This is a genomic window from Pseudohongiella sp. O18, from assembly GCF_021729085.1.
Classification (GTDB): domain Bacteria; phylum Pseudomonadota; class Gammaproteobacteria; order Pseudomonadales; family Pseudohongiellaceae; genus Pseudohongiella.
Map to the genome: position 1 here is coordinate 115,343 of NZ_JAJSAR010000001.1, position 57,671 is coordinate 173,013.

Genomic DNA, 57,671 nt, shown 5'->3' on the forward strand with positions numbered 1-57,671 from the left:
TCAAGGCAATGCTGACAGCTGGCTCAAAACCACCAGTCAGCACCGGCAGGCACTCGATTTCATCACCCAGCATGACCTCAGCAAGGGCAAAGGCCTTGTCGGGCTGGCCCTTTCGGGAAGTATGGCGCCGGGCAATATTTGATGGTTGCGCAGGCGCCGGATCAACACCTTGTGTGAACAGTGTCTCATCAAGTAGCGGCGCATCTGGCTCCATGGCCGCACGTACAGAGGTAACAGAGGGTAAAAGCGCATATTCTATATCGATCGCAGCAAGAGCGCGTTTTGCGGTTTCAGCATCCTGCGCGGCCACAATGGCAACCGGCTGCCCCTGATACCGGACCTTGTCCCGCGCCAGCAAATTCCCACACAGTTCTGGGTTATCCTTTGCACTGAGAACCGCTGCAACACCATCCATCTGTGCCGCACGACTCAGGTCCACTCGCAAGATTCGGGCATGTGCGAACGGACTTCGCAGGATTGCCCCCTGCAGGGCAGCCTCGGGCCGCAGCTCCACCTGGCACACTGCTGCCCCCTTTACTCGTGCCAGCGCCGCACGACTGCAACCACCTGGCTCGGTCGATGTCTTTACGGCTTGCGACAAGGCACTGACGATCTGCGGATAGCGCGAACAGGCGCACAGATTGCCCGATAGCGCTTCAGCGACCGCTGAACTGTCCGGCTGTGGATCTTTTTTGAACAGGGCCGCTGCCGCCATCAACATACCGGGGCCGCAGGCTCCACAGCTTAACGCCTGATGTTCAGCCAGCGCCTTCTGCAGTGGGTGGAGCCTGGTATCAGAGCCCAGACCTTCAACTGTGGTGAGATGCTTTCCCTGTACTTCTGCAGCCAGGACCAGGCAGGCACATACCGGATCGCCTTCCAGCAAAACGGTGCAGGCGCCGCAGGAACCACTCTCACAGCCGATTTTAGTGCCAGTCATTCCCAGCACCTTGTGCAGCACCGACAGCAGTGTCTGTCCCGGCTGACAGTCCAGCGTTACCGACTGCTCATTGATCACACATGACACATGCATGCTCATCCGGAATCTCCAGAACGACTGATGACAGATCTCTGCCAGGCGGTTCGCGCTGCACTGATGGCCAGTTCTGACGCCACATGGGCCTTATGATCAGCAGTCTGCATGGAATCAGTGCCACCGCGACAGGCGCCGGCGACCTGTCTCCGAAAACGAGCCAGCACATCGGCTTCAAGCCGATTGCCGATTAACATACTGGCCGCACGTTCAGCCAATGCCGGCACCAAAGTCACTGCGGCCAAAGCGACACGGCAACTGTCAATACGGTCGTCTTTCAGGGTGAGGGCGACTGCGACACCAGCATAAGTTTTACCCAGACTGGAACGTGAAGCTACTCTGGCGTAAGCATCTGCAGTACCTGCGCAAGGCGCCGGCAACTCAATACTGACCAGCAGCTCATCCGTCCGCAGGCAGGTTCGACCTGGTGACAAAATCAATTCGGAAACAGGAATGAGTCGCTCACCGCTGACACTGACAACCCGGCAGCACGCGTCAATTGCCATCAACGCAGCAGCAGCGTCCGCTGTCGAGGCGGCCTGACATAACTTACCGCCTATTGTCGCACGGGATCGAATCTGAGCAGGTCCTGTCGCAGCCAGCGCTTCGGCAAGACCTTGCCAGCTTTTCTGAATGGCCGGGTGACTCGAAGCCTCCTGACAGGTGACTGCAGCACCCAAAATAAGGGCACCGTCAGCCAGAACCGTAACTGATCTCAGTTCGGCAAGGCGTTTGATATCGATCAGAACCGGTGCAGAGCCTGATTGTTTGTCGCCACCGGCAAGTGCTGTAGATGTATCATTCAGGGCGGGCAGCACACTTGTGCCGCCCGCCAGAACCCTGGCACTGCCCCTGTGTTGATGCAGACTGCGCAAAGCTTCAACAATAGATGTGGGCGCCAGGTATTCCATTATGCGCCAATCAGAATCGCAGCAGCAGGGTCACGGAAGCTTCAGTGTCTGTCTTCTCACGGGTCACCGGGACTTCCGTCTGATGCTTTACATTGATCGCAAACTTCATAGACAGATTTGACAGTATATCTGACTCCAGGGCGGTCTCAGATCGTGCAATGGTAGTGCGCTCACCAACATCGGCACTCAGCGTCTGCAGGAAGCGCGCATTGTCAGACAGGTCCCAGCTATAATCTGCAGACAGTCGGATAATGGCTTCTTCAAAGTCACCTTCGTCACTGTCGGAACCTCTGGAAACACGCATACCAGCACCTACTGTGTAGCTGAGTGTCATGTCTTCGAGATCGCGGAATACAACCTGACCATAACTCACCGATACATCAGACTGGCTGTCGTAGCCACTGAACTTGTCAGTCTCATGAGCCACCCTGGTCATGACAAAATTATCAGGATCGAAGTTGTAGGTGGCGCTACCAACCGTATAGAGTCGCTGCGCAGCCAGCTCGTCATCTTTCGATGAGCGGAAACCATCCAGCGTAAGCCGATAGGACCACTGTTCACGAATGGCATCAAATGCAGCCCGAAACCGCAGACTTTCATTGTCCGTGTTACCTGAGGTGTAGACAGCACCAAGTTCCAACTCGCTGGCCAGGTCCCAGGTCTGGGCCTGCAGGGGCAGCGCAAACAGCGCCAGGGTCAACAGTGCCACTCGCACGCTGTTGCGGTAAATTCCAGGCATAACTTCATCCTCTCGATTGTTCAGGTCTGGCCTCATTAGCGTTGGTCCGATTCAAGTCCGGGAACTGTCATAATCGAACGATGTTGTTGCGAGACCGCGTCAGGTCGATGATTCTGAGCAATTAGGCCGATATTGTCCAGCCAGCAAACCGACTGATTCATGGTGTTTTTTGCGCGAGTTTATGGATACAATGCCAGAAATTAAGATGGCTGGAGTTCATCTGTATGAAAACGCTGATTCTGGTGCGTCATGCCAAGTCCAGTTGGAATGATCAGACACAACGCGACATCGACAGGCCATTAAACGAGCGTGGTCGCCATGATGCTCCCATGATGGCTGACAGAATGCTGGCCCGCGGCACGCAACCGCAGCGAATCATCTGCAGCCCCGCACTGCGAACCGTTTCGACCGCAGAAATTTTTGCCACTCACCTGTCCATTCCCAACGAACTGATCCACATGGAGCGCCAGATCTATCTGGCCAGCAGCGGCCACCTGCTGCATCTGCTGCAACATCAGGATGAAAATATAGACGTCATCATGCTGGTCGGCCACAACCCGGCACTGACAGATTTGTTCAACGATCTGTGCGAATCAGCGCGACTGGACAATATGCCAACCTGTTGCGTGGCAGAATTAACGTTTGAGGTGGACAGCTGGGCGCGCCTGGAGTTTGGCAAAGCGCAGCTCAAGCAGATTGATTATCCCAAAAAAGTCTAGTCACGCCGCTGCTCAGTGCGTCATAGAATAGATCAGAAAATTGACACCGAGCTGATACGCTGTATTTGCATGCCGCGTTGGATAATTCGGGTGGTAGGTGTGCTCCCAGCCATCACCCATATCGCTGTTAAAATTGATTAACACCATTACGCGCCCCATATCATCGAGTATGGCGTGCGTTGTCGCGACACTGGCATCCCGCTCGGGAATATTCTCCGGGTTGCCCAGCGCCGGTATCATCTGCGGCCCATTGGTATCGTAGTAGATACGGAAAATCTCATGGTCCGGCGGCAGCTGAACAATGTCACGTTCAGGAAAAACCATTTGAAACGAGTTTTCGAATGCCTGCCATTCGCGCGTACCCCAGAAGTCATCGATCAGCAGGAAACCACCTCGCAGCAGGTACTCCCGCAGGTTCTGCAACTCAGGCGGAGAAAAGTATGGGCCACCATTGCGCCCGACTTCGAGCATGTACAGGAATGGATACTCGAAGATCTCGTCATCGTCCAGTCGCAGGACGATAGGTTCGGACATTACCCTGATATTGCTAAGCCGTGAGACGCCTCTCAGAAAGTTGCGGTCGGCTGCCGGAAAGTCGACAGACCAGGGACCATATCCGAACCCCCCCCGGTAATATGAGTCGTATTGCACTCTGACAAACGCGAATTCGCCGGCGAGGTCGGGCGCATCTTCAGGCAGCTGCGACTGGCCCGGCGAACGCTCGGGCGGTGGCGCCAGAAGTGGCTGGGCATCAAGGAAAGGTGAGAGCAGCATGCCCAGCAAAGACAACACGGCCACCCACTTAACACTGTATTTTCGAATGGACATTTATCAGCTCAATTGCCAGAGACGACAGGGTGTTCAGCTCATCAGTTTGGTGTAAGCTGCCAAATAATTCAACCTAAACAATAACAACAGTAACACCGGGAGAACAGCCATGCCCCAGGCATTCACCACTTCGCGAACCCCTTCGATTCTGGCCCTTAGCATTGCCGGCCTGATGCTGACAGCCTGCTCTGGCCCAGAGCAAACGGCCACAGAGTCAGTCAATGTGCAGATGCTTTCGAGCGCGCCGCATCTGGTCACCGGTGGTTCAGCGCTGGTAGAACTTGTCTACGACAGCCAGGGCGCCCTGCCACAGATTCATGTCAATAATGATGCATTTACCTGGCCCGCTCCGGCAGATGCTGACGGTCTGCAGACCGCCAGAGTCCTTATCGAGGGTCTGAAAAACGGTGACAATGAGGTGCGGGTGACCGTTGGCGCGGCCAAGGCTGCCCTTACTCTGGTCAATTATCCGATAACCGGACCCGTCATCTCAGGCGAGCATCAACAGCCCTACCTGTGTCTGTCTGAACTCGCCCCGCGGCAGGCTGAGGACGGCAGTGAACAGCCGCGGCGCTTCGCAATCGGCAACGGAGAGTATCTCGAAACTAGTCAGTCCGCCGGCGACTGCTCTGTACCCACCCGGGTCGATTACCTGTACAAAAGCGTCTCAGACGAAGGCTTTCAGCCGCTGCAAGACCCGACCCGGGTACCCACCGATGTGGCTACCACTGAAACAACTTCAGGCCAGCAGCTACCATTCATCGTCAGACTGGAAACCGGCTCCATTAACCGGGCCATCTACCAGATTGCCACACTGTATCAGCACGGACAGACCGTGAGTGCCGTCGAGCCCGCTCCTGATGGATGGAATCAGAGACTGGTATACACCTTTGGTGGCGGCTGCGAGGCTGGCTATTTTCAGGGTACCAGCACAGGAGGCGTTCTCAGAGAGAGCATTCTGGCGAAAGGCTATGCCGTGGCATCGTCAACGCTCAATGTAAATGCCCAGGGCGGCTGCAACGATGTCCTGTCAGCAGAGACAGCCATGATGGTGAAAGAGCACTTCAGTAAGCACTACGGTGTGCCGGTGCACACGATCGGCAGCGGCGCCTCTGGCGGCGCCATGCAACAGTTACTGATAGCCGGCGCCTACCCCGGCATTCTTGATGGGCTTCTGGTAGGCATGACATTTTCGGATGCGGTCACATATTTCACAGATGCCCAGGAATGCAGCGGACCATGGCGCCAGTATGCAAACAATCCCGATAATGGCCTCGATGAAGCAACACGCACGGTGGTTGGCGGCTGGCCAAACTGGTATTTGTGCGATGAGTCGCTGGGGGATCGACCAGACCGAATTTCACCGTTCGACTGTCCCGCCGAAATTCCGCAGGCCATGCACTATCATCCCGAGCAGAATCCGGACGGCGTTCGTTGCTCAATCTACGACGGCATGCGTAACATATTTGGAGAAAAGTCCTTTCCTTCGATTCCCACACAGCGCCAGGTAGCCCGCAGCCCGCACGACAACACAGGGGTGCAGTACGGACTGGAGGCACTGAACGCCGGCCGGATCACCAAACAGCAGTTTCTGGATATCAATGAGAATTTCGGCGGCTGGAACATCGACTATCAGCTGACCCCGGAACGCACACAAGGTGACCCGGACGCGATACGTATCGCCTATGAAACGGGACGAATCACCAGCGGAGATGCCGGTCTGGCACGTGTGCCCATCATTGACGATCGCCTCTACCTGGACGATCAGGGAAACTTCCACGCAAGCGTCTACTCGTTCACCACCAGGGCACGCCTGCAGCGGGATAACGGTCATGCTGATAACTATGTCATCCGACGCCATGGCAGCGAAATATCACTGGCGGATGAGAATCTGTCCCTGATGGATGAGTGGTTGAGCAATATCGATCGTGAGGACGGGTCGACCCCCTTGCTAGAAAGAATCGTGGCAGCACGCCCACCGCAATTGCTGGACGACTGCTTTGCCGCTGACGGCGAGCGAATTGTTGAGCCAGCACAGTTCGATACTCAGCAACTGTTTGACAATACTGCCGGACGCTGCAATCAATTGTATCCGCCACATGCGGGTCTGCGACTGGTGGCCGGCGGCCCTCTCAGCAATGACATCATGAAGTGCCAGCTTAAACCAATAGAGATCAGTGATTATGCGGTCACGTTTACTGATGCTGAGATGAATCGCCTGCAGAGCATATTCCCGGAAGGGGTGTGCGACTGGAGCCGGCCGGGCGTGGGACAAACCAGTACCCAAACCTGGTTATCCTTCGGTCCGTCTCCAGTCAATCGCTATCAGCCCTGATCAGGACAGGGCGCCCTTATTTTCAATAGCCTGTGACGGCCGTCTGCACAATAGGATGCCGACGGCCGATAGCAGAACGCCAGCGCCAAGCAGCGTCGCATCACCGACCGCCAGCCCGAAAGTCTCAAGGCCGGGCAAGGCAACTAAAATCCCACCCAGACCTGTCAGCAGGCGCCCGCCAGTGCCAGGCACCCCAGTACGATCCAGAAAACCCAATCCCGGCAGGTAGTCCTGCAAAGCTCCCGCGATCAGCACGATTCCAAGCGCCACAGTTGTCGTACCTGTTATCACCTGCCACCAGCTAGCTTCCAGGATCAATGCCGGATCGAGCACAAAAAAGAAGGGAATAAAATAGATCACACTTCCCAGACGCATGGCCTTGAAACCCGTGGTCAACGACGAAGCGCCAGCGATACTGGCTGCCGCAAAAGCGCCAAGTGCCACAGGTGGCGTAATGAATGACAGCATGCCCCAGTACAGGATGAACAGGTGCACACTCATCGGACTGAGACCGCCCTGCACAAGCGCTGGCGCCAGCACAATGGCCAGAAAGATGTAGGCTGCAGTCACTGTCATGCCGATACCAAGTACAAAACTGGTCAGTGCGCCCATCAGTAGTAGCAACCAGATGGAGTCACCCGCCAGATACAAGAGGTCATTAACCAGTGTGCCTGACAGCCCGGTGACGGAGAGGGCTCCAACAATCAGGCCGACACCAGCCATAATGGCCAGCAGCTCCACGAGCAAGCGTCCAGCTGCCACCAGGAATCGACCTGTAGCCGCCAGGTTCCAGCGATGAACACGCGACAGTTGATTCAGTGCCAGCAGCATGCCTGTCGCAAAATACGGCGCAGCTGCTTCGCGCTGCATGACGATCAACAGGAAAATCAGGACTGCGAATGACGCGATGTAGTACCAGCCATCCCGAAACGTTTCGCCCAGTTTTGGCAATTGCTCGCGCGGCGTGCCTTTCAGGCCGGTGCGGGCAGCGTAGGCATCCACCTGCACAAACAGTCCAAAAAAGTACAGCAGCGCAGGTATTGCCGCCGCCAGTGCTACCGAGGTGTAGGGCACATTCAGAAATGTAGCCATGACAAACGCGGTGGAGCCCATGATCGGCGGCAGCAGCACGCCACCCGTTGAGGCACAGGCCTCGACCCCACCGGCGTAAGCTGGTGACATACCATCCTTCTTCATTGCCGGAATAGTCATCTGGCCAGTCGTTAAAACGTTAGTGATGACACTGCCGCTCATGGAACCCATCAGTCCACTGGACACGATGGCGACTTTGGCTGAACCACCTCTGACATGGCCAAACAGGGCAAACGCCAGATTAATGAAAAAACGACCACCACCCGTATGCTGCAAAGCTACACCAAAAATCAGGAAACCGATCACCAGTTGTGCAAAGGCTCTAAATGGCAGACCCAGGATACTCTCGATACTCATCACGTGGTACGAGGCAGTATTGGCCAGAGTTGATGACATTCCAGAGATCGGACCGGGCATCAATTCAGCAAAAACCGGATAAACTGAGAATACCAGCACCAGTCCAAACAGGGTTGTACCACCGCAGCGACGCACGGCTTCCAGGGTCAGTGCCCAGAGCGCGTAAGCCATCCAGACCGCATGGGTCGGTGCGGCGAACTCCCAGCCATAGTCAAGCATGGTCTCTGCACTGAAAAAGAAGAAAGCACATATCCCAAACGTGACAAGCGACAGGATGATGTCGTACCAGTAGCGCCGAGCTTTGGCAAATGGGGGAAACACCAGAAAACTCAGCGGCAACAACAGCCCAAGCAGAGCATAGTAATAATGATTCTGAACAGTAATCACAAAATCCATCAGTGGCTGTTCAGAAAGCAGTCGCTGTGAATCCATGGCAAGGAATATACACAGTATCGCTGACAGTGCCAGCAGCCAGCGTACCGCAACTGGCATCTCGGTTGTGGATCGCGACATCAGTCCCAGGTCTCCCATACAGGATCAAAACCGGCTGCCTCGAGCCGCTGGGCACGCAGCTGCTGCCAGTGCTCGCTGAACTCATCGCGGTCTCGGATACCGGCTGATTCTGCTTCCTCCCAGGCTTCGGCCAGCACACGCTGCCGTTCCAGCAATGACTGATTATGCGCATCCAGCTCGTCGGTCCAGACACCGATTTCACGCCAGTAGCGAACCGCACCCGCATGATAGGGAACAACCCAGTCAAACACCTGCCGCTCCAGCTGCCAACCTATTGCACCTGGGTCAGCGTCCTTGAAATCATCGAAATTTTCATGAATCACTCGGGTCATCCAGTACACCATTTCTTCATCCTGGGTGGACTGGGCGATCAATGCGGGATAGGGATAGGTGCCTGCTTCCTGCGGTTGCTCGTCACTGATGCCGGGACCACGGGTTGCCATATGGCGCGTGAAGTATGGAGCTACCGAATGCATGCCCTGCCAGCATGCCTCATCATCATGAGGCGCAGGCAGCCAGGCAATACCTCTTGGCGAAGCTTCCAGACGCCGGGTCGGGCCGGACACTGTTGTGCCAAAGGCAACATCGACATCGCCATTGATGACGCCCTCCCACATGGCCTCGTAGCCAGGAAAGTCAACGCGTTCAACATCTTCCCAGGTCAAACCGCCGCAGGCCAGGTAGGCCTCCATGGAGATATTAAGCGCGGGCGCCGCCCTGACAAAGGGCACACGACGCCCGCGCAACTCTGCGAAACTGGTAACGCCAGTATCAGCCGCCACTGCAACAGCCTGATTACTCAGGCCGTTGGAGGTCATCAATAACTGCAGCGCCTGTGGGCCCCACTGGGGATCGGCGAATTGATAAACACCTTCCTGTGCAAAATAGGTCGCTACCCCGTTGGCAGAGAACTGGACGCGGTTGCTGACCAGAGGCAGTAGTCGCGACACATCATTCTGACCGGGGATGACCCGCAGCGTAATGTTGTAGCGGTCACGCAACATCGCACCAATCGCGACCGACTGATTGTATCCGGTTGTTCCTAGATTGTAGGCTGTCCAGGCCAGCTGGCGTGGCAACTCCGGTGAGGCGGGCTGCTGAGCCGATACTGTCCCGGCAAATCCCAGCGTCAGTATGAATGGCGCCAGCAGTGTAATGATGCCGCGAGGCCCCTTTGCCCTGTTACAGCGATTACGCAGCATGGCGCTGCATGGTGTGCGGTGCATCGCGACTCCCCCTGATAGTTCTTTTAATTGTGCACAGCTCAAGCTTGTCATCGATGTCGATAACATCTAGTCAGAGGTTAGCAGGGACAACAGAGAAGTGAAAGAAATAGCGGAACGATCGGGCGCGGCGCAGGAGCAGGTGCAGGTGCAGGCAAACGTTAATTGTCATCGAAGCCAGGCCTCAGGCGAGACCCGGCTTCGATGTATTAGTGGCAAGCTGGACGCTAGACCAATCAGTTAGCGGCGCGACGACCAGTAACAGGGATCGGACCGAAGTCGGTATCAAACGAACCACTCATCATATCCCCGTCAACTGTGCCGGTGAAGGCCAGCGTCATGGAGGTACCCTGGGCGTCAATGTCGGTAGCAAATGACAGCGTGTCACCGGCGATCGCTACAGAGTGAATCGGGGATGAACCCATATCCTGCGAGCTCATATTGCCAGTCAGATCTTCATTGATAGTCAGATCGGCGTTCATGGCACCAATGGGTGTATCGATGGTAATTACCCACTCACCCACTGCCGGATGCGGGCCTGTACCAGCACAGGCTGCCAAAAAGAGTGCTACCAGCATACCCGCTACCAGCTTTCCTGTTTTATTGATCATTATGAGTTCCCCTTCTTTTCAATAAGCATAAAATTAAGATAATTGCTGTACCACATCGCTAAATATGCGGCCCTACTTTGATCCCGAATGGCGCGGCCGTCAACGCCTAATTCGTTGGATTAGACGATTTCCGTGACAGATACCTGGCAGTTTCCGAAAACCGCCAATCGTTCACAATTTTTCTACCAGGCTAACTCCAGTATTTGCATGACCTCATCTGATGATTGGATGCTGCGTGGGTTGTTGCGCACGACCGGATGTCGCGCAGCAGACTCTGCGATCCGCGCCAGCTGCTCTCTGCCGACGCCCAGGTCCCGTAGGCTGGCTGGCAGATCCATGCCTCTAACCCAGTCCTGCAGCCAGTCTCCCAATGGTGTCTCGCCGGCACCCATCGCCTCAGCCATTTCACGTTGTTGAATGACTGTTTCCTGCGCATTCCATTTGAGCACCGCGGGCAACATGACACAGGACGTATACCCGTGCGGCACACCACATTGTGCGCCCAGAATATACCCAATGCCATGACTGGCGCCATGGCGCACTTTTCCAAGTGCGGCACCCGCCAGCCACACAGCCTGCTGTAAAACTGTCCGCAGCTCACCGTCCTGCGGTGATCGCAGGACATCAGGCAACGACTTTGAAAACAGTCTCATGGCGGCCAGGTACTGCCCCTGCAGGTACGGATAGGCATCCGCAGAGCAGTAACCCTCCACAGCATGATCCAGTGACCTGACAGCTGTAGACAGCCATAACCACATTGGGGTGTGCTGAGCCAGGTGCGGGTCGTAAATAATGGCACGTGGACTCAATCCAGCACCGCGATATCCTTCTTTACTGGCTGTTACGGGATTCAGAATGCCAGCATTCTCGCTGAACTCGGCGCCAGACAGGGTACTGGGTACGGCGATCTGGCAAACAGCACTCCTGGACGATTTATCAGCCGAGGCTCCATAAAGATCTCCCGTACTGCCATCTCCGCGTCGAGCATAACGCAGCAGCTCATCTTCGTCCTGAATATCAGCGTTCAGGCAAAGCTGGATAAGCTTGCAGGCATCCATAATGGATCCGCCCCCGATCGACAGCAGCACATCAGCATCGTGCTGTCTGGCCATCTGCATGGCCTGCCAGACAGCCGGTCTGGGTGAGTGCGCCGGAATTCCATCATGACAGGCTACCAGCCGGTCACCTATGATGCTTCTCAGCTGTTGTTCCAGATTCAGATTGCGTTGCAGCGTTGCAGAAACAAACGCCATTACCCGATTCGCGGACTGCCCGCTGCGTTCCAGTTGCCCAAGCGTGACCGGCAATGATTCAGCCAGCGGCATGCCAAAGCTTACCTGTGCGAGGGTAGTCTGAATATACATTCCGGCCTTCACGCAACTGCCCTCATGCATGCACGGTTTGCGGCACCTGCAGCTCTGTCTGCCGCATAAAAATCTCCTGCAATCCCGCGAAAATTGAAGCAATTCATATTCTGCTATATTCTCTTATCTTCCCTGACACGAATACCTTTCTCAAGCACCCGAAACATTACTTGCCGAGGCCCTCAATGATCGAGCTCACTATCAACGGACAGCAACACTCGCTGGACATCGAACCGGAGATGCCCCTGCTCTGGGCGCTACGCAACGAGCTGGGACTGACCGGCACCAAATTCGGCTGTGGTATTGCCGCCTGCGGCGCATGCACAGTCCATGTGGACGGCCGCGCCGTGCGCAGCTGCGTAACACCCGTCAGCGCTGTGCAAAACACAAATGTTACCACCATCGAAGGACTGGCCCATAGTGCCACTAGTCATAGTGCCGGACAGAGCTCCGTCAGCGCTGCGCGCACAGATGTGCAGAATGCCTGGATCGAGCATCAGATTCCGCAATGCGGATACTGTCAGTCTGGCATGATCATGGCAGTCAGCGCTCTGCTTGACAGCCAGCCCGACGCCAATGAAGAGGCCATAAAAAACAGTCTTAGCAATGTATGCCGATGTGGCACTTACCCGCGCATCAGTCGAGCTGTGCGCGATCTGATCGCGGCAAGACAAACCAGCCGCAGCCAGGAGGAAACCGTATGAAACTTAATCGTCGTCGTTTTCTGCTTGGCACCGCCCTCGCCGGTGGCGCTCTGCTGGTAGGTTACGCTGCCAGCCGTCCAAGCCGCCAGAGTCTCGCGAATGAAAACCACGCCGCACAGGGCCAGACATTTCTGACCACCTGGTTGCGAATAGACCCGGACAATCAGGTTACCGTCATCGTGCCCCACTCCGAAATGGGGCAGGGCGTACTTACATCGCTGCCTATGATGGCTGCCGATGAACTTGATGCCGACTGGAACCTGGTCCGCGTTGAGCAGGCACCGGTAGATGACCTGTTTGCCAACGGCGTCCTGATCAAAGGCTTCGCCGCCTCAATGGGCTTCAGCGTGCCCGCTCTGCTTGATCGCGGTATGGACGCTCTGACATTGAAAGCCGCTGAAATCATGAACATGCAGATCACCGGTGGCAGCAGTTCAGTCCGCTTCACCGGAGAGATGGGTATGAGGACAGCCGGTGCGGCAGCCCGACAGATGCTGGTGAGGGCTGCTGCCGAGCAGTGGCAGGTACGCGAGGACGAGATTCAGGTCGCCAACAGCGTAATTTCGCATCCCGGATCAAACCGTACCGCGACCTTTGGAGAAATGGCGGCGCTGGCTGCCACTTATGAACCACCTCGCAGTCCGGTACTCAAGCGCCCCGAGCAATTCACGTTGATGGGCCGGTCCCTTCCACGCGTCGATATTCCAGCCAAGGTAGATGGCACTGCCCAGTTCGGGATCGACGCCCGGCCAGAAGGCATGCTTTACGCCGCCGTTACCACAGCACCGGTATTCGGTGGCCAGCTGCAACGGGTGGAAAATATTGATGCCGTCATGCAACGCCGCGGTGTGGTCCGAGTGGTCGAACTGGAAGACGCCGTGGCTGTTGTCGCCGACAATTACTGGCGCGCCAGTGAGGCTTTGAAGCAGCTGGTCCCGCACTTCACCAGCACCGAACACGATCAGCGCTCCAGTGCCGACATCTTTGCAGAGTATGATGCCGCGCTTGAATCTGGTGAACGTAATGAAGACGTTGCCGTCGGAGACGCGTCTGGGGCGCTGCAGAGCGCTGCCAGCGTTGTTGACGCCAGCTATCGCGTACCCTATCTGGCCCATGCCGCCATGGAACCAATGAATTGCACCGTTCATTTTGCGAACGGCCGCTGTGAGGTCTGGACCGGTACGCAGGACAATCTGGGCATTCGGGGTCAGGTCGCCAGCGCCGCCGGGCTGGATGAGACAGAGGTGACAGTGCACCCGTTTTACCTGGGTGGTGGCTTTGGTCGGCGTTTGCCAACATCAACCAACACCATTATTCAGGCAACACAGATCGCCCGGCAGTTTGACGTGCCCGTGCAGACCCTCTGGAGCCGCGAGGAAGATACCCGCCACGACTATTACCGTCCAGCGGTTGCCAGTCGTTTCCGCGCCGGTTTCGATAACGACGGGAAGCTGATCGCGTGGGAAAATGCCTACATCGGCAAGAATGAACCCGCCGAGGCTGCTCATATTGCCTACCAGATTCCCAACCAGAAAATCGATTATGTGGAAAGCCCGACGCACGTGCCATTTGGCGCCTGGCGAAGTGTGGCGCACTCCCAGCACACATTCTTCCTGGAATCGTTTACAGACGAACTGGCCTGGCAGCAACAACGCGACCCTCTTCAGTTCCGTCTGGACTATCTCAGCGACAAACCCCGACACCAGCGGGTGCTTCGAGAGGCTGCGAGTCGGGCTGGCTGGAACACACCACCGCAGGCTGGCCGCGCGCGCGGCATCGCCCTGCAGGAAAGTTTTGGCAGCATTGTTGCCGAGGTTGCTGAAGTCAGCCTGACCGAGGCGGGTGAAGTGAAAGTTGAAAAAGTGGTCTGTGCCATTGACTGCGGACGAGTGGTGCACCCCGACAACGCTGCATCGCAGGTTGAAAGCGGGATCATCTATGGATTGACCGCAGCACTTTATGGCCAGATCACAATTGAGGAAGGCAAAGTCAAGGAAAGCAACTTCCATGACTACCCAATGTTACACCTGGCACAGTCGCCGGAAATTGAGGTCATAATTCTGGAAACGGAGGGTGCCCCGGTCGGCGGTCTTGGTGAGCCAGCCACCCCGCCAATTGCCGCTGCCGTCACCAATGCACTGTACGCATTGACGGGTCAGCGGGTCAGGGAGTTGCCGTTGCGGCACTATCAGTTTTTGCCAACACCGGAAGAGCGTGGCGCGAATCGCGCCTGATCAGAAAAGATAGAAGGGTCGATGGTCGCGCATTGCGGCCACCGACCCTCTGGAGTCACTCAACCAGGGAGCGGTTCTGTGACATTCCAGTCTGAACCATAAACTGACGGAACTGGTCAAAATCCAGCCCACCCGACTTGTCCTTGTCCAGGATGGTGAACGGCAGAACCATGGACTGACGGGCACCCTCGGGCATTTCTGTCAGGGCAATCTGCCCATCCATGTTGGTGTCCATGTAACCCATGACTATGGAAGTCATGTAGTCATCCACATTGATCTCGAAATCATTTTCGCCGGGCTCGGCGTAGCGGAACGAAACGCCACCATAAAGCATCTCTTCCCAGGTCTGCTCACCAAAGGTGACATCCACGCTGGGATCAGGGTTGCTGAGATTTGCCGTGGAGTTATCGTAGGTCGTCCGGTGAATGATCTTGGTACCGGCTGGCGCTTCGATAGGATCTTTGAACTGGAAGTAACGCTGCCAGTTGAAATCGTAATCAGGCGACGATAGCACCACTTCCTCACGACCATCCGGATAACGGATCGCGAACTCGGACGCCCGGCCTCGATAGTGCGCATGCGGGAACAGGGCATAAATCACTGCATCACGCTGCAGCTCGAAGTAGGCTTCAGCCTGGTGCTCAGCCTCGCCTGCCGGAATCTCCAGCTCCAGGTTCAAAATCGAGTAGTGCTGAAGTACATGCTCCGGCGGTTCGTCCGCGAAATAAAGGCCGATACGGGTCTGGTCGCTGGTTGCACGGCCATAGGTTGTGTAATGCATCTGCGTAAAGAAGGAGCTGTTGGCAGGTACGTAAACACCCGTGTCTTCTGGGTAAATGTAGGTTTCATTACCCGGTACGAACGTCATTAACTGCGGCTGGAACAAAGACTCTCCACTGTCAGAGTCAGCGCCCAGCGTGGAGCTGGCACCAAAGGTTGCAATCGCGTGATGTACAACCTGACGATCGCCGGGTGATATCTGCACCGCCTTCACCCAGACGTCTCTGTCCAGAGGGTTTTTAACCTCAAAGAACTGGTAATCCAGCACACCAGTTGCAGGGATATCAAAGGCAGGTAAATCAACAATCAGATCTGGCTCGCCAAGCTCCCATTCCGTTTCTGCTGCCGGAATCTGCGTCAAGGGGTCTGCCCCCTCGCCACGCGGTGAACCTGCATCTATCCAGCCGACCAGCTGTCGCTTCTCATCAACGCTCAGGCTCAGATCATGTTCAAACTCACCAATTTCCGGGTCTGCGTGCCATGGTGGCATGCGGCGCGTGAGTACCGTTTCCCGAATCATCGGTGAAAAGCCCTGCACCATGGCATGGCTGGTCATTGCCCAGGGAGCTATGCCACCAGTGCGATGACAGTCCGCACATTTTTCTATCAGCATTGGCGCAATCGTGTCGCTGTAGCTTGCGGTAGCAGGCTGCGCTGCGTGCCGAGGCAATGGCACTGCATCCGTCATGGCCACCTCTCGGTAGTCTCCGGGCTGCTGCTCCAGCAACTGGGCCACAGAAGCCCTCAGTTCCGGATGCACAGAGCCATCGGCAGCCAGCGCAGGACCGCGATATTTGACTTCCCAGCGATTGGGATCAATCACCAGCGTTTCGCCTACCAGATCAAGCTGATAAGTATGCGCAATCAGTCCGGCATCGTCTTTCAGGATTGGTAATTCAATATTCTGCTGCTCGGCATGCGCCAGCAGTGTTTCCCGGGCCGTGTCCGGGACGGGGTTGATCAGCGCAATCGGAACTCCGCGCTCCAGCCATGGCTGCGCCTGCAGAGTCCGGGCGACCTCTGCTGACTGCCCGGTATCGTGACTGTGTGCCGACAGGATGACGGCGCGGCGTTGACCGTAATAGTGGAGATTGAATGCCTTGCCATGTTGATCCATCAAGGTGAAATCAGCAGCGCGCATCGCGTCCTGATCGCTCGATTGGGCCACCGCTGGGGTGACCGCCAGCGCCAGCATCATGCAGCTGGTCGTCAGCAGGGAATTCAGGGTGTCAGAAAACTTCATGGGAAAACCTCTTACCCAGAACAACAAAAATGAATGGATTCATACACGTTGTACTAGAACAGAGACCGCCCATAAACGTCAATCGGTCAAAAGTCACGCAAGGAAACGCGCGACGTTGTTCAGGTTTCCGCGGCAGGACGATAGTGACTGCGGATAAAATCACCCAGCATGGCAAATTCGTCGTGGCGTGTGCTGGCCTTACGCCAGACCAGGCCGATCTGACGATAACTGCCCGGCTCCAGCGGCTCTGTCGCAATCTGGGTATTCTTGAGCAGTGGACTATGGATGGCCATCTCCGGCAGATAGGTGACACCCAGATCCGCATCGACCATCTGTACCAGCGTCAAAAGACTGGTGGCGGTAATACTGCTGACTTTGTCGGCGTTTTTGATGTTGCAGGCTGATAGCGCATGATCGCGCAGACAATGCCCGTCCTCCAGCAACAGCACACTGTCACTGGGCAGCAGGCTGACATTGGCGTAGTCGGCGCTGACGAATCGGCTGCGCTTGTGGTGTGCCAGAAAGAAATGATCATCAAACAAGGGCATCTCCACCACATTGCGCAGCTCATACGGCAATGCAACCAGCAGCAGATCCAGTTCACCCTCCATCAAGCGCTCGTAGACACGCTCGGTAAGGTCTTCTTTCAAATAGAGCCTCAGGTCGGGGTAGGCCTCGCGTAAAGCTGGCAACAGCGCAGGCAGCAGGAATGGAGCGATGGTCGGAATAACCCCCAGCTTCAGCTGACCGGTCAGTGGAGCCTGATTTCCCCTGGCCATTTCCACCAGGTCTTCCAGATCCCTCAATACCACACGTGCCTGCCTGGCGATATCGCGCCCGAGACTGGTGATGGTCACATTCTTGTTAGTGCGATCGACCAACTGAATATTGAGCATGTTCTCCAGTTCTTTGATCGCCACACTGAACGCAGGCTGCGACACAAAACAGGACTCTGCTGCTTTTCCGAAGTGTTCATGATGCTCCAGTGCAACGAAATAGCGCAGCTGTTTAGTGGTCGGCAAATGACTCATAGTCTCCCCGTTAACGATACATTTACCATATCAGTTTAATATATTTAATTCATTTTATCTATTCACTGCCGCGACGTATGATTTCACCATCGTTTAGGAAGGTTCATTGAACAACGATCCCTCATTACCGGAGTGTGCCCCAAAGCACTCCGGTTTTTTTTTGCCACAGGATTTACTGATATACTGGCTTTCCAGCTTCGTAATGGAGATTGATATGCAGCAACGACCGTTTTTCGACAAGTGCCTGTCTGCAGTTAATCCGCGACGTACGTGGCTGGCAATCGGCACGCTGGGATGTCTGTGGCTGCTGTCAGCATTGGCACAGGCAGCTGATGACAGTTACTCCGGAGATGTTTGGCACGGGCAGTGGCTTGCGGAGGGTACGCTGTTCAGCCTCGAACTGCAGGCAAGTGGTGACCGCTTTCAACTGCTGCCCCGGACCCCGGCCGGCCTGCAATGGCAAGCCAGCGAGGGACGCATAAATGGCAACTCAGCGACGGTTGATGTGCATTATCAGGGCGTTTCAGCAACTGTACTCGTGCAACTGCAAAGCCCGCTGAGCGCCATTGTTCGCCCCATGAGCTGCCAGCCAGACTATCATGTGATCTGCACGCTGGTCAGTAACCAGCAGGCGCGCTTTATCAAGCTGGAAGGCAGCGACTGAGCCCTTTCAGGCCAACCTAGGCCAGTTCATCCATGGAACGGATGCACTTTCCAACAATACCGTATTCAATTGCCTCATCAACCGTCATCCAGTAATCGCGATCAGTATCTTTGGCAACTCGCTCTACTGGCTGACCGGTTTCCTCGGCAATCAACTTGTTGATACGAGCCCGCATTTTGACAATCTGCTCAGCCTGAATCTTGATGTCCGACGCACTGCCTCGCGAACCACCTGAGGGCTGGTGTACCAGGAAGCGGGTATTGGGCAGGGCAAAACGATGCTCTTTCCTTGCCGCCAGATAGATATTTGTCGCTGCGCTGGCCACCCAGCCGGTTCCGACAACCCGCACCTCAGGCCTGATGTATTTGATGATGTCGTAAACAACATCACCAGACTCAACGTGCCCGCCCGGGGAGCTGATGTAAAGTGTGATGGGATCGTCATTCTCACCAGCCAGCGCCAGTAGACGCTCGGTTACCTGTCGGGCCAACTTGTCGTTGATTTCGCCAAAAATGGTAACCGCGCGGGCCTGGAACAGCTTTTCATCCAGTAAACGCCCAGTGGCTGGTTCCCGCGCTTCAGGGGCGGACAACACTTCTTGCATAACAGACTCTCCAAGTATCTTTGACAAATTGCGATAGGCAAACAAAACAGCGCAATATCATACCACGGCCTGGCGATGCTCCCCGTCAGGATGCTGTTCGTCGCCAAGCGCGTTAAATGTGATAAGCAGCTGCGGCAGCAGTGTCAGCGCACCAATCAATGCAACCACCATGGCGACACTGGTCAGCAGACCGAATACCATCGTTGGTATGAAGTTTGAAAGCACCAGAATCGAGAAGCCGGCCACGATCGTCAGCGATGTGAAGTACATGGCACGGGCAATACTGTTATGACAGTAGTGCATGGTCTCGCGGTAGTTGCCGATGCGATGGAATTCGCGACGGAAACGATGCATGTAGTGGATTGTATTGTCGACACCAATACCAATCGAGATAGCTGCAATGGTGATGGTCATGATATCCAGCGGTATTCCCAGCCATCCCATGATGCCGAGCACCAGCGCCGCTGCAATCGCATTCGGAATGATGCACAACACAGCAATTTTCAGCGAACGGAACAGCACCAGGAACATCAGCATGATGGCACCCAGGACCACACCCAGTGTCAGGATCTGCGACTGATACAGGCTTTGCAGCACATTGTTGTAAAGCACCAGCATGCCGGTGACGCGCACCTCATCGGCCTCCAGGCCAAATTCTTCCTGCATGCCCTGCTGGACTTCCCTGATCAACTGGTCCCTGTTCAATTCCGGGTCGGATTCAATCACCCGGACATTAAAGCGCGCCTCATTGTGCTCAACGGACACAAATGGCGTCAGCACCGTGGAGCGCAGGTTCTCCGGCAGCATGGTGTACAAAAGCGCCCACAGAAAGCTATCTACCGGCTCTCCGCCATTCAGCTGCTCTGCCAGTTGCACAACAGCCCCAAATGAAAGCACTTTGCCGGTTCGCGGATGCTCGTCGAGGTATTCGTGCATACGTCTGATTTCATTCATTTTATCGGCAGTAAACCAGTACGCATTGTTGTCCTGATCAGACCCGCCGTCGTCGAAACCATCGTCAAAACCGTCATCAAACCCATCATCGAAGCTGTCCTGCACCTCAGGCAACTGGACCAGCACATCAAAAGACAGCGTTCCACCCAGCTTGTCATCAAACAGCTTCATGCCCTGGTAGATTTCGGTTTCTTCATCAAAGTAATCAATAAAGCTGTTTTCCACCTGCAGCCTCGAGATGCCCACTGCACTGACAACAAATACCAGTCCGTATACCCATAGCAGGGCTTTGCCGTGACGCTCAGTCAGTGTCGCCAGTGCGCCTGTTACATTCAGTTTGCGCATGGGTCTGTCAGCCAGCTTTTCTTTGGGTAGCAGGCTCATCAAGGCCGGGAACAGCAGGAACACTACGATCAGCGCTGTCAGCACGCCCATGACCATGATCCAGCCAAAGGAAATGATGGGCGTGATACCACTGACTACAAGCGAACCAAACGCCACGATAGTGGTCAGCGCCGTGTACAGACAGGGTCTGAACATGACCAGCACCGCGTGGCGCAGAAGCCGATCGTGAGGACTGTAATGCCGCGATGCCCTTAGCTCGCGGTAGCGCACTATCAGATGCACTGTCAGCGAGATGGTGATGATCAGCAGCAGTGACATGAAATTGGATGAAACGACTGTCACCCGCCAGTCCATGACACCGAGGATACCGACCACGATGAGCCCGGCTATGGCACAGCAGGCCAGCGGCAGAAACACCCAGCGCAAACGCCGAAAGATCAGCCCCAACGCAATCACTATAAAGGCAAAAACGCCAAGGCTGAATGTCGCCAGATCATTCTGGACAAAGGTGACCAGGTCGTCGGCGATCATCGGCGCTCCGCCCAGGTAAAGCTGGACCTCATCCTGATAGCCATTGAGGATTTCGCGTATCTGCGCGATATCCTGATGACGCAATTCGGCTGTCTCAACGCTATAGGCATCAAACTCTGCACTGACTTGCGCCAGCTCTTCGCGTTCCTGCGCACTGAGCCCTTCCGCGGCCTCCTTGTTAAGCAGCTCGGTACGGCGATTTATCAGTTCAATATAGCGCTCATCCTGCTGGAACGTCGCAAGCATGGCTCCCGTCTGACCATCAGGGCTGATAATCGCATTGTTAAATACGGGATTGTTCAGCAGCTCCTGACGTGCCGCCTCGCGATCGATGTCATCATCGGTCACGGTGGCATAATCCTCGGATATCCCGGTCAGCGGGGTATCCCCAAAAATTGGCACGTTAAGAAGGCTGTCGACAGAGACAATGCGCTCCATGGCCAGCAGTTCATCACGGATCGACGCCATGATGGCCAGCGATTCGTCGCTAAGCAGGTCCATATCCCGTGGCGTAAATGCGATCGTGACCGAGTCGCGCACTCCATAACGCTGATTGATGGTTCGTGAGTACTCGAGGTCCTCATCATCCTCCATCATCAAGGAATCCGCCGAAACATCCAGCCGAAAGTACTGGGCATACCAGGCGAACCCGCCGGTTATCACCAACAATAGCGCGATAACAAGCCAGGGTTTGTCGAATACCAGACGGGAATAGAATCGCGATACAGCAGAACGCATACAGGTCAACTTCCTTGAAAGGCCATTAGTCTGAACAGTGGCAGCACTATACCCTGTTACGGGCACTTCGTACCAACTGGATTGGAGCACAGCATCGGTGACGGCCAGCACTGGTGCCGCCCCCAGCCCTCTGCTATCTTCGTCGAACGCTCGATCTGTTGCACTACTTACTGAAATATCTCACAAATCGTCACAATTAGAGCCTTGATGCAGGTCAAGATTGTTGGTCTATTAGGGTGTGTAAGTCGTACAACAGCTATCAAAATATCGCTGCTTGGGAGTACCATGAAATTAATTCATGAGAAGAGCGGTATAAAGTGAGGCTGACAATGTCATTAAAGGAGTTTAAACCATGCGCAAGCTGATAACGGCAGTAATGATGTTGGCGATGCTGGGGGGCTGGTCGTCACTTAGCATGGCCCAGGAAGATGGCTACCTGAAAACCATCAAGGAATTTGAGCTGCAGGACCATATGGGTCAGATGCACACGCTGGATGAATACGCAGACAAGGAATATGTTGTCATGTATGTGCACGGCTCCGGCTGTCCAATCGCCCGCCTGTCAGTACCCAAGTACCAGGAAATTCGTCAGGAATACATGGACAAGAACATTGAATTCCTCATGCTGAACGCATTTGTGCAGGATGACATTCCGCGCATCGCTAAAGAAGCTGAAGAGTTCAATATCACATTCCCGATCCTGAAGGATGCTGACCAGTCTGTGGCACGTTCGCTGGGTGTGGAACGTACTGCAGAAGTATTCATCATCGACCCTCGCACACGCGAAGTGCACTATCGGGGCCCGATCGATGACTCGCTGGGCTACGAGACACAGCGCGTGACCACCGAGAACCATTATTTGCGTGATGCGCTGGATACCATCATGGCCGGCGGATCCGTCAACATGAACGACATCCCGGACGCCAAAGGCTGTCTGGTTGGTTACTTCCTTAGCTGATATCGCTGGGCTGGCCCACTGTGGTCAGCAGCGAAGGCCGTGACCGAATGAATTTCACGGCGGCACAAAAAAAGCCCGTTGTTATATGACAACGGGCTTTTTTATTGGGCTTTCAGCAGATGGTACGTGCAGTCATGACCACAGAGTCATGCGGCTCGCCGTCACTCCACGAAAGCGCGCTCAATTACATAATCTGCCTGAATGCCATGGCGAGACTCTTTAAACCCGGCAGCTTCCAGGATGCGGACCATATCCTTGAGCATGGACGGGCTGCCACACAGCATAAAGCGATCATGCTCCGGGTCAGGCTGGGGCTGGCCAATTTTTTCGGCCAGTGCGCCATTCTCCAGAATATCAGTTACACGCCCCTGGTTTTCAAACGGATCACGCGTCACGGTCGGATAATAGACCAGCTTCTCGCGAACGATATCTCCGAAGAACTCATTGTTGGGCAGCTCATTGGTGATGTAGTCACGATACGCCAGGTCGATGACACGACGAACACCGTGCACCAGCACAACACGCTCAAATCGCTCATAAACTTCAGGGTCGCGAATGATGCTCATGAAAGGCGCCAGGCCAGTGCCGGTGCCAACCAGATACAGGTTACGGCCAGGCAGCAGGTGATCGGCAACCAGCGTGCCGGTCGGCTTGCTGCTGATCAGCAGCTCGTCGCCCACCTTGATGTTCTGCAGGCGTGAGGTCAGCGGACCATCCGGAACCTTGATGCTGAAGAACTCCAGCTCTTCATCGTAGTTTGCGCTGGCGATACTGTATGCGCGCATCAGGGGTCGTCCATCGACTTCCATGCCAACCATGACAAAATGGCCATTCTCGAAACGCAGGCCCTTGTCACGTGTGGTGGTAAAACTAAACAGGGACTCGTTCCAGTGATGAACACTGGTAACACTCTGTTTTGATATTGCCGCCATAACTTCACTTCCTCGTCGTTCATACAGGATGGATTAGATGGCGCCATGGTAAGGTCGACATCAATATAAATAAAATGATTTAATAAAATATCCTTTATCGATTTTATAGATATAAGGTTCACGACGCGGATAAGACGGAGATCTGCCATGCATTACACCATCAGACAGCTCGAAGTGTTTCTCGCCATTGCCTGGCATGAGAATGTCTCCCAGGCCGCCGACGCCCTGTCAATGTCGCAGTCCGCGGCCAGCGCCTCACTGAAAGAGCTGGAGCAGCGATTCGACATACAACTGTTTGACCGTATCGGCAAACGACTGCAGCTAAACGATTTCGGCAAAAGTCTCAGACCGCGCGCTGAAGCCCTGCTCGCCCAGGCCGCCGAATTCGAAAATCTGCTGGCCGAGCGTGGCGAAATAGGCCATATCCAGGTAGGTGCAACACTGACAATTGGTAATTATCTGGCCGTCCCCATCATGGCGGAGTACATGAATCGCTACCCGGGCTCGCGCGTTGATCTGACTGTAGAAAATACACGTGCGATCACCCAGCGCGTATTGAATTTCGAACTTGATGTCGGCCTGGTCGAGGGTGAGCAACAGGACGACAATCTGGACGTCATCCCCTGGTATCAGGATGAACTGGCCCTGTTTTGCGCGCCAGACCATCCGCTTGCCGGACGGCCGACGCTGGATGATGATGACCTGCGGACCGCCGACTGGATTATCCGTGAAGCAGGCTCCGGTACGCGACAGGGCTTTGAACACGCGATGTACGGCCTGATGCCACGCATCAATGTGAGACTGGAACTGCAGCATACCGAGGCAATCAAACGTGCTGTCGAGGCTGGCCTGGGTATTGGCTGTCTGTCACGTATTACGCTGCAGGAAGCGTTCCGGCGTGGCAGCCTGCTCCCGCTGTATGCGCCCCATCGCGACTGGGTGCGCCAGTTCTACTTTATTATTCACAAGCAGAAGTATCGAACGGCAGGTATTCGCAACTGGCTGGCTCTGTGCCAGGAGGATGGTGCCGGGAACTTCAGCCACTATGGTCCTGATCAATAGGACGGACGCCAGCAGTTTAAGAAGGCTATCAGCCAATTTCAGCGAGCAGCTCGCGGGCTTTTTCGAACAGTACCGGATTCGCCACCAGGATGTTTTTATTATGCAGCACAGGGCTCACCCCCTCTGGTACTGGCAGAAAATGTCCGTATTGGGCACCAGCCTCGCGGGCAATCAGCTGAGCTGCCGCGAAATCCCAGACACTGAGGTTTTCGTAATAGATATCGAGCCGTCCCATGGCTACCCAGCAGATATCCAGAGCCGCCGATCCAATCCGACGCAGATCCGCGCAGTGCTGCAGCATGACGTCCAGGCGTTGCACCAGTAGCTGCATGTCTTCTTTGATGTAGGGAAAACCCGTTGCAAACAGTGCCCGGCGCAAATCCTGCTTCTCGCCAACCTTTATGCCTGTGTCGTTGATGAAGGCACCCTGGCCTTCTATGGCGTGAAACATTTCATCGCTGAAAGGGTTGTAGACGACCGCACTAATCACCCTTCCCTCTGACAACCACGCGATAGAAACGGCAGAATGGTCATGATCATGGGCATAGTTCACGGTGCCGTCGATCGGATCAATAATCCACAGAGGCGAGGTGATACTGCTGAGCTGATTAATATCCGGCGCCGACTCCTCAGCCAGTATCTGATGGTCAGGATATCTGTCACGTATGGCATCACAGATCAGCCGATCCACTTTGATGTCAGCCTCAGTCACCATTTCCTGGCCGGCATGCTTATAGGATTTCTCCGGACCACCCTGTGCCTGAAGCTCCGCCAGCATCATTGCGCCTGCCTGTCGGGCAATGGCCTGACTGAATGCCATCAGTTGCTTGATATCAATACTGGTCTGTTCCTTCATGACACCTCTATGTTCAAAGCATTGGAGAACTCATCCCGTCCCAGCTTGCCGGAGAAGAATGTGTTGAACGACAGGCTGACGCGCTGAATATCCTCCTGCACTGGAGGCACACCATGTCGAATGTGTGATGGAAACAGCAGCAAATCACCCGGCTCGGCCTGAATAAAGTAGTGCTTTGCGTTGTAATAGGTTTCCTGCTCGCGCATCAATTCAAACCACAGCTGATCCTCATTGCGATAGAAATTGATACCGTCACGCTGAGCCAGATAGATATAGAGAACACCGCTTACGACACTGTTGGGATGGGTGTGGATGTGGTGCGACTGATCCTTGCCCGACAGGGTCAGCCAGGACTGGGTGATTTTCAGGCGGACGTCATTGGAAGTCTTGAATACGGTATCCATATACGCAGCAAGCTGTGTCTCGATCATGGCCTTGATCTGCTGCATCGGTAGTGCGTTCAGAACATGTTTGTCCTGAGAAGAGAAATTGGAGATGGCCGCCACTGGCTGCTGCAGCGCTTCCCGAAAAAATGCCTGTTCGCTTTCACTGAATGACCGCCCCAGTTGTGCCCGACAAACCGGTACGGCAAACAGGTTCATCATCTGCTGGTCCATGGGCGCCTCATCCTGCCTGCAATCGTCTGGGTTGGCACTTTTGCAGGCGCGGACAAGTCTGTCAACTGATCAGGAGAGTTTGTTGTTATAAAGCCCTACCGTTGTGGAGCGCTCACCTGCGTAGTGGAGGTGGGTTTCCTCTTCGTCAACTGCGTTGCACTCTAGCGTTTGCTGGCTTGAATTGCCATCCGTGACAACCGACACAACACGCCGGGTCAACCAGCCAGAGTCATAGTCGTGCGACGCCTGCACGGGCAGCATCAGTAATGTCTCTGCCTTGTCGGATACCACTTTGGCCAGCGACACCTCTGGCATGCCGTTATCGGCAAGCTCCCAGGTAAGCGTTGCAGTTGCAGCCAGGAAGACGTAGCCAACTGTCATGGCGGTGGCGTGCATCACACGCACTGCTGCCAGAGCCCAGGCTGGCATGCGCAGCGCTGGCCAGGAACGTGCTGTTGGCGACGAATTTGTGGCTACCTTAGCCTGGCTGATGTCGCATTCGAGTGCCTGCGGCTGCGCGATCAGACGATAACCTCGCTTGGGCACAGTGACGATGTAACGTCGCTCTCTGCTGGTATCTCCCAGCAAGGTTCGCAGTTCCGACACGGCACGTGTCAGCACTTCTTCATTGATCACCACGCGCGGCCATACCTGCGACAGTAACTGCTCCCGGCTGGCAAACTGGCCGGGTGCGGCAATCAGTGCCAGCAATAAATCCATCAGCTTGGGCTCAACATGAACATGATGCCCGTTTTTGACAAATACTCCTGCCTCCGGAATTATCTGCCACTCCCCCAGTCGAAATCCTTCCCGATCATTCTTCATTATTAGCTCTCCGGCACTTGTTTGACAGTTACATTGACGCACGAGTGCACTGAAAGGTTTAAATACGCCTAAATTTTCTTCGGGTCAACGTACGAACGTAATCCGAAGGTTTTCCGAAGCATTCTTCCGGATACCCAAAGGCTCTGCGAAGTAATGACTGAGATCCTGACCTCACTGATCAATCAGCCACGAGGTACCAGGTATGAGTCTGAACTTCTCATTTGCCATGATTCTGGCAGGCGTCAACATGCTGGTTGCGGGTGCTGCCCATGCCGGCCAATCGTCAATCATTATGCCTGCGCAGTTTACTTCCGAAACACAGGCGGTGATCCATGCCGCAAATATTTACAACCCGGTGTCTGTCGAAGAAGATCGTGAATTCATGGGCATCATTTTTAGCGAGACAAGCAACGGGATTACGCTGTACGGCTACACGGTGGGTGCAGGCCATGCTGGACATGACCAGGTAACCGTCACTATCCAGGTGCCGGCCGGTGCACAGAAAGTCGCTTTCTGGCATACACATGGCGCACCACACTGGACCCGCAACTACTTTTCTACTACTGACACGGAACTGGCAGAGCAATGGCAGATCCCGATCTATCTTGCAGCGCCTGATGGCAAACTGCGCGTGTATGAGCCAGGTGACTCAACCCTGGGCTGGCGACGAGCCCGGCAACTGGGACTGGCAGGCGAAGACGGAGCCAGCAGCGGAAAGCTGGTCAAAGCAGCCGGCTCATCCGACCCCGTGAGGATCAGGGCATAAGGTCCAGAGCAGGGCTGCTGAACTCCATCTGGGTTGCAGTGGCCCGTGCCAGGGACGGCGATATTAATCGCGACACCAGATACAGACTCATGTCGATGCCTGCTGTAATCCCCGCTGAGGTCACAATATTGTCAGCAACGACCCAGCGTGTTTCCGGGTCGGGATCGACCTGCAGATGCGGGAACTGGCGTTTCAGATCGGCTTTGTCTTCCCAATGGGTGGTTACATTTTGATTTTTTAATATGCCTGCCGCCGCGAGCAGAAAGGCGCCGGTGCAGACAGAAGCGACCACCCCGGCTGTGGCAGCAGCGCCAGCCAGCCACTGCTGCACTGGCCGCTTGTGCATTTCATCTGTGTGGTCGCCTCCGGAAATCAGCAGCACATCAAGGTGTGGATGTTCCTCCATGCTGAAGTCTGACATGACCTGATAGCCAGCCCGCGCAGTCACCAGGCCGCCGTGCTGGCTGATCAGCCAGGTATTAAAGACTGGCTCGCCGTGCTTGAAAGCCTCGCGTCCTGCAATACGAGTGGCGGTTGTGAACACCTCAAAAGGGCCCGAAAAATCCAGCACCTCCGCCCGTTCATAAATATAGATACCGATATTGATAGTCATCGGGTCACTCCGGGGCTGATGAGGGCAAAGACAGAACATAACGACTCAGCAGGTTAATCTGCGTGTCATTCAGTTGCAGCGCAAACGCTGGCATTTCCACACCCCCATCGCTGATCATGCGCTGAACCCGGGTCTGGTCAACAAGACCGGTCAGCGATGGCGCCGAGCCGCCGGGCAATCCCGCTCCGGCATTTCCATGACAGGCCGCACAGGCTTGTTCGAAAAGAGCCATTGCAGACTGTCGTTCTTCTTCAGACAAACTAACCACCGCCATACTTGCGGACGCGGAAGTGGTCACTGCAGTCCCGGAGCCCGTTGTGCCTGCACCGCTTGCAGAGTCGGCCACCGGCGCGCCCGGCAGTGCCAGCGCAACCAGTTCGGCCGGGTGCTCTGCCGTTGCTACCGCAATCACGATGTATTGAAAGCCATCATGAAAATACGTCATCGGGGCGCCGCTTGCTTTAGCGGGCAGCTCCAGCTCCGCCAATACTTCCCCTGTTGCTTTGTTGTAAGCCCTGAACATCGGCCCGCCAGGGTCTCCGCTCAGATGGCCTGCCTCAGCCAGAAACAATAATTCGGCCGTCAGGAGAGGCGATGGCCGGATCATGGGGTGCCCCATATTGGCAAAGTCCAGATCCAGACCCTGCAGGGCCGGGTGTTCCTTAATGTAGTCAGAAGCCGGACCAATGCTGCGCGACCAGATGTGCTCGCCACGGTTCATATCCGTTGCGGTTATCAGACTCCATGGTGGACGTGTAACAGGCAAACCGCGCGGACCCTGAATGAACACTGATGGTGCACGCAGGAACCGCCAGTCAGTGCGACCTGGCTCCGGGTCAAGCAGACCAGCCGCCATCGGCGCGTTGCGTAACGGCACAAACATCATGCCCGTCTCTGGGTCGAAGGCAGCGCCATTCCAGTTGGAGCCGCCCTGATAGCCAGGGTTAACCCAGGTGCCCTGTGTACCACCCTCTCTTATTGGAGTCGGAGGCATATACATGGGGCCGGTCACATACTGGGCCGCAATCGCCAGGGCCTCTGAGCGTAGTTCGGGAGTGAAATCGATCAGGTCCTCTTCGTGAAAACCCTGAGAGAGATAAGGTGGCGGCCGGGTCGGAAAGGGTTGTGTCGCCGAGCTTTGTTCGCCAGGCACTTCGCTTTGAGGCACCGCACGGTCCTCTATCGGCCACAATGGCTCACCGGTGATGCGGTCGAATACAAATGACATGCCCTGCTTCGTCAGCTGGGTAACAGCCTTCACGTGGCGCCCATCCACAAGCACATCACCAAGGATCGGCGCAGCTGGCGGATCATAATCCCACAGCCCGTGTCGCGTCAGTTGATAGTGCCAGACCAGCTCTCCAGTGCGGCCATCGAGACAGACCAGACTCTGCGCAAACAGATTGTCACCGTGTCGATGACCACCATAAAAATCATTGGACCCTGCTTCTACCGGCAAGTAGATATAGCCCGTCTCCTCATCGACGCTCATCATTGACCAGACACCGGTATTTCCTGCATAGCGCCAGGAGTCACTCTCCCAGGTCTCGTGCCCCGGTTCACCAGGCTGCGGTATTGTATTGAAGCGCCAGAGCAGCTCACCTGTGCGAACATCGAAGCCGCGGATATGACCCGGCGTTGCGGCCACATTGGGTGCGGTGATTGTACCGACAACCTGAGCCACAACCACATCGCCAACAATGGCAGGAGGCGATGACGAGCCTACGGAATCAGCATCAGATCCATCAGGGTAGAGACCTTCTTTCAAAAACACGGCGCCGTTTTCGCCAAAAGCCGTGTCCGCCCGTCCAGTCCTGGCATCTATGGACAACAGACGCCCATCGAGAGTGTTGTGAAATATTCGCGCCTGCTCGCCGTCCGTCCAGTACGCCAATGATCGACTACCCAGTCCCAGGCCGCGGTCATCCACAGACGCCGGTTGTGGATCGTACTGCCATAATACCTCGCCATTTGCCGGGTCCAGAGCAACCACCTGGTGCTGACCACTTGGCACATACAGAACGCCATCCACCATCAGCGGTGTTGCTTTCAGGTTTCGATCCGGCCGATCGCCCAATGGCAGGGCTTGCCAGCGCCACACGGCCTGAAGGGAATGAACATTTTCGGCGTTGATCTGCGACAGGTTCGAGTAGCGAGTGAAACCCTGATCACCACCCCAGGTGTGCCACTCACCATCGGGGGCCCCATATTGCGCCCCCGCCGGGACAGCCAGCGCCATCAGTAGCAGAACACCGGATGACCGTGAGCTAGTTGAGCGCACGCTGTTCCACAATCTCCTGCAAACGTCCGACCGACGTCTCGAGGGCATCTCTGGCCTCTTCATCATGATTAACCTTGGACAAAACGAAGTATGCAGTACGGGCCACCTGACGCCATCTAGGATTGGAGGGTAGTTTCTCAAGCGACAGGTAACGATTCATTGACCGCGTACGCAGACGCCCGTTATCGACGCTGACACTCCAGATTCGGCTCTTTTCTGCCAGATCAATAATGGACTCGCCGGTGATTTTCTGCCAGTAGTAGTGACAGTCCTGCATGACTTTCACCAAAGCTTCGCGATAAGCCTCCTCGCTGTCCTCATTATCCACACTGAGTGTGGTAGAGAGTTTGGAGATCAGCGAGTCTATATACTTCAGCTCGTCGACCAGCTCACTGTGTTTGTGCAGATCCTCGGGTTTGATATTCGACAGATATTCGCCAAGGGTCTGTGTCCGCTCCACGTTGCGGTTAATCTCGGCAACAATCTGCGGCAGGCTGAGCGACTCCGGATCATTATTATCCGTTTCCTGATCAGGAGACGCCGACATAGCTGCCGATCTGTCTTTTTCAAATACGATCAGATAAAACTCCTGATCCATCTGATCAATAGTCAGCAGACAGAAACGACCTGTTTCTCCCGCAAGCTCAAAGTCGAAATATTCAATGTCCTCACGCCGCGAAATCATCGCCTCGTTAAACGGAAAATGAACCGCATCAGCAAGCGCCGGTGAACGATTGATCAATGCATCAGCGACGCGATTAACTGACTGTTGCAGATAGTCCTGACTATTGATATCGAGCAATTGCTGGGCAGGTTCGTTGGCATAGATCAAAACCCCGGCTTCATCAACCGCAAGCAATGGGTCACCTGTCACATCCAGCAGCGCTGCAAGCCGCTGCTCTCGTTGGCGCAATCGTTTCTCGTTTTCTTCGTATCGCTGCAATTGCCAGTTGAGGCGCTGGTTGTCGCGCCGGACCTGCTGCAGCAACATCAGCTCAAACTGTTTATCAATTCTGACTCGCAGCTCTTCTTTGCTGAAAGGCTTGGTGATGTAGTCGTTAGCGCCCAGACTAAGACCTTTGACAAGGTCCTCAGCGCGGTTTTTAGCAGTAAGAATCACAATTGGGAGTTCATCCGCGTCATAGCGTTTACGCATGATCTGGCATACCTGGTAGCCGGTCATGACGGGCATCATCAGGTCCAGTATCACCATATCAGGCTTGACCTGACTGAGCTTCTCCAGCGCCTCTGCGCCACTGAGAGCCGTTATCAGGTCGTAGTGTTCCGACAAGTGTGATTCCACAATCCTGAGGTTCAGATACTCATCGTCAACCACCAGAATACGCCCGCGTGACTTGCGGTTCCGGGCAGGACTCTCCATTACAGTCGTATCTGATGCATCGTCAGATGCCCGACGTCGATCAACATTCAGACCGGTTGCCTTCAGCGCCGCAGACAGCTCAGCCGGAGCATTTATATCAACACTGAGGTCCTTACTGGCCTGGGCACTGTCCTGCTTTGCTGCTTTCTTGCCTTCAGGCAGGGCCTTCTTCAGTGGGAGATCAAAGTAGAACAGTGATCCCTCGCCCTGCGTGCTGCGCAACACAATCTCCGAGCCATGCAGTTCAAGCAGGCGCTGCGAAATAGAGAGTCCAAGCCCTGTTCCACCTGCTTTTCGTGCCTCGGCAGAGTCAACCTGGTAGAAACGCTGGAATATCTGTTTCTGATCCTCAGCCGAAATGCCGATACCGGTATCACGAACGGAAACCCGCACATCCAGATCCAGAACTTCAACCGCAATAGTGACACTGCCATGCGGCGTAAACTTGATGGCATTGGCCACCAGGTTGAACAACACCTGCTGCAGCCGATCCTCGTCTCCTTCAACAATTACCTGCCCCGGCGGATAATTTTCAACCAGCTTGATGGGTTTCTCACCAATCAAAGGACGCGTCATGCGGACCACAACCTCACAAACCTCTTTCAGGTCAGTGTCGTTACGATTAAGCGCCAGCTGTCCATTTTTCATGGCGGAGAAGTCAATGACATCATTGACCAGACTTGAGAGCCGTTGCGCGCTGACCTTCATCAAGGTCAATGTTTCACGCTGCGATGTTGTCAGTGTGGTCGACTGCTGATCTGCCAGCATGATTTCGGCCAGGCCGATGATGCCAGTCAGTGGCGTGCGCAACTCGTGTGACACATTGGCGATAAACTCTTCTTTGACGCTGTCGGCTTGCTGCAGAGCATCAATTTTTAACTGATTGGCCTTCAGCAGGTCTTCCTGAGCCGCGCGGTAGCCCTCCATCATGTTCTGCAGTCGATCACTGAGTCCGACGGCCAGCACGGTGATCGCCAGCAGTGATGCCAGCTGAATGCCGTTGTAGGCGAGCAGTGGCGGAATCAATACACCCAGACGCTGAGTCAGTTCCAGCAACACACCGACCAGCAGTATGATCCATGCAGAGATGAAAAAACTCGCTGCCCGAGAACCGCGCCGCTGCGCCCGCAGTGCTCCAATCGAGATGATCAGCATATTGAAGGCCGTTGCTGTCAACGCCATACGATTAACCAGCGACGCGTTTAGCACGAATGAAATCACGATGGCAGCCGCCACCACCAGAATATAGATTGTGGCCGCACGGTCGATACGTCGGTCAATCTGTGGCAGATTGAGGAAGCGCTGGACAAAGGCCATGACAAACAGACAGACCAGTAATGCGATGACTCCGGTGGCTTTATTGGACCACTGAGGACTTTCTGGCCACAGGTACTGATAGGCCAGCCCCATGGAAGTCAGTGAGTACAGGCCGCCGAACAGCACGATCAGACCGAAGTACAGGAAACCTGTTTCACGGCTGGTGTGCCAGACAGTAAAACTGTAGATCGCAATCATCAGCATCAGGCCAAAATAAAGACCCGAGGTGAACAGGGATCGCTGGGACTCTGATGCAAAGAACTGCTCATCACCCAGCATCAGTGGGAATTGGAGTGAGCCGGAAGTCTCTACCCGGAAATAGATTGACTGCGCCTGATCAGGCAACACAGGGAATTCAAAGTTGATACTGCGGTGTGCACGATCGCGGGCACGAAATGGCAAGGAGGCGCCGGCTGACTTTTGTACCCATTCACCTTCTTCCTGAAAGTAAAAGTCCACGCGAGTCAGTTGCGTGAAGGTTGTGAAAGCAATCCACTGTTCCGGTTCGTCAAAGCGATTATCCAGATCGACCCTCACCCAGAGGGCACCGCCGCGATAACCGAGATTTGGCTGTCCTGGAGCAACCCAGGGCTGGCCCTGCGTTTCCAGCTGCAGACGTGCCTGATCAAAGCTCAGTTCGCCCTCGGCATCGTCCAGCAGCAGCATTTCGGAACCTGGCACCATACCGCCGCCAAAGCTGTCCAGATCCAGAGCGCTGACAGGCCTGGCGAACAGCAATAGCAGCAGGATTGCCCATAGCAGGAACATCACCCCAAGGTGAATTTCCCCAGGATGAGCGGCCGCACTCACCGTTCTGGAATCGGTTTTGTAGTTATCGCAATGCTCTCTGGTTTCCATACCGGGCCTGTGACGCTGTCGGGTATACTCAACCACTCGAATCATATAGAGTTTATGTCAACAATAATACCAGCGGATAGCATCATGCCCATATCAAAAGCCCGTCGAAGCCCATCAATTATGAACAACATCATGTCTGGCAGAATCTCCGCATTGCCGCTTGGCCTGAGCCTGATCGGTCTGGTGGCTGCGTGCAGCCCGTCTGAAGACGCCTCCGAAGCAGGTATCGCTACCTACCATGCCGAACAGGCTGAGCGAGGCGCCATGGTTTACCAGGCGCAATGTGCTCTTTGCCATGGCACAGCGCTGCAGGGCGGTGGCGCGGGGCCAGCCTTGAGCGGCGAGGCATTTGACAGCCGCTGGTCAGACCAGTCCATGAGTGCGCTGGTCCAGCTGATCAGCACCAGCATGCCTCCGGCAGGTTCCTCGGACCTGAGCCAGGAGGACTATCTGGACGTTACCGCCTACATACTGCAGAACAATCAGATTCTGGCCGGTGAACAGGCCCTTGTGGCTGACAGCAGCTACACATTGAGTGATTTTCCGCGCAGTACTGCCGCCGCCGCTGCCCCCACAGAGTCTGCCAACAGCGTGTTCCCGCAAGGGTCTGCTGAGCAGGAGGAATTGGGAGTGACCGTCGCCGGCACAGTAGAAGACTTTACGCCGCTGTCCTCCGCAGAGCTGATGAACCCTTCTCCAGAAGACTGGCTGATGTGGCGCGGCAATCCGCAGGCCTGGAGTTACAGCGCTCTGGACCAGGTCAACGTAGACAACGTCAACTCGCTGCGGCTGGAATGGGTGTGGAATATGCATGAAGGCGACTCAGAGCCAGCGCCAATTGTTTATGACGGGATCATGTACCTCATTAACCCCGGCAATGTCATTCAGGCTCTGGATGCGCGAAATGGTGAGCTGATCTGGGAGCATGCGGCCGGACCCAACAGTGGCGAAGATATGCGCAGCATTGCCATCTATGACGACAAGATCATTCAGGCAACCACCGATGCCCGCCTGGTCGCACTCAATGCCCGAACCGGAGAACAGGTCTGGGAACAGGTTGTCGCCGACAGCAGCAAAGGTTTTGCCAACTCAAGCGGCCCGCTGATTGCAGACGACAAAGTCATCGTGGGCCTGGCCAATTGCGCAACTTACATCCCTGAGGACTGCTATATCAGCGCCTATAGCGCGGATACCGGAGAGCTTCAGTGGCGCTTCAATACGATTGCCAAGACTGGCGAACCTGGCGGCGACACCTGGGGTGATCTGGATGACCTTTATCGTGCTGGTGGTGAGACCTGGATCACTGGCAGCTATGACCCGGAAACACGCCTGACGTACTGGGGGGTTGCGCAGGCAAAACCCTGGGCGCCACCCAGCCGCCACATGTCCATACACGATGCTGGCCTCTACACCAACTCCACCCTCGCGATTGATGTCGATACCGGCGAGCTGGCCTGGCATTTCCAGCACGTGCCGGGCGAAGCCCTGGACCTGGATGAAGTGTTCGAGCGCGTTCTTGTCGACCGTAATGGACGAAAGCTGGTGCTGTCGCTGGGCAAGCACGGCATCCTGTGGAAGAACGATCGCGAAACAGGCGAGTTCCTGGGCTTCAAGGAAACCATGTATCAGAACGTGTTCAGCCACATCGACCCTGAGACCGGTGCCGTGACCTATCGGGAGGATATCGTCAACGCACAGCTTGATGAGTGGATTCCGGCCTGCCCCAGTAGCGCCGGTGGCAAGAACTGGCACTCCATGAGCTACCACGCACCAAGCAACTCTCTGATTGCACCCCTGAGCCAGACCTGTCTGGACAACCGTGCCCGGGAAGTCGCTCTGGAACCTGGCTCCGGCGGACTGGCCAGCAACCGTCGATTCTATGAAATGCCTGATACCAACGGCAACCTGGGCAAGCTCGCAGCCTACGATGTGGACACTATGGAAGAGCGCTGGAGTTACGAACAGCGCGCCTCGTTCATAACCGGCGTGCTCTCCACTGCCGGCAATCTGGCATTTGTGGGAGACCTGGACCGACGCTTCCGCGCGTTTAACGCCGAGACAGGGGACATTGTCTGGGAAACCCGGCTTGGCACAGCTGTACAGGGCCATCCTCTGACATTCAGCATCGACGGCAAGCAATACATAGCAGTTACAACCGCGAATGGTGGCACGAGTCCCAGAATGGTGCCACGGGTGGTAGCAACTGACATTAACCCACCGCGTAGCGGCAATGCCGTGTACGTGTTTGCTCTACCCTGAGCTGCAAAGTCCGCTGGAAGTCGGTAACACGCAAAAGCAACTTGTTACCGTTTCCAGCAGTCCGGGAGCAGATTTTACTGCAACGGGTAGAACAACAGTAAAACGGTGAGGGTGGTTACGCCAACAATTATGTTCATCGGGATACCTGCACGCAAAAAGTCAGAAAACCGGTAGCTACCTGGGCCGTAAACCATCAGGTTGGTCTGATAACCCAGTGGCGTCGCGAAACTGGCCGATGCCGCTACCATGATCGCGAACATGAAAGGCTCTGGATCAAGCCCCGCTTGCTGCGTGATGGCCAGCGCCAAAGGCACCATGATCACTGCGGCCGCATTGTTGGTGATTACCTCGGTCAGCAACGAGACCGCTGCGTATATAAGCACCAGCAGCAACCATGGACGCCCACCACTCAACTCCACAATAGCCAGGGCCAGCGCCGCCGCAACGCCAGTTTTTTGCAGGGCCGCACCCAGGGCGAATGAAGCGGCAATAGTGATCAGCACTGGCAATTCAAGACTTTTCTCCGCCTGGCTGATTGTCAGGCAGCCTGTGGCCATCATGACACCGACTGCAATAAGTGCAGCATCCAGCATGCTCACCAGATTCATTCCGGCCGCGCCTACTGCCAGCAGCAGGATGGTCCAGGCCAGTCCAGCCTTCTCGTGCCTCGGCGCGACTTTATCCAGATCGTTGACGACCAGAAAGTCCTTGTTGTACTGCTGACGCGTAACAAACGCAGGACGGGCCTCCAGCAACAGCGTGTCACCTGGTTTTATAATGATATTGCCCAGGTTGCCCTCTATACGCTCACCGTTTCGGGCCAGTGCCATGACAACCGCACCATAGCGATCATGGAATCGCGAGCTTCGAATGGTCTCGCCAACTGCCGCACATGACTGGGAAACAACGACTTCTATCAGCCGCCGCTCTGCGCGGTCCTGCTGCATCAGGGTATTCTCGCCGGCAGATGCCGTCAGGCCATTAATGCGTAGTAGATCTGTCACGGCCTCTGTTTCCCCGGCGAATACCAATCGGTCACCCGCCAACAATGTCTCTTCAGATGGCGCGGCAGTAACCACCGAATCACCACGGCTGATTTCCACCAGGTATAGTCGCTCCAGATCTCGCAGACCTGCCTTTTCAACGGTCAGTCCAACCAGAGGACCATGGGGGTCGACAGCTACCTCAACAGTAAATTCACGCATGTTGGCAAACGGTCTGCGGGCACTTCGATCGGGCAGAACCCTTGGCAGGACCAGCAGCATGAATATAGCGGAGACCAATGCAACAGGCAGACCAATCATTGTGATGGAGAATATGCCAAACGCATCATTACCTGTGAGCGATTGATATTGACCAGATACAACCAGGTTGGTGCTGGTGCCGATCATGGTCAGTGTTCCACCTACGATGGCAGCATAACTAAGAGGTATCAGCAGGCGCGAAGGCGCAATACCTATCTTGCGTGACCAGGAATTGATGGCCGGTATCATGGTGGCCACGACGGGTGTGTTATTGAGAAATGCACTCAGCGGCAGCACGGGCAAAAACAGGCGCAGCATGGCGCCTCTTATGGACTGTGGTTTACCCAGAAAACGATTGACCAGCAGGTCGATGCCGCCCGAACCATGCAATCCGGCGGCGACCGCAAACATTGCCGCGACTGTAATCAGCCCGGGATTCGCGAATCCTGCAAGCGCCTCAGTCGGCGTCAGAACCCCGGCCAGACTCAGGATTGCCAGGGCCGTCATCAGTACCACGTGAGCGGGCAATCGAGTAGTGATCAGCGCCAGCAGAACGCCGGCGGTCAACCCGAGAGACAACAATGCCTGCCAATCCATAATAATTCACCTGAAAGCCCATTGAGGGAAGGAACGGATTGGCAGTATAGAGCAGCGTTTATATTACATAAAAGAATATTTAATTATAATTAAATCGACTTTGAGACTAAAAAGTCTGTGCCAAAACACCGCGGCGATAGTCATCCAGCGCCTGCTCAATCTCCTGACGGGTGTTCATTACGAACGGCCCGTACTGGACGATCGGCTCGTTTAATGGCTGACCCGCAAGTACCACCACACGTGTGTTGTCCGCCAGCGTGCGCAGATCAATGCGACTGCCATTTCGAGACATTCTTGCCAGCTTGCCTCGCTGCACACGACTGCCCTGCTCGCCCAGTGCTATTTCGCCTTCATAGACATAGATCAGGGTTGTGGCGCCGTCATTCACTTCAATGGTGTGCGTATCCGACGCCTTGTCGAAATGCAGATCAAGGTATACCGGCTCTGTGTCAGGCCTGGAGACCAGCCCCTCCAGCAACTCTCCGTCCAACTGTGCACGCCCTGCGATCAGTTTGCCGGAGACTGCGGCACCGGCGTATTCCGGAATGCTTGCCGAAGGAATATCTCGGTAGTCCGGCGCCTGCATCTTGCTGTGTGCCGGCAGGTTGAGCCAGACCTGAAAGCCGCGCATACGCCCTTCAGTCTGCTTGGGCATCTCTGAGTGTATGATGCCAGCGCCCGCAGTCATCCACTGCACATCGCCGTTTTGCAGATCACCTACATTGCCCATGTGATCCTGATGCTCCATATGGCCCTGCAACATATAGGTAATAGTTTCAAAACCCCGGTGCGGGTGCGGTGGAAAACCACCGATATAGTCGCTTGCCTCAGCGGAGCCGAATTCATCCATCATCAGGAAAGGGTCAAACCGCGCCGGATCACCGGCCCCTCCGAACACTCGGAGCAGTTTTACCCCATCGCCGTCTGAAGAAGGGCGAGCGACAATCAGTTCTTCCAGTTTTTTCGCCGTCATGATCAATCTCCTGTGAACGCATCGATCAACATTTTAGATACCATTATAATAGCCGCAACAATTTGATGTTATGATGCAAAAAAACCGACCCATACATTAAATTTTTAGATATAACTATGAAGCAGCCACGTATATCCCTGGAACAGTGGGCAGCATTTGTTGCTGTGGTCGATGAAGGCAGCTTTGCCCGGGCTGCCGAGCAACTCAACAAAAGTCAGTCAAGTATCAGCTATGCCATCTCCCGTATCAACGAGCTGCTACCCACTGCCGTCCTGACACTGTCCGGCCGCAAAGCCACATTGACGCGTGAAGGCAAGGTCATGTATCGACGTGCCAAGCAGTTGTTACAACAGGCACAGACTGCCGAGCAAGTGGCAGCCACACTGGCACGTGGCACAGAACCTGAGGTTGTACTGGCCGTCGATGGCCTGCTGGAACCGGGGCAGTTACTGCCAACTCTGGAGAAGTTCTCAGCGGCATTTCCGATGACCCGATTGCGAATCCTGGAAACGCAGCTGTCAGGCACGGAAGAAGCCATCCTGGAGCGCAAGGCTGATGTAGTTATCAGTCACCAGGTGCCCGTGGGCTACATGGGAACCCCGCTCAAAGTGGTGCGCATGATTCCGGTCGCGCATCCAGATCACCCCTTGGCGCAGCAGCATGAATCCACGGGAATCAATGATTTTGAGCTCCGCAGCTGGCGGCAGATTGTGCTGCGCGACAGTGGTCAGCGCCGTGAACAGGATGCCGGCTGGCTAGGTTCGGAACAGCGCTGGACTGTCAGCCACTTTTCTACCACGATCAAAGCGCTGCGTGCCGGACTTGGATTCGCCTTCTTGCCCACGGACTGGGTGAAGCGAGAGCTTGCAAGTGGTGAACTGAAGCAGTTAAGCCTAAGTATGGGCGCCGAGCGGCGTCTGCCTCTCTATCTTGTGATGGCGGCGGCTGACAGCGTCGGACCAGCGACCAAAGCGCTGGCCCGACTACTCATCGAATCGCTTGGTGATCAGTCGGAAACTGGCTGACGCCGACGATCCATCACGCGGTCAAACACAGCCCAGTTATCAGGCATCAGATCTGTTTCAGCACTGACCTCAGTGCCTATCAGCAGATAATTGCGCTCGGCATTGCTATAGGGCAGCCATTCTGCCTGGCCAGGCGCAGACGGCTGACCATGGTGAGCAAAGTTGACCCAGTAATCGGACATGATGTCTGCCAGACGATAATCCAGGGCTGTACCACGCGATGACAAGGTCTGGACATTGTTAAATGCGTAGGCAATTTCAGAGGCATGGTAGGCCCCAAGGTTCGCTTCAGCGGCACCGGGTGGTTGATGCGTAAAGTAGTATAGGTACGCGGGCTGCCCAACATGTCGAGTCAGATTTGCCCAGGTCACCATATTCCAGCCGAAGGTGGCGTCACGAAAACTGGCCAGCACTGATTCGCGGATATTGTCCTCAGGGTAAACATCCAGCACCAGGTCAGCGAAGTCGCCAAACTGCGCCTGCAGTCTTGCACGATAGGCTTCGGCCGTTGATGGCAGATTGGCCGCCGCCCCCAGCGTAGTGCCCTCGTCGCTGTTGAACCCCACCATCACGGGAACTGCGCGTTGTCTGCCTTCAGAAAAAATCTCATACGGCTGGGCGGGAATGATCCAGCCATCCACAATGCCGTCCGTGCGGAATCCAGCTGCCATCGCCTTGTCCAGCAGTTCCCGGCCGGGCATGTTGCGCAGGTCCGCGAGGCTGGCTGCGCCCAGCTGCGTTGCCAGTTCAACTCCTGAATTGATGGCGGGAGGGCCCGCTGAGGTCTGACGATCCAACGCAACCCGGGTATCAAGACGGGCCCCACTTTGGGCAATTACTTTGTGAAACAGCCCTTCGGTCAATGGACTGGCTGTTAACAGATTCACCGACCAGGCACCCGCTGACTCCCCGAAGATTGTGACGTTGTCCGGATCGCCGCCGAACGCAGAGATATTCTCTTGCACCCAGCGAAGTGCCTCTATCTGGTCAAGGATGCCGTAATTGCCTGCTGAAAACTCTGGTGATTCGGAAACCAGCTCAGGATGAGCAAAAAAGCCGAACACACCGAGGCGGTAATTGATCGTAACGACCACCACGTCTTTGGCGGCCAGGTTGGTGCCGTCGTAGGTCTCGATCGCGCCTGAGCCACGCGTCAGCGCACCGCCGTGAATCCAGACCATGACAGGCCGGTCGGCCCCGGGTTCTGCTGCACTCCACACATTGAGGTATAGACAGTCCTCGCTGCTGACACGTGCGGGTCGGTAAAAGAAAGAACCTTCTGGATAGGGCTGCTGAAGGCAGTCCGGACCAAAACTATCAGCCAGTCGCTCCCCCTGCCAGGAGGGTGCGGGTTTTGGTGCCTGCCAGCGTGCCTGACCTACGGGTGGCATTGCATAGGGTATGCCCTTGAAGATGGATACCTGAGGATGCCGCTCCGAAGCGGTTCCAAGCAGCGCACCCTGAGGCGTGTCGAGACGGACCAATGCTGTCTGAGTGGGTTGTTGCGCTACGATTGCGCCGGCCCACAGGCCAACGGCGGCAACGAGGAGCGTTTTCAACGTCTTTCTCATGTCCAGTTCCTGTTATTCTGCTGATTTTGACGGAGACCAGACGATGCAGGAATTTGGCATGGAAAACAAGTATTCCGCCAGGCGATGCTCAGCTTTGCATCTCGTTGCGGATGGCAGACAGGTTCTGTTGGGCTGGCTGGTAATCGGGCTGAATCGACAGTAACTGTTCCAGCACACTGGCAGCACGGGCCAGGTCACCCTGTTGATAGAGCCAATTGCTATAGCCCATCGCGATAACAGCCTGATCAGGCCACTGTTGGTAGCCCGCCTGCCAGGCTGCTCCGCTTAGTTCCGGATGCAGCCGCTGAAAATCTGCCACTGCCATAAAATAATCTGACACTTCCGCCGAGGCTGGTAGATCTCCTGGTGTCAGCGCTACATAAGCCCAATGCTCGGCTCGCTGCCAGGTCCGCTCGAACACCGGCAGCGCCACCCGATGTTCACGAACGGTGCCTGAGCGAAGAATTAACTCCTGTTGTTCAGGGTCAAATCCAACAACAACCGCATAGTGCCATTGTGGCAACACGCTTAGTCCCAGATTCTGAAACACCAGCACCGGGTTACCTGCATCCAGTTCATTGATGATGGCAGTCAGCGTGCCCGGTATAACGTATGGAATGCGCTCAAACGTTCGCGTCGCCGCCAGCATTTCCACCTGCAGAGAGCCCTGCCTTGATGGAATATAAACGTGGGAAACGAGCTCATCTGGCTGCACGGCAACCTGATTGTATTGCAGGATTGTCGCCAATGCGGCCGGACCACACTGGTAAAGCTCCTGAGGAAAAAAGGGGACATCGACCAGTTCGACACCCTCAGGCAACTGGTCAGACGGACGGGACAGCAGCTGCTGACTTTGTGGTGTCGCAGCACACGCTACCAGCAGGAAGGCGAGAAACAGGAGAAAAGGCACCCGCAAGCGGGTGCCTGATCGCATTGACATCAGAGTCCCGGGAAAATATCGGTAACGCCAGCGATGTCCAGCAGCATGAAGATTACCAGCAGGAACAGAACGGTTTCCAGCAGGCCCTCACCCGCAGGCAGCTCATCTATCTGTGCTGAAAGCGCTGCCAGTTCCGCCTGGCTCATCGCGTTTACACGCGCCTGGGCATCCGCAGCATCCACGCCACGAGCGGCCAGTTGAGCCTGCACATCGGCTCGACTCAGAAAGTTATTTACCGAGGCTCGCTGATCAGCGACCTGCATCTCCTGCATCAGCTGTTCGGTAGTTACCATGGTTTGCGGCGCAGCGTATGCCTGCTGGAACATTGCTCCGAATGCAAAAACTGTAGCCAACATCCAGGTCGTGACGGACTTAAGTGTTCTGATTTTCATGACTGACTCCTTTTCATTGAAAACAAAATTTACTGCTATCGAACATCTATGTTCAACGGGCAAGCCACCGGAATTATTCCGAGGGCGGTACCTGGTGGACATAGATATCCCGCTGCGGGAACGGAATACTCAAACCTGCTTTATCAAATTCTTTGTAGACCAGCTCATTCATACGGAAATGGACACCCCAGAAATCGGCCGCGTTCACCCACACCCGTACGACAATATTGACAGAGCTGTCTGCAAGCGCCGACACGGCCATAAAAGGGGCCGGGTCTTTGAGGATGCGATCATCGGCTTCAATCAAACGCCCCAGAACACCGTATGCCGTGTCGACGTCGTCGCCGTATGCGATACCAAAGGTCCAGTCGACCCGTCGCGTAGGCTGTGCTGAATAATTGATCAGAGAGCCCGTGGACAAAGGCCCATTGGGAACAAATATCGTTTTGTTGTCTGGAGTGGTCAGCTCGGTGACAAAGATCTGGATCTCCTTGACGGTTCCCATATGCCCTTGAGCTTCAATAAAGTCACCGACCTTGAAGTACTTGAAAAACAGGATCATGACGCCGCCAGCGAAGTTCTGCAGCGTGCCTGACAGGGCGAGGCCGATGGCCAGACCAGCCGCACCAAGGATGGCTATAAAGGATGTCATCTGAACACCCAGCACACCCAGTGCCGTGATATATACCAGTACCTTCATCAATATCGACATCAGGCTGGCCAGGAAGGAAGCCAGTGATGGATCAACTTTGCTGCGCTTCAATAAGCGTTTGACCAGGCCAACCAGGATGCTGACGACCCACAGTCCAAGCACCAGAGTGGCCAGCGCACCAACAATTCGTGGACCGTAGGTCAACGCGTAGCTGATGAATACCTCGGTTGAAAAGTTAAGATTCTCTAGTGATTCCATAGTTGTTATTGACTCCCGGAAGGCTTGATGGACACGGACGACATGGCCTGTTTCGCAACATTAACCTACACATCAACTGCGGCTGTCAAACAACTTTTTGCCATGCTTGTCTCGCCGCCGGTCTGACCGCATAATGACTTTTCGCACGCTGTGCCAGGTCAATTTACTGAAAATAGCTGTGTTGTCTGTCGGACGCAGACGTATTGCCAGGAGAGTATGATGTTGCACGCGAGATTGCACTCGACAATTAGAACAGGCCGAACCATATGTCAGGCTGTGCTTCTGCTGATGGCCTCTTCCATGACGACCGCGCAGACAGACACTGTGGCTCTGGTGGATGCCCGTATCATCAATGGCACCGGCACAGCCCCGGTTGACGACGGCGTCATAATTATCAACGCAGGCCGGATTATTGCTATTGGCAACTCAAACGATATCGACATCCCTGACCACGCCAATGTGGTGTCCATGGCTGGCAAAACCATTATCCCCGGCCTGATCAATGCACACGGTCATGTCAGTGACGTGCTCGGCCTCGAGTCCGGCCACTACAACACAGAAAACCTGTTGCGTCAGCTGAATCTGTACGCCAGCTATGGAGTAACCACGGTCATCAGCCTGGGCGGCGATGAGCGTGAGGCTTTTGAGCTTCGCGACACCCAGCAAACTCCCGCTCTCGACCGGGCACGGATATACGTTGCGGGCCCCGTCCTGTCAGCCGATTCGCCCGACGAGGCGGCAGCTCTGGTCGACGAAGTTGCCAGGTCGAATCCCGATTTCATCAAGATTCGAGTGGATGACAACCTGGGTCGCACCGCCAAGATGGCACCGGAGGTCTATCAGGCTTTCAGCGATCGCGCCGACCATCACGGCCTTCCACTGGCAGTACACATTTATTACCTGGATGACACGCGACAGGTAATTGAGGCGGGTGGCGACTTTGTCGCCCACAGTGTAAGAGACAGACATGTCGACCAGGCATTTGCCGATCAACTCATAGCGGCAGATATCTGCTACAGCCCGACGTTGACGCGGGAAGTGTCCACCTATATCTATGAGTCGGAACCCGATTTCTTCAGCGACCCCTTTTTCCTCGCTGGTGTTGATAGCGAAATTCTGGACACGCTGCGGGAACCTGCGCGCCAGCAGCGACTTCGCGACAGTGCCATGGCACAGCAATACAAGGCAGCACTGCCAATCGCAATGAGCAATCTCAAGATACTTGCCGACGCCGGCGTGACAATAGCCATGGGCACCGACAGTGGTCCCGCCGCACGTTTTCAGGGATATTTTGAGCACCTGGAAATGTGGATGATGCAGGATGCAGGCCTGACGCCGATGCAGATCATCACCTCTGCCACCGGAGATGCCGCACACTGCATGGGTATCAGCGACGAACTCGGCACACTCGAGGCGGGCAAGTGGGCCGATCTGGTGGTTCTGTCAGCTGACCCGCTCGAAGATATTCGCAATACCCGCAGCATCGACCAGGTCTGGATAGCCGGCAAAGCGCTGCCCCGGCCCGGTTTTTAGCATGGTTCATAGTAGAGATAATTACTGATGGAAGACTTCTGGAACAGTGATCGGACGCAGAGCCTGATCGGCGCAGCCGTGCTGGTTATCGTGTCCATGCTTTCGGTTTATCTTTTGTCGCAGGGCGGCCCATGGTCCGCCGAGTTGAGCCTGATCGCCGGTTTATTCCTGGTCAATATCGTTTGTTTCTTTTTGTCGACGTCAGACTGGGCTCAGCAACAGCGCCACCGGATGATGGTGGTCATCTGGCTGGAAGCGGCAATTATTGTCAGTCTCTATTTCCTGGTCAGCATCAGTTTTGTGGCGATACTGGGCATTATCTGGGTGGTTCAGATCACTGAACTGTTCCCGATCCGCACAACCAGCTGGATACTACTGGCGGCGGTCAGCATCTTTTCATTCACGCAGATCTTCCACTGGAACGACAGTAGCCTGATGCTGGCCTTGACCGGCTCCATCACGCTTAGCCTGTTTCATCTGTTTGCCGTCATAGCAACCTATCGCGCCAAACGCGAACAGGAATTACGCGAGGAAACGGCCGCGCTCAACCGTGAGCTGCTGGCCACACGCGAATTGCTGACCGAGCACTCGCGGCAGACCGAACGCCTGCGCATAGCACGCGATCTGCACGACCTGCTGGGACATCACCTGACCGCACAGATTCTGCAACTGGAGGTTGCAACACATGTCACCGATGGCACTGGCCGACAGAAAGTCGAACAGGCTCTGGCACTTGGCAAACTGCTGCTCAGCGACCTGCGAACAGCGGTCAGTGAGCTGCGCGAGGACGAACCAATCAATTTCCGAGATGCGGTGAAAAAACTCGTCATTGGTGTTCCGAATATCGACATTCACCTGAACTTCAATTCAACACTTGGCGAGATGCACCAGGCGGAGACCCTGCTGCGGTGCACACGGGAAGCGCTCACCAACATCCTCCGGCATAGCGGCGCCAGCAGATGTGATATCAGTTTCAATAGCACAGACAGCCATTATCATCTACAGATCCGTGATGATGGCCGATGCCGCGATTCTGTGACACCTGGCAACGGGCTTAAGGGAATCAAAGAGCGTGTTGAGGAAGCCGGCGGTGATGTTCGCTGGTATGCAGACAGCGGCTTTGTTATCGATATATATCTGCCTCTTGAATCAGAACTGGCCGAAGCCAGTTGATTCAGCCATCAGAGTACGGCGTGACGCACTTTTGCAGACACCCACTCAGACAGCACCACCGTCGCAAATATCAGCACGAATACGGTAGCGACCTGCGCCCAGGCCAGGTTGTTGATGGCGGCATTCATTTGCAGCCCTATGCCGCCAGCCCCGACCAGTCCAAGAGTTGTCGCTTCACGAATATTAATATCCCAACGATAGACACTGATGCCGGCAAAGGCCGGCAGGATCTGTGGCCAGACGGAGTAAGCAAGCACCTGCGGGCCACTGGCACCAGTCGCCGTGATGGCTTCAACAGGGGTCGGGTGAATCTCTTCAATAGCTTCGTACAGCAGCTTGCCCACAAAACCAATCGAGCGCAACGCGATGGCCAGCATTCCGGCAAAGATGCCAGGCCCGACAATTGTCACCAGCAGCATTGCCCAGATCAGAGCATTAATGGATCGTGAACTGACAATGATGGCCAGTGCGACCGCGCGCAGAGACGCGTGAGGTGTCGTGTTACGCGCGGCCAGAAACGCCAGCGGGAAGGCAATCAGGATACCCAGCGCGGTACCAACCGTTGCGATATTGATCGTATCCCACAAGGGCATCATTAAAGAGCCGGTAATACTCCAGTCGGGCGGGATCATGCGGCCAATCAGGCTGGCAGCCTGCTCGTCGGCATCGTACAGAAACTCCCAGATGGTATTCTCGGAAATTAACGCCCAACACCACACAAACAGCATGCCACCGAGCATCCAGCCTGCCCAGATCGCGTATTGCTTTGCCGGTTCACGCCGCTGCCATTCCTTGAGGCCGTCTTTTTCGCGGATAGGCATTATTGAGTCCACCTTCTCACATAACCAGAGAAATACTCGCTCAGCAGGACGATGGCAATGATCAGCAACAGTATGGCGGCCGAGGTGTCATAGTCGTAGCGATTGATCGAAGTGTTAAGCGTCGCGCCGATACCACCGGCACCAACGATGCCGATAACGGCCGACTCCCTGAAGTTGATATCCAGACGATACAGCGATAAACCTATCAGTCTGGGCATGACCTGGGGCTGCACCGCATAGTTGACCCATTGCAGCCAGGTGCCACCCGTCGCCCGGATCGCCTCCAGCGGCTCTCGCTGGGCGTCTTCTATATCCTCCGCGAGCAACTTGGCCATAAACCCTATTGTCGCAAATGCCAAGGTAATGACACCGGCTAAAGGACCGAAACCAAACATGGCAACAAACAGAATGGCGATGATGATTTCCTGAAACGTTCGCGACAGGGCAATGATGGTGCGACAGATGTAGTACACGGGTGCTGGCGCAATATTGCGCGCTGCGCCCAGGCCTACTGGGACCGCAAGCAGGACGCCGATGATGGTAGCCGTAAAAGTCATCGTCAGACTTTCCTGCAGGCCAACAAATATCTCGCCGCTGCGGCTGACAAAGTCCGGACTCATGAACGAGGCTACAAACTCGACGCCACGATCCATGCCCTGGGCCACCCGATCCCAGTTAACATCAACACTGAGCCAGGCCGCTATGACATAGGCCAGGACACCCAGATTGAGCGACACACGCAGCCAGCGACGTCTAATCAGAGGCAGGGGTGACCAGACACCTTGCTGCAGCTGTTGTAGACGCTGGACATCCGCCGCTGAAGTACCGTTCAGGCTCATGGGTGTGCATCCACCGTCAGTGTACGCACTCTGTCCTCTGGCGGGGAGCGCTCGTCATCGTCCTCATTGTCCGCGGGAACCTCCCAATCCTCTTCTCCATAGATACTCGTCAGAATGGCGGGGCTCAGGTCCTGCGGCGAGCCGTCGAACACGATCCTGCCAGCGCGCAATCCGACAACCCGGTCGACGAACTGCTGGGCCAGCACAACGTCGTGGATGTTGATGATGGCCGCCAGTTGCTGCTCCCGGCACAGATCGCAGATCAGTCGCATGATCTGCCTGGAAGTTTTTGGATCAAGACTGGCCGTGGGCTCATCAACCAGCAATAGCTTGGGATTCTGCATCAGGGCGCGGGCGATGCCGACGCGCTGCTTTTGTCCACCCGACAGCGCATCTCCCCGTTTGTCGAACATGGTTTCCAGACCGACCCTTCGCAGCAGATGAAAGGCCTGCTGAATATCGGATTTAGGGAAGCGACGAAAGTAGCTGCGCCAGAACCCTACATAGGCCAGGCGCCCAGATAATACATTCTCCATCACGGACAGACGCTCAACCAGAGCGTAATTCTGGAATATCATGCCGATCTGGCGGCGTGCCTGCCGCAGCCTCGCACCCCTGACCCGGGTAATGTCCTCGCTGTCCAGCTGCACCTTTCCATCAGTGGGTTCAATCAGACGGTTCACACATCGAATAAGTGTGCTTTTGCCTGCGCCTGACGGTCCGATCAATGCGATGACCTGGCCCGCAGGTATGGTCAGATCGATATCGCTGAGGGCGAGCTCACTTGTCTGGTAGCGTTTGCTCACGCCTGATAGTGTCAGCATGCTGCGTGATCTCCCTCAGTCACAATTGTAAATCGTATCATTGGCTTCATCGATATCCCGAATCACCTGCCAGTGCTGTTTATAGCTGATCGGAATAAACTGGGCCATCCCCGCATCGGCAAATTCCTGCTGCAGTGCCGAGCCTTCCCAGTCAAAACTGAAAAAGGCACGGCGAATGTTTTCGGCGAGTTCCGGCGCCAGGTTGTGTGCCATACCATAAGCTGTGGTGGGAAATGTCAGCGAACGATATATGCTGCGATACTGCTCAGCACTGACAACATCCCTGCCCTCCATTCGGCGCAGAACCTCATTGGCAATGGCTGCCGCCTCATAATCGCCGTTAACAACGCCCAGGATCGAATTATCGTGACTGCCAGAGTAGGTGCTCGTGTAGTCGCGATCGGCCTGCAGCCCAAATTCCCGGTCCAGCAGTGTCGACGGTGCTTTGAATCCTGAGTTGGATGTTGGTGATGTAAATGTGAGCTGGCGTCCCTGCAGATCAGCAGCGTTGTTAATACCACTGTCGGGATAGGTGATGATCTCCATTTCGTATCCGAAGCTGCCGTCCTGGGCAGCCATCATGGCAAACGGCACAAATCCTGTGCAATTGACGGCAACCGGTGTCGACCCGGTATTAAAGCCGGCAACATGCAGGCGGCCTGCGCGCATCGCCTCCAATTGGGCGGCATTGGACTGCACCGGAAAAAAGCGGATCTCTTTTCCAGTCAGGGTTTCCATGTGGGTGATAAATTCGTCCCATACCTGAGAGTACAGTGCCGGGTCTTCTACGGGAGTGTAGGCAAATACCAGAATTCGTGGGTCGCGCCATGCCTCCGGGTCCGCCGGTCGGTCAGCGACCAGATCGGCGTCGCTGTCCTCATAGCGCGGCGACAGCTGAGCCGAGGCTAGCAGCGGCAATAACGCCGCGAGCGTGCCCGCTGTCACGCGCACCAGGCTGCGGTGAAGCGTCAGCGCTGAGTCGGTGGCCTTGAATAACATGATGACTGCCCTATGACTGCATGGAACAGCTGCATGGTTGAAATAGACGCAGCTGGGTATCGCAGATTATTTATTATTGTCGGTATTTCACCTGCTGTAGCGGCTGCTGCCAGCAAGAGAGTGATTGTGGATCATAGCAGGTGCTGAATTGCCGTCAACCACGCAACAGGACCTGAAACTGAATCAGAATATCATCTGCATTGCCATCATTGACCAGCACCTCTGCCGTCGGGTCTGGGGCCTCGAAATCATTGGTGAGTGCAGATGCGCTGGCAACGCTGATCCCATCGCGACGACTGCGTAGCCGATCAACTATTAATTGTGGGTCCGATTTCACCCAGATAAACCGTATCTGTGGCAATCTTGCCTGTAACCAGTCCCGATGACGCTGTTTGTAGGCCCCCTGGGTCACAATCAGGGGCTTGTCAGGCGCCGCGGACACCCGCTGACGGATGGTTTCCAGCAGTACCGCAAAAAACTCATCACGCATTGCGTCGGTAAAAGGTTGAGCCGTATTCAGAGCCTCACGCATGGCGGAAGTGATGTCATCGTCAGCATGGTACACAGGCCAGCCGTAGTGCCGGGATAAAACATCACCGGCAAATGACTTGCCGCTTCCGGACAAGCCGAACAAAAACCATACTGTTGGCAGGTTCATACCATTTATCACTTGCTGCATACTGAGACTATCCTGAAACTTTCCCCGGAATGGATTTTAGCGTACACCTGCGTGTATTATTCGGCTTTTGCAAATCGATCTGTTGCAGGAACCAAAGATGGGCAGAGCATACCAGAACCGTAAAGAGTCGATGGCCAAAACGGCGGCGGCGAAAACCAAAGTTTACAGCAAATATGCGCGTGAAATTTACGTTTGCGCGAAGTCTGGCGGCACAGACCCCGATGGCAATCTGACTCTGCGCAGCCTGCTGGATCGTGCCAAGAAAGACCAGGTCCCCAGCCATGTGATTGATAAGGCGCTGGAGAAGGCCCGGGGCAGCGGCGGGGAAGATTTTTCGCCGGCACGCTATGAAGGGTTCGGTCCTGGAAACTGCATGGTCATCGTTGAGTGCCTGACCGACAATCCCAATCGAACCTTCGGTGATGTCCGTCAGTGTTTTACCAAGACCAAATCGAAAATTGGCGCGCAAGGCAGCGTCAGCCACATGTTCGATCACTGTGCCATTCTGGCCATCATGGGTGATGATGAAGAGAGTGTGCTGGAGGCACTGCTGGGCGCCGACGTCGACGTCACTGATATTGAAAACGAAGACGGCCGTATCACGGTCTTTGCACCTCACACAGAGTATGCAAAGGCACGCCAGGCATTACGCGACGCTTTCCCTGATGTCGAGTTTGAAGCCGATGAAATTCAGTTTCTGGCACAGACGCAGACCGAATTGAGCGGTGACGATGTTGCACTCTTCGAGCGCTTTATGGATATGCTGAACGATCTGGATGACGTCCAGAATGTTTATCACAACGCGGTATTGCCCGACTGAGGCAAACGCGGCAGCTCTGGCGCAGCCTGGTCAAACACCGGCTGCCAGTCTTCCTCTGGTTGTGGTGCTCCGAAATAGTACCCCTGTTTAAAGTAGCAGCCGAGCGCCGTCAGACGCTCGGCCTGCGCTGCCGTCTCCACACCCTCGGCGATTACCCGCAAGTCCAGACTGGCACCCAGCGCTATAATGGTTTTCACGATGGCCTCATCGTTAACATCATCCAGCAGATCCCGCACAAAAGACTGATCAATCTTCAGTTGCGACAGTGGCAGCCGCTTCAGATAACTCAAAGAAGCATAGCCGGTACCAAAGTCATCCAGCGCAAACTTGATACCCATGGCCCGCAACTCCTGCATGCGCTCAATTGTCGACTGCACGTCTTCAATCAACAGACTCTCGGTAACTTCCAGTTCCAGAAGCCTTCCATCCACACCTGACTGTTGAATACAGTCGGCAATCTGGCGTACAAATTTGGGGCTGCGAAATTGTCGCGAGCTGATGTTGATGGCAAGCGTCATTGACCGAGTCGCGCTGTGCTGCTGCCAGCGCCTGAGGATACGACAGGCTTCGGCGATCACCCATTCGCCAAGAGGAACGATCAGCCCTGCCGACTCTGCGACTGGAATAAAGTCTCCGGGCGAGACGCGCCCAAGAATGGCATCCTCCCAGCGCAGCAGGCCCTCCATACCAATAACTTTGCCGTCGCCATCAACCTGGGGCTGCAGGTGCAGGTCCAGACCAGTGCCATCAAGTGCACGCCGCAGGGCTTTTTCGATGCTGGTACGTCTGGTGACCTCAATCTGCATGGCGGGGTTAAAAAACTTCACGGTATTGCGCCCGGCGTTCTTCGCCGCGCCCAACGCCAGGTCCACCGCCTTTAGCAGCTCATCGACAGATTCGGCGTCAGAAAACATCGCCACACCAACACTTACTGATGTGGTGACTTCATGCCCATGCAGGTCAAAGGGATCACTCAACTGCACGCGCAGAGTCTCGGCGAGGTCATTGACACGATTGACTGCATCATCAATCTCAAGTGCCAGGTCTTCCACTATGATGACAAACTCGTCTGCACCGAGTCTTCCCGCTGTATCAGTAGGCAACAGACTACGCTCTACTCGATGTGCCACCTGCTTCAGAAGCGCATCCCCATGATTGTGGCCCAGTGAGTCATTGATAGTCTTGAAGTTGTCCAGATCGATCAGCACTAACGCGCCCTGATACCCAGTTATCTCGTGCCCCCCCAGGGCGTGCTCCAGCCGCTCCAGTATTAAACGACGATTGGGTAGCCCGGTCAGCGAGTCAAACGAAGCAAGCTGCTGAAGCTGGCTGTTCATTTTTCGGTGTTCGGTAATATCAGTCGAAATACCACAAAGAGAAGAGATGGTATTGTCCGGATTGCGCAATGGAATCTTGACTGACAGGAGTGTGTATTCGTCCTTGCCATCGCGGGAAACACTGTGCTCCTCATGGGCAACTCGCTCGCCCTGGCGTATGACACGCATATCATTCTGTCGTATCTGCTCATAGGTACGACTGTCAAAAAATGACTCGTCAGTTTTGCCGAGAATTTCACTTTCCGGCCGCCCGAACAGTTCGCAGACCTTACGGTTTACGTATTGATAACGAAGCTTGTAGTCCTTGATGTATATATATGCATCGACACTATTGAGGATAATGTTCAGTCGCTGCTCACTGTCCTGCAGGCTTCTGGTCCTTACTTTGACCCGGTAGCTCAACGCCAGGCTGAAGGCGATTGCCACGAGCAATGCGAGCCCCATTGCTATTGAGCCCCAGACGATCCAGCCCGGGAATCCGCGGTCATTCTGATAGTTCCACTGCTCCAGAATCCGATAATAAACCGAGCTGGGGTCAGCTCGCCATCGAGTCAGGTAGTTATCAATCGCCGTAAGGATAACCCCATGTCTGCCAGCGGGTACGGCAAAATATAACTGGCTGGGTTGAAACAGGATGGGTGTGGGCGTCAGTCCGAGGCGACTGGCTTCCATATCTCCAGAGTGGTAACTGGACACCACGGCATCGGCAGCCCCCTCGGCGACAGCGGTGAATGCCTGTGTCTGATTATCGTAGAGCATCCAGTCGACGTTCAGGAAAAAATTTTCTGCCAGTGACTCAAGATAGGCTTGCTGAATGGAGTCTTGCAGCAAAGCAATACGTTTTCCGTCCAGATCCAGAATTCCCAGAATGCCCTGACCACGCGATTCGTAAACCTGAGACCAGCTCAGCAACGCTGGCTGCTGATGAAAATCAAACCGCTGCTGCCTGTCAGAATCAATGGCGACGTCCGGCATGATGTCGATTTCGCCACGCTCCAGCAGCGTCAGACACTCACTCCATTGACAGGGTACAGGTCTGAGCTGCCAACGCTCGGCTCTGGCAATCTCACGCAGCAGGTCTCCGTGTATACCTGAGATGCTGCCCTGTTCATCCAGGAACAGTTTTGGAGGGTTTTCGTAAACACCCACACGCAGCACACTGGTTACCGGTTGTGCATAAGCTACTGACATCAGGTTGGCCAGCACCGCCAATGTGATCAGAAATCCAGCACGTAAAAGTGACGTCTTGTCGCACATCGCTATTGGACCAGCCTGCTCCCTGAAAATGACGATCAGTCTACCGCGCCGTTGCCCATACAACTTTATCTACACGTGATTATTGCGTCGGGGCCTGGGTGTGGGAATTCTACCGGTAATTTCGCTGATAGACATCAGACCCCATGTATTCAATCTGTCTGTCGATCATGCGATCCATGGCCTGCAGCACCCTGTCATGGGCAACTCTGTGACCTTCCAGTTCCTGCAGGGTATACACTATCGCCTCCAGTGTCGATAAGGCGTCGGGTTCGCTTGCGCGGCGGATGCGGTATCGACTGGCTGGCACGGCATTGAGACTGAACCTTGGCAGAGACTGCAGCACAGGCCACGTGTACAGCATTTTGCGACTGCGCCGCCAGCTGGCGTCAAGAAATACCAATGGCCTGGGACTTTGCCCGCGAAGTTCTTCAACAGGCCGGGATTCATCGCCCGGGTAGATCAGTACACAATCCCCTGGTAACGATGGCAAAGCGTTCGGTTGCACGACAAGCGTGTGAAGGAGACAATCCGAATAGCTGAGTGACGCGAGCCGGGCTGTACCCAGCGGGTGTGTCGCTTCGCGTAAATCCTGCAGAATGACCAGCGGCCAGGTATTGGTTGTGGCTACAATGTCTGCGCAAAGGCAGGTAGGGATCGGTCTCTGACACCGGCTGCAGCGTTGTCGAGCCATGGCGAGTCCATATAGGTGGGAGTGATGATGTACCAGCGTCGTCAATTAATGCACGACGCTGGCTTCATCAGCCGCAATCAGCTTGCAGCAAAGGCTTCTTTTTCTTCGTCGGTCACTTCTTTGATGCTCAGCTTGATACGGCCGCGTGCATCAAGGTCCATGACTTTGACCAGCACATCCTGTCCTTCACTCAGATACTCACTGATATCTTCAACACGATCAGAAGAGATCTGCGAGATGTGAACCAGACCGTCTTTGCCCGGCAGAATGGTTACAAAGGCACCGAAATCAACGATACGGGCAACCTTGCCCATGTACAACTTGCCTACTTCGGCTTCTGCTGTAATGCGCTGAATCAGCTCAATGGCCTTGTCACGAGAATCAGCATCTTCGCCATAAATGCGAATATTGCCGTCATCGTCGATATCCACAGACGCGCCACTTTCCTCTGTGATAGAGCGAATGGTGGCACCACCTTTACCAATCACATCACGAATCTTGTCGGAATCGACTTTCATCGTTGCCATGGATGGCGCATTCTCGGAAACGTTCGGACGGGCAGTAGCCAGTACTTTGTTCATCTCGCCGAGAATGTGCAGACGCGCTTCCAGTGCCTGATTCAGAGCGATCTCCATGATCTCTTCATTGATACCCTGGATCTTGATGTCCATCTGCAGGGCGGTCACACCCTTGTCAGTACCCGCCACTTTGAAGTCCATATCGCCGAGGTGGTCTTCATCACCAAGAATGTCGGTGATCACCGAGAAGCGCTCGCCGTCCTTGATCAGACCCATTGCGATACCAGCGACCGGGGCAGTCAGTGGCACACCCGCATCCATCATGGCCAGTGAGCTACCGCATACTGAGGCCATGGAGCTGGAGCCATTGGATTCGGTGATTTCCGATACCACACGGATAGCGTACGGGAATTCCTCTTCGCTCGGCATTACTGCCTGCACACCGCGCTTGGCCAGCTTGCCGTGGCCGATTTCGCGACGCTTGGGACCTGACATGAAGCCAGTTTCACCCACGCAGAAGGGTGGGAAGTTGTAGTGGAACATGAAGGCTTCTTTTTTGGAGCCTTCCAGACCTTCGATCATCTGTGAATCACGAACAGCACCCAGAGTGGTAACTACCAGTGCCTGAGTCTCGCCACGCGTGAACAGGGCTGAACCGTGAGCTTTGGGCAGAACGCCTGTCTCGATCGCAATTGGACGAACCGTTTTGCTATCACGACCATCGATACGTGGCTGACCGTCAAGCACGCGATTGCGAACTACTTTTTTCTCAAGTTTTGCGAACACGCCTTTCACGTCGTCAGATGTGACACCTGATTCTTCGCTGACGAACTGCTGTTTGGCCTGCTCCAGCAACTGACCCAATGCATCGTAACGCTGCATCTTGTCAGAAATCTGGTAAGCGTCGGTGATACCAGCAGTGAACGCATCGGCAATTGCCTTGACCAGTGTTTCGTTCTCTGGCTCTGGCTGCCATTCCCAGACCGGCTTGCCGGCTTCTGCCTTAAGCTCGTTGATTGCCTGAATAGCGCCCTGCATGGCTTCATGACCATACAATACCGCGCCCAGCATCTGGTCTTCGGTCAGTTGCTTGGCTTCTGATTCAACCATCAACACGGCGGATTCAGTGCCTGCCACAACCATGTCCAGCAATGAGGTTTCCAGCTGTTTGGCATCCGGGTTCAGGATATATCCATTCTCCGGGTCGAAACCGACGCGTGCTGCGCCGATGGGGCCGTGGAAAGGGATACCCGAGATAGCCAGAGCTGCTGATGCGCCAATCATGGCTGCTACATCAGGATCTTCGTCCTTGGTTGCAGAGATGACAGTACAGATGACCTGTACTTCATTTTTGAAACCCGATGGAAACAAGGGGCGGATAGGCCGGTCAATCAATCGCGAAACCAGCGTCTCTTTCTCGGTGGGACGCCCTTCGCGCTTGAAAAAGCCGCCGGGGATTTTACCGGCAGCGTAGGTTTTTTCCTGATAGTTGACAGTCAGCGGGAAAAAGTCGGCGCCAGGGGCAGCCGTCTTTTTGCCCACGACTGTGGCGAGCACCTGAGAGCCACCCATGGTGACAATCACAGCGCCAGTAGCCTGTCGTGCAACTTTACCGGTCTCCAGAGTGACCGTCTGGTCACCAAACTGGAAGGTCTTACTTACAATATTAAACATACTCTGTTCCTGTTTTTTATTTGAGACCCGGGCAGCATTGCAGCAACATCCGTTTTACCAAGAGTCTCTTCTCACTGTCTCATCGTCTTGAAATTGCGATGCGTCTTAGCGACGCAGGCCCAGACGTTTGATCAGATCGGCATAACGGTCAACATCCTTGCGCTTCAGGTAATCCAGCAGCTTGCGGCGGCTGTTTACCATGCGGATCAGACCACGACGCGAGTGGTGGTCGTGCTTGTGTTCACGGAAGTGATCCTGCAGCAGATTGATGTTCTCAGTCAGCAACGCAACCTGTACTTCGGGAGAACCCGTGTCGTTGTCGCCGCGTCCGTATTCGTTAACAATTGCCTGTTTCTGTTCAGTCGTTAAAGCCATTTTAAAATCTCCAGTTCAATATGCATTAATGTTTAATGACATCCTGTCAGCCAGCATAACCGTGCATAATTACAGTTACCTGGTGTCTTCCTTCATTAATCGGCGTGGAGCCACTCGACCATCATCGAGCACTTCTCCCATACCGAAGAATTCTTCTTCATCGTACAGCCGCACCAGACCAGTGTCTGGAAGATGTCTGAC

Annotated in this window: 48 protein-coding genes (2 of these 48 running past the window's edge); 13 read left to right on the forward strand and 35 right to left on the reverse strand. The window is 55.1% G+C overall.

The window, feature by feature from the left end; translation table 11 throughout:
- The 3 genes in view from LVD14_RS00505 to LVD14_RS00515 are tightly spaced (at most 10 nt apart) and all read right to left on the reverse strand, a layout consistent with a single transcriptional unit that may run on beyond the window.
- On the reverse strand, positions 1-1,039 hold the 5' portion of the coding sequence (locus LVD14_RS00505) for a 2Fe-2S iron-sulfur cluster-binding protein (protein WP_237132070.1). Its footprint begins 1,022 nt before the window's first position; the window shows 1,039 of its 2,061 coding nt (coding positions 1-1,039); it begins with the start codon at positions 1,037-1,039; its stop codon lies off the left edge, out of view.
- Positions 1,036-1,944, reverse strand: a complete 909-nt coding sequence (locus LVD14_RS00510) for an FAD binding domain-containing protein (RefSeq protein ID WP_237132071.1) — start codon at positions 1,942-1,944, stop codon at positions 1,036-1,038. Before LVD14_RS00510 ends, LVD14_RS00505 begins: the two co-directional genes overlap by 4 nt.
- A 10-nt stretch (positions 1,945-1,954) precedes the next feature.
- The gene (locus tag LVD14_RS00515) at positions 1,955-2,683 is read right to left on the reverse strand and encodes a YdiY family protein (RefSeq protein WP_237132072.1); all 729 of its coding nucleotides are present in this window, start codon (positions 2,681-2,683) and stop codon (positions 1,955-1,957) included.
- A gap of 224 nt (positions 2,684-2,907) precedes the next feature.
- Between LVD14_RS00515 and LVD14_RS00520 the strand changes: the two genes are divergently transcribed.
- Positions 2,908-3,402: a SixA phosphatase family protein gene (locus LVD14_RS00520; RefSeq protein ID WP_237132073.1), complete on the forward strand. Its 495-nt coding sequence runs from the start codon at positions 2,908-2,910 to the stop codon at positions 3,400-3,402.
- A gap of 12 nt (positions 3,403-3,414) precedes the next feature.
- Here LVD14_RS00520 and LVD14_RS00525 read toward each other — a convergent pair whose 3' ends face one another.
- The gene (locus tag LVD14_RS00525; protein WP_237132074.1) at positions 3,415-4,230 is read right to left on the reverse strand and encodes a DUF4159 domain-containing protein; all 816 of its coding nucleotides are present in this window, start codon (positions 4,228-4,230) and stop codon (positions 3,415-3,417) included.
- 109 nt (positions 4,231-4,339) lie between these two features.
- On the opposite strand from LVD14_RS00525, the gene LVD14_RS00530 reads away from it, so the two are divergent.
- Entirely contained in the window at positions 4,340-6,565 is a 2,226-nt protein-coding gene (locus LVD14_RS00530) for a DUF6351 family protein (protein ID WP_237132075.1), read from the forward strand.
- On the opposite strand, the gene LVD14_RS00535 is transcribed toward LVD14_RS00530, so the two are convergent.
- From LVD14_RS00535 to LVD14_RS00550, 4 genes are all read right to left on the reverse strand, one after another.
- Positions 6,566-8,527, reverse strand: a complete 1,962-nt coding sequence (locus LVD14_RS00535; protein WP_237132076.1) for a TRAP transporter permease — start codon at positions 8,525-8,527, stop codon at positions 6,566-6,568.
- Positions 8,527-9,753 carry a TAXI family TRAP transporter solute-binding subunit gene (locus LVD14_RS00540; RefSeq protein WP_237132077.1) on the reverse strand — a complete coding sequence of 409 codons (1,227 nt, stop codon included), beginning with the start codon at positions 9,751-9,753 and terminating at the stop codon, positions 8,527-8,529. The genes LVD14_RS00535 and LVD14_RS00540 overlap by 1 nt, the downstream gene beginning before the upstream one ends.
- A gap of 233 nt (positions 9,754-9,986) precedes the next feature.
- A complete protein-coding gene (locus tag LVD14_RS00545; RefSeq protein WP_237132078.1) occupies positions 9,987-10,361 on the reverse strand; it encodes a hypothetical protein in 375 nt (124 codons plus the stop codon).
- A 182-nt stretch (positions 10,362-10,543) separates the two neighbouring features.
- A complete protein-coding gene (locus tag LVD14_RS00550) occupies positions 10,544-11,725 on the reverse strand; it encodes an iron-containing alcohol dehydrogenase (RefSeq protein WP_237132079.1) in 1,182 nt (393 codons plus the stop codon).
- A 185-nt stretch (positions 11,726-11,910) separates the two neighbouring features.
- On the opposite strand from LVD14_RS00550, the gene LVD14_RS00555 reads away from it, so the two are divergent.
- A complete protein-coding gene (locus LVD14_RS00555) occupies positions 11,911-12,429 on the forward strand; it encodes a (2Fe-2S)-binding protein (RefSeq protein ID WP_237132080.1) in 519 nt (172 codons plus the stop codon).
- Positions 12,426-14,663, forward strand: coding sequence for a xanthine dehydrogenase family protein molybdopterin-binding subunit (locus LVD14_RS00560; protein WP_237132081.1), 2,238 nt, complete (start codon positions 12,426-12,428; stop codon positions 14,661-14,663). The genes LVD14_RS00555 and LVD14_RS00560 overlap by 4 nt, the downstream gene beginning before the upstream one ends.
- Positions 14,664-14,718: 55 nt before the next feature.
- Here LVD14_RS00560 and LVD14_RS00565 read toward each other — a convergent pair whose 3' ends face one another.
- Both LVD14_RS00565 and LVD14_RS00570 read right to left on the reverse strand, forming a co-directional pair.
- Positions 14,719-16,686 carry a redoxin domain-containing protein gene (locus LVD14_RS00565; RefSeq protein WP_237132082.1) on the reverse strand — a complete coding sequence of 656 codons (1,968 nt, stop codon included), beginning with the start codon at positions 16,684-16,686 and terminating at the stop codon, positions 14,719-14,721.
- 119 nt (positions 16,687-16,805) lie between these two features.
- The gene (locus LVD14_RS00570; RefSeq protein WP_237132083.1) at positions 16,806-17,717 is read right to left on the reverse strand and encodes a hydrogen peroxide-inducible genes activator; all 912 of its coding nucleotides are present in this window, start codon (positions 17,715-17,717) and stop codon (positions 16,806-16,808) included.
- A gap of 214 nt (positions 17,718-17,931) precedes the next feature.
- On the opposite strand from LVD14_RS00570, the gene LVD14_RS00575 reads away from it, so the two are divergent.
- A complete protein-coding gene (locus LVD14_RS00575) occupies positions 17,932-18,381 on the forward strand; it encodes a hypothetical protein (RefSeq protein WP_237132084.1) in 450 nt (149 codons plus the stop codon).
- A 16-nt stretch (positions 18,382-18,397) separates the two neighbouring features.
- On the opposite strand, the gene LVD14_RS00580 is transcribed toward LVD14_RS00575, so the two are convergent.
- Together LVD14_RS00580 and LVD14_RS00585 are read right to left on the reverse strand one after the other, a co-directional pair.
- Positions 18,398-18,985: an ATP-dependent Clp protease proteolytic subunit gene (locus LVD14_RS00580; protein WP_237132085.1), complete on the reverse strand. Its 588-nt coding sequence runs from the start codon at positions 18,983-18,985 to the stop codon at positions 18,398-18,400.
- Positions 18,986-19,042: 57 nt separating this feature from the next.
- Positions 19,043-21,553, reverse strand: a complete 2,511-nt coding sequence (locus LVD14_RS00585; RefSeq protein WP_237132086.1) for an efflux RND transporter permease subunit — start codon at positions 21,551-21,553, stop codon at positions 19,043-19,045.
- A 352-nt stretch (positions 21,554-21,905) separates the two neighbouring features.
- Between LVD14_RS00585 and LVD14_RS00590 the strand changes: the two genes are divergently transcribed.
- Positions 21,906-22,511, forward strand: coding sequence for a redoxin domain-containing protein (locus tag LVD14_RS00590; RefSeq protein WP_237132087.1), 606 nt, complete (start codon positions 21,906-21,908; stop codon positions 22,509-22,511).
- A gap of 161 nt (positions 22,512-22,672) precedes the next feature.
- Here LVD14_RS00590 and LVD14_RS00595 read toward each other — a convergent pair whose 3' ends face one another.
- The gene (locus tag LVD14_RS00595) at positions 22,673-23,443 is read right to left on the reverse strand and encodes a ferredoxin--NADP reductase (protein ID WP_237132088.1); all 771 of its coding nucleotides are present in this window, start codon (positions 23,441-23,443) and stop codon (positions 22,673-22,675) included.
- A 147-nt stretch (positions 23,444-23,590) separates the two neighbouring features.
- On the opposite strand from LVD14_RS00595, the gene LVD14_RS00600 reads away from it, so the two are divergent.
- Positions 23,591-24,505 carry a LysR family transcriptional regulator gene (locus tag LVD14_RS00600; protein WP_237132089.1) on the forward strand — a complete coding sequence of 305 codons (915 nt, stop codon included), beginning with the start codon at positions 23,591-23,593 and terminating at the stop codon, positions 24,503-24,505.
- A 28-nt stretch (positions 24,506-24,533) separates the two neighbouring features.
- Here LVD14_RS00600 and LVD14_RS00605 read toward each other — a convergent pair whose 3' ends face one another.
- From LVD14_RS00605 to LVD14_RS00615, 3 genes are all read right to left on the reverse strand, one after another.
- A complete protein-coding gene (locus LVD14_RS00605) occupies positions 24,534-25,361 on the reverse strand; it encodes an inositol monophosphatase family protein (RefSeq protein WP_237132090.1) in 828 nt (275 codons plus the stop codon).
- Positions 25,358-25,978, reverse strand: coding sequence for a TIGR02466 family protein (locus tag LVD14_RS00610; protein WP_237132091.1), 621 nt, complete (start codon positions 25,976-25,978; stop codon positions 25,358-25,360). Before LVD14_RS00610 ends, LVD14_RS00605 begins: the two co-directional genes overlap by 4 nt.
- 69 nt (positions 25,979-26,047) lie before the next feature.
- On the reverse strand, positions 26,048-26,803 hold the full coding sequence (locus tag LVD14_RS00615) for a transcriptional regulator (RefSeq protein ID WP_237132092.1): 756 nt from the start codon (positions 26,801-26,803) through the stop codon (positions 26,048-26,050).
- A 202-nt stretch (positions 26,804-27,005) separates the two neighbouring features.
- Between LVD14_RS00615 and LVD14_RS00620 the strand changes: the two genes are divergently transcribed.
- Positions 27,006-27,569, forward strand: a complete 564-nt coding sequence (locus LVD14_RS00620; protein ID WP_237132093.1) for a DUF4329 domain-containing protein — start codon at positions 27,006-27,008, stop codon at positions 27,567-27,569.
- On the opposite strand, the gene LVD14_RS00625 is transcribed toward LVD14_RS00620, so the two are convergent.
- The 3 genes from LVD14_RS00625 to LVD14_RS00635 are packed head-to-tail and all read right to left on the reverse strand — an operon-like array spanning position 27,559 to position 34,019.
- The gene (locus LVD14_RS00625; protein WP_272907146.1) at positions 27,559-28,182 is read right to left on the reverse strand and encodes a DJ-1/PfpI family protein; all 624 of its coding nucleotides are present in this window, start codon (positions 28,180-28,182) and stop codon (positions 27,559-27,561) included. The genes LVD14_RS00620 and LVD14_RS00625 overlap by 11 nt on opposite strands.
- 4 nt (positions 28,183-28,186) lie before the next feature.
- Positions 28,187-30,463 (reverse strand): PQQ-binding-like beta-propeller repeat protein, encoded by a 2,277-nt coding sequence (locus tag LVD14_RS00630; RefSeq protein ID WP_237132094.1) that lies wholly within the window; start codon positions 30,461-30,463, stop codon positions 28,187-28,189.
- Positions 30,450-34,019, reverse strand: a complete 3,570-nt coding sequence (locus LVD14_RS00635) for a 7TM diverse intracellular signaling domain-containing protein (protein WP_237132095.1) — start codon at positions 34,017-34,019, stop codon at positions 30,450-30,452. The genes LVD14_RS00630 and LVD14_RS00635 overlap by 14 nt, the downstream gene beginning before the upstream one ends.
- A gap of 84 nt (positions 34,020-34,103) precedes the next feature.
- Here LVD14_RS00635 and LVD14_RS00640 point away from each other — a divergent pair, with 84 nt between their 5' ends.
- Positions 34,104-36,278, forward strand: coding sequence for a PQQ-binding-like beta-propeller repeat protein (locus LVD14_RS00640; RefSeq protein WP_237132096.1), 2,175 nt, complete (start codon positions 34,104-34,106; stop codon positions 36,276-36,278).
- Between the two features lie 74 nt (positions 36,279-36,352).
- On the opposite strand, the gene LVD14_RS00645 is transcribed toward LVD14_RS00640, so the two are convergent.
- Complete coding sequence (locus LVD14_RS00645; RefSeq protein WP_237132097.1) at positions 36,353-38,119, reverse strand: SLC13 family permease; 1,767 nt, start codon at positions 38,117-38,119, stop codon at positions 36,353-36,355.
- Between the two features lie 106 nt (positions 38,120-38,225).
- A complete protein-coding gene (locus LVD14_RS00650; RefSeq protein ID WP_237132098.1) occupies positions 38,226-39,092 on the reverse strand; it encodes a pirin family protein in 867 nt (288 codons plus the stop codon).
- Positions 39,093-39,208: 116 nt separating this feature from the next.
- On the opposite strand from LVD14_RS00650, the gene LVD14_RS00655 reads away from it, so the two are divergent.
- Positions 39,209-40,117, forward strand: a complete 909-nt coding sequence (locus LVD14_RS00655) for a LysR family transcriptional regulator (RefSeq protein ID WP_237132099.1) — start codon at positions 39,209-39,211, stop codon at positions 40,115-40,117.
- Here the strand turns inward: LVD14_RS00655 and LVD14_RS00660 are convergent.
- The 4 genes from LVD14_RS00660 to LVD14_RS00675 all read right to left on the reverse strand — a co-directional run bounded on the left by LVD14_RS00660 (position 40,099) and on the right by LVD14_RS00675 (position 43,930).
- Complete coding sequence (locus LVD14_RS00660) at positions 40,099-41,688, reverse strand: carboxylesterase/lipase family protein (protein WP_237132100.1); 1,590 nt, start codon at positions 41,686-41,688, stop codon at positions 40,099-40,101. The two genes, LVD14_RS00655 and LVD14_RS00660, sit on opposite strands and share 19 nt — an antisense overlap.
- A gap of 88 nt (positions 41,689-41,776) precedes the next feature.
- The gene (locus tag LVD14_RS00665) at positions 41,777-42,628 is read right to left on the reverse strand and encodes a PA2778 family cysteine peptidase (RefSeq protein WP_237132101.1); all 852 of its coding nucleotides are present in this window, start codon (positions 42,626-42,628) and stop codon (positions 41,777-41,779) included.
- Positions 42,628-43,020: a PA2779 family protein gene (locus LVD14_RS00670; protein WP_237132102.1), complete on the reverse strand. Its 393-nt coding sequence runs from the start codon at positions 43,018-43,020 to the stop codon at positions 42,628-42,630. Before LVD14_RS00670 ends, LVD14_RS00665 begins: the two co-directional genes overlap by 1 nt.
- Positions 43,021-43,093: 73 nt before the next feature.
- Positions 43,094-43,930: a mechanosensitive ion channel family protein gene (locus LVD14_RS00675; RefSeq protein ID WP_237132103.1), complete on the reverse strand. Its 837-nt coding sequence runs from the start codon at positions 43,928-43,930 to the stop codon at positions 43,094-43,096.
- Between the two features lie 300 nt (positions 43,931-44,230).
- Here LVD14_RS00675 and LVD14_RS00680 point away from each other — a divergent pair, with 300 nt between their 5' ends.
- Both LVD14_RS00680 and LVD14_RS00685 read left to right on the forward strand, forming a co-directional pair.
- Positions 44,231-45,463, forward strand: a complete 1,233-nt coding sequence (locus LVD14_RS00680) for an amidohydrolase family protein (RefSeq protein WP_237132104.1) — start codon at positions 44,231-44,233, stop codon at positions 45,461-45,463.
- Positions 45,464-45,490: 27 nt separating this feature from the next.
- Positions 45,491-46,636 (forward strand): sensor histidine kinase, encoded by a 1,146-nt coding sequence (locus tag LVD14_RS00685; protein WP_237132105.1) that lies wholly within the window; start codon positions 45,491-45,493, stop codon positions 46,634-46,636.
- Positions 46,637-46,644: 8 nt separating this feature from the next.
- Here the strand turns inward: LVD14_RS00685 and phnE (LVD14_RS00690) are convergent, their stop codons facing one another.
- From phnE (LVD14_RS00690) to LVD14_RS00710, 5 genes are all read right to left on the reverse strand, one after another.
- Positions 46,645-47,457: a phosphonate ABC transporter, permease protein PhnE gene (phnE, locus tag LVD14_RS00690; protein ID WP_237132106.1), complete on the reverse strand. Its 813-nt coding sequence runs from the start codon at positions 47,455-47,457 to the stop codon at positions 46,645-46,647.
- Positions 47,457-48,296, reverse strand: coding sequence for a phosphonate ABC transporter, permease protein PhnE (gene phnE, locus LVD14_RS00695; RefSeq protein WP_237132107.1), 840 nt, complete (start codon positions 48,294-48,296; stop codon positions 47,457-47,459). Before phnE (LVD14_RS00695) ends, phnE (LVD14_RS00690) begins: the two co-directional genes overlap by 1 nt.
- Positions 48,293-49,120 (reverse strand): phosphonate ABC transporter ATP-binding protein, encoded by an 828-nt coding sequence (phnC, locus tag LVD14_RS00700; protein ID WP_237132108.1) that lies wholly within the window; start codon positions 49,118-49,120, stop codon positions 48,293-48,295. Before phnC ends, phnE (LVD14_RS00695) begins: the two co-directional genes overlap by 4 nt.
- Before the next feature lie 15 nt (positions 49,121-49,135).
- Positions 49,136-50,119 carry a phosphate/phosphite/phosphonate ABC transporter substrate-binding protein gene (gene phnD / locus LVD14_RS00705; RefSeq protein WP_237132109.1) on the reverse strand — a complete coding sequence of 328 codons (984 nt, stop codon included), beginning with the start codon at positions 50,117-50,119 and terminating at the stop codon, positions 49,136-49,138.
- 154 nt (positions 50,120-50,273) lie between these two features.
- Positions 50,274-50,798: a gluconokinase gene (locus tag LVD14_RS00710; RefSeq protein ID WP_237132110.1), complete on the reverse strand. Its 525-nt coding sequence runs from the start codon at positions 50,796-50,798 to the stop codon at positions 50,274-50,276.
- A gap of 97 nt (positions 50,799-50,895) precedes the next feature.
- Here LVD14_RS00710 and LVD14_RS00715 point away from each other — a divergent pair, with 97 nt between their 5' ends.
- Positions 50,896-51,618 (forward strand): YebC/PmpR family DNA-binding transcriptional regulator, encoded by a 723-nt coding sequence (locus tag LVD14_RS00715; RefSeq protein WP_237132111.1) that lies wholly within the window; start codon positions 50,896-50,898, stop codon positions 51,616-51,618.
- Here LVD14_RS00715 and LVD14_RS00720 read toward each other — a convergent pair.
- The 5 genes from LVD14_RS00720 to truB all read right to left on the reverse strand — a co-directional run.
- A complete protein-coding gene (locus LVD14_RS00720; RefSeq protein WP_237132112.1) occupies positions 51,594-54,212 on the reverse strand; it encodes an EAL domain-containing protein in 2,619 nt (872 codons plus the stop codon). The genes LVD14_RS00715 and LVD14_RS00720 overlap by 25 nt on opposite strands.
- Before the next feature lie 109 nt (positions 54,213-54,321).
- Positions 54,322-54,903, reverse strand: coding sequence for a tRNA-uridine aminocarboxypropyltransferase (locus tag LVD14_RS00725; RefSeq protein WP_237132113.1), 582 nt, complete (start codon positions 54,901-54,903; stop codon positions 54,322-54,324).
- Between the two features lie 77 nt (positions 54,904-54,980).
- Positions 54,981-57,095 carry a polyribonucleotide nucleotidyltransferase gene (pnp, locus tag LVD14_RS00730; protein ID WP_237132114.1) on the reverse strand — a complete coding sequence of 705 codons (2,115 nt, stop codon included), beginning with the start codon at positions 57,093-57,095 and terminating at the stop codon, positions 54,981-54,983.
- 105 nt (positions 57,096-57,200) lie between these two features.
- On the reverse strand, positions 57,201-57,470 hold the full coding sequence (gene rpsO, locus LVD14_RS00735) for a 30S ribosomal protein S15 (protein WP_237132115.1): 270 nt from the start codon (positions 57,468-57,470) through the stop codon (positions 57,201-57,203).
- Between the two features lie 75 nt (positions 57,471-57,545).
- A protein-coding gene (truB, locus tag LVD14_RS00740; protein ID WP_237132116.1) for a tRNA pseudouridine(55) synthase TruB crosses the window boundary here: on the reverse strand, positions 57,546-57,671 show its final stretch. Its footprint extends 798 nt past the window's final position; 126 of the gene's 924 nt are visible here — the last part of the coding sequence; the start codon falls outside the window, past its right edge — the gene reads right to left on this strand; its stop codon occupies positions 57,546-57,548.

Coding starts and splice junctions, on each gene's coding strand:
- LVD14_RS00510 (WP_237132071.1), bottom strand. CDS start 1,944: ATGGAATACCTGGCGCCCACATCTATTGTTGAAGCTTTGCGCAGTCTG.
- LVD14_RS00515 (WP_237132072.1), bottom strand. CDS start 2,683: ATGCCTGGAATTTACCGCAACAGCGTGCGAGTGGCACTGTTGACCCTG.
- LVD14_RS00520 (WP_237132073.1), top strand. CDS start 2,908: ATGAAAACGCTGATTCTGGTGCGTCATGCCAAGTCCAGTTGGAATGAT.
- LVD14_RS00525 (WP_237132074.1), bottom strand. CDS start 4,230: ATGTCCATTCGAAAATACAGTGTTAAGTGGGTGGCCGTGTTGTCTTTG.
- LVD14_RS00530 (WP_237132075.1), top strand. CDS start 4,340: ATGCCCCAGGCATTCACCACTTCGCGAACCCCTTCGATTCTGGCCCTT.
- LVD14_RS00535 (WP_237132076.1), bottom strand. CDS start 8,527: ATGTCGCGATCCACAACCGAGATGCCAGTTGCGGTACGCTGGCTGCTG.
- LVD14_RS00540 (WP_237132077.1), bottom strand. CDS start 9,753: ATGCACCGCACACCATGCAGCGCCATGCTGCGTAATCGCTGTAACAGG.
- LVD14_RS00545 (WP_237132078.1), bottom strand. CDS start 10,361: ATGATCAATAAAACAGGAAAGCTGGTAGCGGGTATGCTGGTAGCACTC.
- LVD14_RS00550 (WP_237132079.1), bottom strand. CDS start 11,725: ATGTATATTCAGACTACCCTCGCACAGGTAAGCTTTGGCATGCCGCTG.
- LVD14_RS00555 (WP_237132080.1), top strand. CDS start 11,911: ATGATCGAGCTCACTATCAACGGACAGCAACACTCGCTGGACATCGAA.
- LVD14_RS00560 (WP_237132081.1), top strand. CDS start 12,426: ATGAAACTTAATCGTCGTCGTTTTCTGCTTGGCACCGCCCTCGCCGGT.
- LVD14_RS00565 (WP_237132082.1), bottom strand. CDS start 16,686: ATGAAGTTTTCTGACACCCTGAATTCCCTGCTGACGACCAGCTGCATG.
- LVD14_RS00570 (WP_237132083.1), bottom strand. CDS start 17,717: ATGAGTCATTTGCCGACCACTAAACAGCTGCGCTATTTCGTTGCACTG.
- LVD14_RS00575 (WP_237132084.1), top strand. CDS start 17,932: ATGCAGCAACGACCGTTTTTCGACAAGTGCCTGTCTGCAGTTAATCCG.
- LVD14_RS00580 (WP_237132085.1), bottom strand. CDS start 18,985: ATGCAAGAAGTGTTGTCCGCCCCTGAAGCGCGGGAACCAGCCACTGGG.
- LVD14_RS00585 (WP_237132086.1), bottom strand. CDS start 21,553: ATGCGTTCTGCTGTATCGCGATTCTATTCCCGTCTGGTATTCGACAAA.
- LVD14_RS00590 (WP_237132087.1), top strand. CDS start 21,906: ATGCGCAAGCTGATAACGGCAGTAATGATGTTGGCGATGCTGGGGGGC.
- LVD14_RS00595 (WP_237132088.1), bottom strand. CDS start 23,443: ATGGCGGCAATATCAAAACAGAGTGTTACCAGTGTTCATCACTGGAAC.
- LVD14_RS00600 (WP_237132089.1), top strand. CDS start 23,591: ATGCATTACACCATCAGACAGCTCGAAGTGTTTCTCGCCATTGCCTGG.
- LVD14_RS00605 (WP_237132090.1), bottom strand. CDS start 25,361: ATGAAGGAACAGACCAGTATTGATATCAAGCAACTGATGGCATTCAGT.
- LVD14_RS00610 (WP_237132091.1), bottom strand. CDS start 25,978: ATGGACCAGCAGATGATGAACCTGTTTGCCGTACCGGTTTGTCGGGCA.
- LVD14_RS00615 (WP_237132092.1), bottom strand. CDS start 26,803: ATGAAGAATGATCGGGAAGGATTTCGACTGGGGGAGTGGCAGATAATT.
- LVD14_RS00620 (WP_237132093.1), top strand. CDS start 27,006: ATGAGTCTGAACTTCTCATTTGCCATGATTCTGGCAGGCGTCAACATG.
- LVD14_RS00625 (WP_272907146.1), bottom strand. CDS start 28,182: ATGACTATCAATATCGGTATCTATATTTATGAACGGGCGGAGGTGCTG.
- LVD14_RS00635 (WP_237132095.1), bottom strand. CDS start 34,019: ATGGAAACCAGAGAGCATTGCGATAACTACAAAACCGATTCCAGAACG.
- LVD14_RS00640 (WP_237132096.1), top strand. CDS start 34,104: ATGCCCATATCAAAAGCCCGTCGAAGCCCATCAATTATGAACAACATC.
- LVD14_RS00645 (WP_237132097.1), bottom strand. CDS start 38,119: ATGGATTGGCAGGCATTGTTGTCTCTCGGGTTGACCGCCGGCGTTCTG.
- LVD14_RS00650 (WP_237132098.1), bottom strand. CDS start 39,092: ATGACGGCGAAAAAACTGGAAGAACTGATTGTCGCTCGCCCTTCTTCA.
- LVD14_RS00655 (WP_237132099.1), top strand. CDS start 39,209: ATGAAGCAGCCACGTATATCCCTGGAACAGTGGGCAGCATTTGTTGCT.
- LVD14_RS00660 (WP_237132100.1), bottom strand. CDS start 41,688: ATGAGAAAGACGTTGAAAACGCTCCTCGTTGCCGCCGTTGGCCTGTGG.
- LVD14_RS00665 (WP_237132101.1), bottom strand. CDS start 42,628: ATGTCAATGCGATCAGGCACCCGCTTGCGGGTGCCTTTTCTCCTGTTT.
- LVD14_RS00670 (WP_237132102.1), bottom strand. CDS start 43,020: ATGAAAATCAGAACACTTAAGTCCGTCACGACCTGGATGTTGGCTACA.
- LVD14_RS00675 (WP_237132103.1), bottom strand. CDS start 43,930: ATGGAATCACTAGAGAATCTTAACTTTTCAACCGAGGTATTCATCAGC.
- LVD14_RS00680 (WP_237132104.1), top strand. CDS start 44,231: ATGACGACCGCGCAGACAGACACTGTGGCTCTGGTGGATGCCCGTATC.
- LVD14_RS00685 (WP_237132105.1), top strand. CDS start 45,491: ATGGAAGACTTCTGGAACAGTGATCGGACGCAGAGCCTGATCGGCGCA.
- phnE (WP_237132106.1), bottom strand. CDS start 47,457: ATGCCTATCCGCGAAAAAGACGGCCTCAAGGAATGGCAGCGGCGTGAA.
- phnE (WP_237132107.1), bottom strand. CDS start 48,296: ATGAGCCTGAACGGTACTTCAGCGGCGGATGTCCAGCGTCTACAACAG.
- phnC (WP_237132108.1), bottom strand. CDS start 49,120: ATGCTGACACTATCAGGCGTGAGCAAACGCTACCAGACAAGTGAGCTC.
- phnD (WP_237132109.1), bottom strand. CDS start 50,119: ATGTTATTCAAGGCCACCGACTCAGCGCTGACGCTTCACCGCAGCCTG.
- LVD14_RS00710 (WP_237132110.1), bottom strand. CDS start 50,798: ATGCAGCAAGTGATAAATGGTATGAACCTGCCAACAGTATGGTTTTTG.
- LVD14_RS00715 (WP_237132111.1), top strand. CDS start 50,896: ATGGGCAGAGCATACCAGAACCGTAAAGAGTCGATGGCCAAAACGGCG.
- LVD14_RS00720 (WP_237132112.1), bottom strand. CDS start 54,212: ATGTGCGACAAGACGTCACTTTTACGTGCTGGATTTCTGATCACATTG.
- LVD14_RS00725 (WP_237132113.1), bottom strand. CDS start 54,903: ATGGCTCGACAACGCTGCAGCCGGTGTCAGAGACCGATCCCTACCTGC.
- pnp (WP_237132114.1), bottom strand. CDS start 57,095: ATGTTTAATATTGTAAGTAAGACCTTCCAGTTTGGTGACCAGACGGTC.
- rpsO (WP_237132115.1), bottom strand. CDS start 57,470: ATGGCTTTAACGACTGAACAGAAACAGGCAATTGTTAACGAATACGGA.